43 protein-coding genes and 1 other annotated feature (2 of these 44 cut by a window edge) are annotated in these 57,671 nt (G+C 42.0%); of the genes, 25 read left to right on the forward strand and 18 right to left on the reverse strand.

Annotated features, from left to right (window positions below; genetic code table 11):
• Both B5D59_RS05680 and B5D59_RS05685 read right to left on the reverse strand, forming a co-directional pair.
• A protein-coding gene (locus B5D59_RS05680; RefSeq protein WP_078817209.1) for a purine-cytosine permease family protein crosses the window boundary here: on the reverse strand, window positions 1-206 show its start. Its footprint begins 1,183 nt before the window's first position; the window shows 206 of its 1,389 coding nt (coding positions 1-206); its start codon is at window positions 204-206; its stop codon lies off the left edge, out of view.
• A gap of 51 nt (window positions 207-257) precedes the next feature.
• Window positions 258-1,382 (reverse strand): class II histone deacetylase, encoded by a 1,125-nt coding sequence (locus B5D59_RS05685; RefSeq protein ID WP_176132513.1) that lies wholly within the window; start codon window positions 1,380-1,382, stop codon window positions 258-260.
• A gap of 372 nt (window positions 1,383-1,754) precedes the next feature.
• Between B5D59_RS05685 and B5D59_RS05690 the strand changes: the two genes are divergently transcribed.
• From B5D59_RS05690 to B5D59_RS05700, 3 genes are all read left to right on the forward strand, one after another.
• Window positions 1,755-2,339, forward strand: coding sequence for a TetR/AcrR family transcriptional regulator (locus B5D59_RS05690; protein WP_078817211.1), 585 nt, complete (start codon window positions 1,755-1,757; stop codon window positions 2,337-2,339).
• 81 nt (window positions 2,340-2,420) lie between these two features.
• On the forward strand, window positions 2,421-2,807 hold the full coding sequence (locus B5D59_RS05695) for a DMT family transporter (protein WP_009765921.1): 387 nt from the start codon (window positions 2,421-2,423) through the stop codon (window positions 2,805-2,807).
• On the forward strand, window positions 2,770-3,084 hold the full coding sequence (locus B5D59_RS05700) for a DMT family transporter (protein ID WP_009765920.1): 315 nt from the start codon (window positions 2,770-2,772) through the stop codon (window positions 3,082-3,084). The genes B5D59_RS05695 and B5D59_RS05700 overlap by 38 nt, the downstream gene beginning before the upstream one ends.
• Window positions 3,085-3,130: 46 nt before the next feature.
• On the opposite strand, the gene B5D59_RS05705 is transcribed toward B5D59_RS05700, so the two are convergent.
• A complete protein-coding gene (locus B5D59_RS05705; protein ID WP_078817212.1) occupies window positions 3,131-4,285 on the reverse strand; it encodes a polysaccharide deacetylase family protein in 1,155 nt (384 codons plus the stop codon).
• Window positions 4,286-4,495: 210 nt separating this feature from the next.
• Window positions 4,496-4,681, reverse strand: coding sequence for a sporulation histidine kinase inhibitor Sda (sda, locus tag B5D59_RS05710; protein ID WP_425441330.1), 186 nt, complete (start codon window positions 4,679-4,681; stop codon window positions 4,496-4,498).
• A 521-nt stretch (window positions 4,682-5,202) separates the two neighbouring features.
• Here sda and ilvD point away from each other — a divergent pair.
• From ilvD to B5D59_RS05755, 9 genes are all read left to right on the forward strand, one after another.
• Window positions 5,203-6,870: a dihydroxy-acid dehydratase gene (gene ilvD / locus B5D59_RS05715; RefSeq protein WP_009765918.1), complete on the forward strand. Its 1,668-nt coding sequence runs from the start codon at window positions 5,203-5,205 to the stop codon at window positions 6,868-6,870.
• Window positions 6,871-7,057: 187 nt separating this feature from the next.
• Window positions 7,058-7,309 (forward strand) — a binding site (T-box leader).
• Window positions 7,310-7,424: 115 nt separating this feature from the next.
• Window positions 7,425-9,176: a biosynthetic-type acetolactate synthase large subunit gene (gene ilvB / locus B5D59_RS05720; RefSeq protein ID WP_009765917.1), complete on the forward strand. Its 1,752-nt coding sequence runs from the start codon at window positions 7,425-7,427 to the stop codon at window positions 9,174-9,176.
• The gene (gene ilvN, locus B5D59_RS05725) at window positions 9,173-9,691 is read left to right on the forward strand and encodes an acetolactate synthase small subunit (RefSeq protein ID WP_009765916.1); all 519 of its coding nucleotides are present in this window, start codon (window positions 9,173-9,175) and stop codon (window positions 9,689-9,691) included. Before ilvB ends, ilvN begins: the two co-directional genes overlap by 4 nt.
• Before the next feature lie 27 nt (window positions 9,692-9,718).
• The gene (gene ilvC / locus B5D59_RS05730; protein WP_078817214.1) at window positions 9,719-10,753 is read left to right on the forward strand and encodes a ketol-acid reductoisomerase; all 1,035 of its coding nucleotides are present in this window, start codon (window positions 9,719-9,721) and stop codon (window positions 10,751-10,753) included.
• Window positions 10,740-12,281: a 2-isopropylmalate synthase gene (locus B5D59_RS05735; protein ID WP_078817215.1), complete on the forward strand. Its 1,542-nt coding sequence runs from the start codon at window positions 10,740-10,742 to the stop codon at window positions 12,279-12,281. The genes ilvC and B5D59_RS05735 overlap by 14 nt, the downstream gene beginning before the upstream one ends.
• Window positions 12,282-12,348: 67 nt before the next feature.
• Window positions 12,349-13,449 (forward strand): 3-isopropylmalate dehydrogenase, encoded by a 1,101-nt coding sequence (leuB, locus tag B5D59_RS05740; RefSeq protein ID WP_009765913.1) that lies wholly within the window; start codon window positions 12,349-12,351, stop codon window positions 13,447-13,449.
• A gap of 162 nt (window positions 13,450-13,611) precedes the next feature.
• Complete coding sequence (gene leuC, locus B5D59_RS05745) at window positions 13,612-15,024, forward strand: 3-isopropylmalate dehydratase large subunit (protein WP_009765912.1); 1,413 nt, start codon at window positions 13,612-13,614, stop codon at window positions 15,022-15,024.
• A 13-nt stretch (window positions 15,025-15,037) separates the two neighbouring features.
• Entirely contained in the window at window positions 15,038-15,622 is a 585-nt protein-coding gene (gene leuD / locus B5D59_RS05750) for a 3-isopropylmalate dehydratase small subunit (RefSeq protein ID WP_078817216.1), read from the forward strand.
• Window positions 15,623-15,811: 189 nt separating this feature from the next.
• Window positions 15,812-18,061 (forward strand): S-layer homology domain-containing protein, encoded by a 2,250-nt coding sequence (locus tag B5D59_RS05755; protein ID WP_245799466.1) that lies wholly within the window; start codon window positions 15,812-15,814, stop codon window positions 18,059-18,061.
• A 45-nt stretch (window positions 18,062-18,106) separates the two neighbouring features.
• Here the strand turns inward: B5D59_RS05755 and B5D59_RS05760 are convergent, their stop codons facing one another.
• A complete protein-coding gene (locus B5D59_RS05760) occupies window positions 18,107-20,134 on the reverse strand; it encodes an S-layer homology domain-containing protein (RefSeq protein ID WP_078817217.1) in 2,028 nt (675 codons plus the stop codon).
• Window positions 20,135-20,546: 412 nt separating this feature from the next.
• On the opposite strand from B5D59_RS05760, the gene B5D59_RS05765 reads away from it, so the two are divergent.
• From B5D59_RS05765 to B5D59_RS05775, 3 genes are all read left to right on the forward strand, one after another.
• Window positions 20,547-22,004, forward strand: a complete 1,458-nt coding sequence (locus B5D59_RS05765) for an O-antigen ligase family protein (protein WP_078817218.1) — start codon at window positions 20,547-20,549, stop codon at window positions 22,002-22,004.
• 632 nt (window positions 22,005-22,636) lie between these two features.
• Complete coding sequence (locus B5D59_RS05770) at window positions 22,637-24,985, forward strand: S-layer homology domain-containing protein (protein WP_078817219.1); 2,349 nt, start codon at window positions 22,637-22,639, stop codon at window positions 24,983-24,985.
• A 130-nt stretch (window positions 24,986-25,115) separates the two neighbouring features.
• Window positions 25,116-26,264, forward strand: coding sequence for a polysaccharide pyruvyl transferase family protein (locus B5D59_RS05775; RefSeq protein WP_078817220.1), 1,149 nt, complete (start codon window positions 25,116-25,118; stop codon window positions 26,262-26,264).
• Window positions 26,265-26,291: 27 nt separating this feature from the next.
• Here B5D59_RS05775 and B5D59_RS05780 read toward each other — a convergent pair whose 3' ends face one another.
• Window positions 26,292-26,957 (reverse strand): LytTR family DNA-binding domain-containing protein, encoded by a 666-nt coding sequence (locus tag B5D59_RS05780; protein WP_078817221.1) that lies wholly within the window; start codon window positions 26,955-26,957, stop codon window positions 26,292-26,294.
• A 210-nt stretch (window positions 26,958-27,167) separates the two neighbouring features.
• Here B5D59_RS05780 and aceA point away from each other — a divergent pair, with 210 nt between their 5' ends.
• Window positions 27,168-28,448 (forward strand): isocitrate lyase, encoded by a 1,281-nt coding sequence (gene aceA, locus B5D59_RS05785; protein ID WP_040758374.1) that lies wholly within the window; start codon window positions 27,168-27,170, stop codon window positions 28,446-28,448.
• A gap of 228 nt (window positions 28,449-28,676) precedes the next feature.
• Window positions 28,677-29,846: a pyridoxal-phosphate-dependent aminotransferase family protein gene (locus tag B5D59_RS05790; RefSeq protein WP_078817222.1), complete on the forward strand. Its 1,170-nt coding sequence runs from the start codon at window positions 28,677-28,679 to the stop codon at window positions 29,844-29,846.
• A 46-nt stretch (window positions 29,847-29,892) separates the two neighbouring features.
• Here the strand turns inward: B5D59_RS05790 and B5D59_RS05795 are convergent, their stop codons facing one another.
• The 3 genes from B5D59_RS05795 to B5D59_RS05805 all read right to left on the reverse strand — a co-directional run bounded on the left by B5D59_RS05795 (window position 29,893) and on the right by B5D59_RS05805 (window position 35,656).
• On the reverse strand, window positions 29,893-32,070 hold the full coding sequence (locus tag B5D59_RS05795; protein ID WP_078817223.1) for a 5'-nucleotidase C-terminal domain-containing protein: 2,178 nt from the start codon (window positions 32,068-32,070) through the stop codon (window positions 29,893-29,895).
• Between the two features lie 867 nt (window positions 32,071-32,937).
• Complete coding sequence (locus B5D59_RS05800; RefSeq protein ID WP_009765901.1) at window positions 32,938-34,596, reverse strand: N-acetylmuramoyl-L-alanine amidase; 1,659 nt, start codon at window positions 34,594-34,596, stop codon at window positions 32,938-32,940.
• A 163-nt stretch (window positions 34,597-34,759) separates the two neighbouring features.
• Complete coding sequence (locus B5D59_RS05805; RefSeq protein ID WP_009765900.1) at window positions 34,760-35,656, reverse strand: C40 family peptidase; 897 nt, start codon at window positions 35,654-35,656, stop codon at window positions 34,760-34,762.
• A 296-nt stretch (window positions 35,657-35,952) separates the two neighbouring features.
• Here B5D59_RS05805 and B5D59_RS05810 point away from each other — a divergent pair, with 296 nt between their 5' ends.
• Together B5D59_RS05810 and murJ are read left to right on the forward strand one after the other, a co-directional pair.
• The gene (locus B5D59_RS05810) at window positions 35,953-37,071 is read left to right on the forward strand and encodes a glycosyltransferase (protein WP_009765899.1); all 1,119 of its coding nucleotides are present in this window, start codon (window positions 35,953-35,955) and stop codon (window positions 37,069-37,071) included.
• The gene (murJ, locus tag B5D59_RS05815) at window positions 37,068-38,351 is read left to right on the forward strand and encodes a murein biosynthesis integral membrane protein MurJ (RefSeq protein ID WP_078817224.1); all 1,284 of its coding nucleotides are present in this window, start codon (window positions 37,068-37,070) and stop codon (window positions 38,349-38,351) included. The genes B5D59_RS05810 and murJ overlap by 4 nt, the downstream gene beginning before the upstream one ends.
• Before the next feature lie 505 nt (window positions 38,352-38,856).
• On the opposite strand, the gene B5D59_RS05820 is transcribed toward murJ, so the two are convergent.
• Entirely contained in the window at window positions 38,857-40,449 is a 1,593-nt protein-coding gene (locus B5D59_RS05820) for a SulP family inorganic anion transporter (RefSeq protein ID WP_078817225.1), read from the reverse strand.
• A 237-nt stretch (window positions 40,450-40,686) separates the two neighbouring features.
• Between B5D59_RS05820 and B5D59_RS05825 the strand changes: the two genes are divergently transcribed.
• Entirely contained in the window at window positions 40,687-41,424 is a 738-nt protein-coding gene (locus tag B5D59_RS05825) for an SDR family NAD(P)-dependent oxidoreductase (protein WP_078817226.1), read from the forward strand.
• Between the two features lie 74 nt (window positions 41,425-41,498).
• On the opposite strand, the gene B5D59_RS05830 is transcribed toward B5D59_RS05825, so the two are convergent.
• The gene (locus B5D59_RS05830) at window positions 41,499-42,197 is read right to left on the reverse strand and encodes a C40 family peptidase (RefSeq protein ID WP_078817227.1); all 699 of its coding nucleotides are present in this window, start codon (window positions 42,195-42,197) and stop codon (window positions 41,499-41,501) included.
• A gap of 267 nt (window positions 42,198-42,464) precedes the next feature.
• Here B5D59_RS05830 and B5D59_RS05835 point away from each other — a divergent pair, with 267 nt between their 5' ends.
• Entirely contained in the window at window positions 42,465-44,360 is a 1,896-nt protein-coding gene (locus B5D59_RS05835; protein ID WP_078817228.1) for a sensor domain-containing phosphodiesterase, read from the forward strand.
• 251 nt (window positions 44,361-44,611) lie between these two features.
• On the opposite strand, the gene B5D59_RS05840 is transcribed toward B5D59_RS05835, so the two are convergent.
• Genes B5D59_RS05840 through B5D59_RS05850 form a run of 3 tightly spaced genes read right to left on the reverse strand, consistent with a single transcriptional unit; the run spans window position 44,612 to window position 46,935 of the window.
• Window positions 44,612-46,264, reverse strand: coding sequence for a b(o/a)3-type cytochrome-c oxidase subunit 1 (locus B5D59_RS05840; protein ID WP_078817229.1), 1,653 nt, complete (start codon window positions 46,262-46,264; stop codon window positions 44,612-44,614).
• 3 nt (window positions 46,265-46,267) lie between these two features.
• On the reverse strand, window positions 46,268-46,768 hold the full coding sequence (locus B5D59_RS05845) for a cytochrome c oxidase subunit II (protein ID WP_009765891.1): 501 nt from the start codon (window positions 46,766-46,768) through the stop codon (window positions 46,268-46,270).
• A gap of 26 nt (window positions 46,769-46,794) precedes the next feature.
• The gene (locus B5D59_RS05850; RefSeq protein WP_425441331.1) at window positions 46,795-46,935 is read right to left on the reverse strand and encodes a cytochrome c oxidase subunit 2A; all 141 of its coding nucleotides are present in this window, start codon (window positions 46,933-46,935) and stop codon (window positions 46,795-46,797) included.
• Between the two features lie 426 nt (window positions 46,936-47,361).
• On the opposite strand from B5D59_RS05850, the gene B5D59_RS05855 reads away from it, so the two are divergent.
• On the forward strand, window positions 47,362-48,066 hold the full coding sequence (locus B5D59_RS05855) for a glucosamine-6-phosphate deaminase (RefSeq protein ID WP_078817369.1): 705 nt from the start codon (window positions 47,362-47,364) through the stop codon (window positions 48,064-48,066).
• A gap of 1,140 nt (window positions 48,067-49,206) precedes the next feature.
• Window positions 49,207-49,686, forward strand: a complete 480-nt coding sequence (locus tag B5D59_RS05860; protein WP_009765887.1) for a C40 family peptidase — start codon at window positions 49,207-49,209, stop codon at window positions 49,684-49,686.
• Window positions 49,687-50,033: 347 nt separating this feature from the next.
• On the opposite strand, the gene B5D59_RS05865 is transcribed toward B5D59_RS05860, so the two are convergent.
• Together B5D59_RS05865 and secA2 are read right to left on the reverse strand one after the other, a co-directional pair.
• Window positions 50,034-50,942: an accessory Sec system S-layer assembly protein gene (locus B5D59_RS05865; protein ID WP_078817230.1), complete on the reverse strand. Its 909-nt coding sequence runs from the start codon at window positions 50,940-50,942 to the stop codon at window positions 50,034-50,036.
• A complete protein-coding gene (gene secA2 / locus B5D59_RS05870) occupies window positions 50,939-53,305 on the reverse strand; it encodes an accessory Sec system translocase SecA2 (RefSeq protein WP_078817231.1) in 2,367 nt (788 codons plus the stop codon). The genes B5D59_RS05865 and secA2 overlap by 4 nt, the downstream gene beginning before the upstream one ends.
• A gap of 405 nt (window positions 53,306-53,710) precedes the next feature.
• On the opposite strand from secA2, the gene B5D59_RS05875 reads away from it, so the two are divergent.
• On the forward strand, window positions 53,711-54,754 hold the full coding sequence (locus B5D59_RS05875; RefSeq protein WP_009765884.1) for a glycosyltransferase family 4 protein: 1,044 nt from the start codon (window positions 53,711-53,713) through the stop codon (window positions 54,752-54,754).
• 96 nt (window positions 54,755-54,850) lie between these two features.
• Here B5D59_RS05875 and B5D59_RS05880 read toward each other — a convergent pair whose 3' ends face one another.
• Complete coding sequence (locus B5D59_RS05880; protein WP_139365953.1) at window positions 54,851-55,891, reverse strand: LCP family protein; 1,041 nt, start codon at window positions 55,889-55,891, stop codon at window positions 54,851-54,853.
• Window positions 55,892-56,080: 189 nt separating this feature from the next.
• Window positions 56,081-56,713: a YigZ family protein gene (locus tag B5D59_RS05885; protein ID WP_078817232.1), complete on the reverse strand. Its 633-nt coding sequence runs from the start codon at window positions 56,711-56,713 to the stop codon at window positions 56,081-56,083.
• A 148-nt stretch (window positions 56,714-56,861) separates the two neighbouring features.
• Between B5D59_RS05885 and B5D59_RS05890 the strand changes: the two genes are divergently transcribed.
• Window positions 56,862-57,671, forward strand: partial view of a sensor histidine kinase gene (locus B5D59_RS05890; protein WP_176132514.1) — the 5' portion only. Its footprint extends 339 nt past the window's final position; 810 of the gene's 1,149 nt are visible here — the first part of the coding sequence; its start codon is at window positions 56,862-56,864; its stop codon lies off the right edge, out of view.

Here is a 57,671-nt window from a genome sequence, read left to right on the forward strand (position 1 = left end):
ATGGCATGACCGAGAAGAATTGCTAGTGCCGCCCACCAGAAGTTTAATCCAATGATGATTGCTAACGCTCCGGTCACAAGGGTAGTAGATACTGTACTTGCCGCAAACCAAGTGAAAAATAGTTCTTTAGGATTCCCTTTCCGATCAACTTCCGGTATAAATTCAAAACCGACCTGCTCAATAGCCATTGATTTTTCTTTACCCATTGAAATGCCTCCTTTAAGCTAAGCGAATAGGGGGAAGGGCAATCACCCCTCCTATTTACTAACAAATTGACTCAGTGAACTCCAAAATTCCTGTTGAACTTCAATTACTTCATCGATAGCTTCTTTTTGATTGGGATACAATTTATCTGGATAACCTTGTGAACCGGAAGCGTATGGGTCCGTTACGTCAGTTTCTATACCACTCAAACGTTCAATAATTTTTAGTGTACAAAAGGGAACATACGCATTACTGTACCCCCCTTCATGGCAGAAGACGATTTTTCCATCGCAATGCGTGTCGGCGATTCTTAACATACAATCTGTTAATTGACCGAAGCCTTCAGCTGTCATCATCATGCGGCCGAGGGGATCAAACATGCCTGGATCTTGACCAGCTGAAATAATAACTAATTCAGGCTTGAACTCAGCTGCGATAGGTTCCACGATTGACTTGAACGCGTGAACATAACCTGCATCTCCGGTACCTGGAGGTAATGGAATATTTACGTTGTATCCGCGTCCAGCTTCAGCTCCAACATCTTCTTTAAAGCCTGTATTATTCGGAAAGCTTAAGTGCTGATGGATTGAAAAAAATAAAACATTTGGATCCTCATAAAAGGCTTGTTCAGTGCCATTGCCATGATGAACATCCCAGTCGAGTACAAGTACTCGTTTTAAGCCGTATTTCTTGCGTGCATATTGAGCCGCAATTGCTACGTTATTAAAAATACAAAAGCCAATGCCTTTTTCTCGTTCTGCGTGATGACCAGGGGGGCGAGTCATTGCGTAAACATTATTAACTTCACCTTCCATAACAGCATCTACTGCACGTAAAGCTCCTCCGGTAGATAGCAGTGCAATTTCATAGGAACCCCTGCCTACAATCGCATGGTCTCCCGCGTCGCCACCCGTCGTATCACTTAATTTCTTTACTCTTTCTACATATTCAGGTGCATGAAAATATTCTATTTCTTCTTTCGTAGCGGAACGCGGTTCAATTTGTTCAAGCTTTTTCATCAATCCGCATCGTGCAAGTAGATTGTTGACCCGTCTTTTTGTTTCAGGGTGCTCCACGAACACATCAGTCTGCATATATCCTCCTGAAGGTAAGTAAAGAGTCCCGCTGCCGTTATCGTGCCAGAAATAGCTTTCGTCAAAAATATATCCAGTGCCCATCTGAATCCCTCCAAAATTTATTTTAGAATAAATAGTAAGAGATGAATGAATATCAGTCATTAGATTACAAAAATATAAGTGAGTAAGCGTTTTCAATTGTATGTCAAAATAACTGTTATCTTATGCTAGAATAGATGGAGTAACATAAAAGAAAAAATTATGTTGAAATACAGAATGTGACGTAATCGTGACTTTTCAATCTCTTGATTCCTCACATTAAATGAATATCAATCATTTGTCAATGATAAATTTTAGATAATTCAAAACATATGAATGAGTGTCACCATGGTGTGGAGATAAATGAACAAGTTGTAAGGAGAGAATATTTACTATATACTATCTGAAATCTATTTATAGAAAGAAGGACGTTCATTGGGGAAAAAAACAGCGATAATTCATTCAGCTATAGAGGTATTTCAAGAGCAGGGAATCGAGAAAACGAAGATCTCGGATATTGTTAAACGTGCTGGAATTGCACAAGGAACTTTCTATTTATACTTTCCATCCAAACTGTCATTGATGCCTGCAATCGCAGAAGAGATGGTGGCGAAGACAATGGATATTGTGCAACGTACAGTTGATGATCGAGCAGCTTATTCAAAGCAATTCGAACAGATGGTAGATGCGATATATGAAGTGAACAGGGAGTATTACGAAATAATGGCTGTAATTTACTCAGGACTTGCCTCCACAGAGCATATTAGGGAATGGGAATCGATATATGCTCCATTTTATGAATGGATCAGTGAGAAGCTTGAAGCGGCAAGGGAAGAAGGAGCTATTCGTCAGTCAATAAAGCCGGAGCGAACTGCAAAAGTCATCATAGGTCTGATCGAATCGACGGCAGAACAAGTATTTTTGTATGCTCATCGTGACGAAAGTGAGGCGGATCGCCAAAAAGAAGAGGTATTGGATTTTCTGTCACACGCATTACAATTCAAGACTGTGAAAAGTTAACATGGCACGTTGTTAACTTTTATGATAAAATGAATGACAGTCAGTCAAATAAATGAGACATAGAAATACGGAGGGAATAGTATGAGTAAGGCTTGGATGTATGTAGCGTTAACTAGCTTCTTTGAGTTAGTTTGGATATTTGGTTTTAACACAGCAAGTCAGTGGTGGCACTGGATTTTCATTGTCGGTTTTATATTTATTGATTTTCATTTCTTGACGAAGGCATGTGAAGGTTTGCCGACGGGAACGGTATACGCAGTATTTGCAGGTATCGGAACGGTCGGGACATCTCTGATGGACGTGCTTTTCTTCGGTGAACATATTAGTTTAGGAAAAATATTTTTTATATTCATCTTGGTTCTTGGAGTGGCAGGTTTAAAAATAGCGGATGGAATTGATGAGAAGAAAGCATTGAAAGAGGTGGAGAAGCATGGGATGGACGCTGGTGTTCTTGGCCGCTCTGAGTGAGTTTGTCGGAGTAATCGGATTGAAGAAATTTAGTGAAAACAGAAGCTGGGCTACTGGTTTAATGTATTATGGGGGTTTTGGGACGGCATTCTTCTTCCTCTATAACTCCTTTAAATATTTGCAAGTGAGCACGGCATACGCTGTCTGGATCGGCGTAGGTACAGCAGGGGCTGTTCTGATTAATATGATTTTTTTTGGCGAATCAAAAAGTGTCGGAAGAGTTGCGAGTTTATGTTTGATCGTATTTGGAGTAGTTGGATTAAAGGCTTTATCTTAAAAAGAAGGAACAGTCGACGGTTTAGATCGACTGCCCCTTCTTTTTTTTATTGACCGAGCAACCTTCGCTCGAAATCCGAAATAGACATTCCAGAATGAACACGCTGGCGTTTTAGATGAAATGGTGAGTCCCCTTGGAAGACGTTTCCTTCGGTGATCGTATAAGCACTTTTCATGCCCGCCACTTTACTCGCTCGTATAGCCTCTGTGTTACGAAGACCATATGGATAGGCAAGCGCGGAAACTGGAGGTTGCTCAGGAAGGATGCTTCCTATTTTTTGATTGGCCATGGTAAGATCTGTATAGATTGCCGATCTTGGCGTATATTCCAAGAGTGCTAGTCCAGTCATCGAATTAAAACCATGCAAGTCATATGTGTGGTTTTGGTAGGAAATCACATCCTGAGTTGACCGAATTTGTTCTTCTGTTAAATAACCGGGACGTTCTATACGGCTCGCTATCAAGAATGCCGTCGCTTTGAAACGATGGGATTTTAAAATAGGGTATGCTAAATCGGCAGTTGAGGAATAGCCGTCGTCAAATGTAATAAGGACTGATTTTTCTGGAAGCTTAATTTTCTTTTGAAGCCAAAGTGTTAAATCATCAGTGGAAATCGTATGCCAATTGTTTTTCTTTAAATAGGCCATCTGAGATTTGAATTTATCCACTTCCAAAATAGAAACATTTGTACCTTCTTTTTTCTTGACTAAATCATGATACATAAGTACAGGTATACCTTTTTGAACTTTTACGTCTTTCCTGTAGATATACCCCGTCTTGCCGCCGAACACGATAGGATAGTAATCACCACGCAGACGTTGCGTGTAAATTACTTGCTTTGGTTGGATATGGCCAAGCTCAGTTGATTTAATGTTTCGATTCGAATAGATTTTCACATGCTTTTTTGTAAGCAGTCGAACAGGGTTTGCGCTTTTCAATTGATCTGCATCTTGATGAATCATTTTTGCTTTCTGCTTGGAAAATTTGACTTCCAAGTCACCGATCTTTGTATAGTGAAAACGTTGATCGGACTTGGTTATAGTATGTATTGTTCCTTTAGAAAACACTGCGATTTTTTCGGTGTCTTTAAAAACAGGTGTAGTAGCTGCGATCTTTATAACAGATGTGGTAGCTGCTTCAGTGGTAGGTGTGGAAATAAACAAGCTGCATAATAAAACAGCCACCAACAATAACTTCTTCATTCTTCTTTCTAACCCCTATCTATAATGTCCTTTTCTAATAGTATGTTGTACTCTGGGGTAAAGCAAGATGCATATACGAAAAATCATGCAGTTTTTGTGAAGAATCTGGTAAGGGTCTTGTGTACACTATATAGAAGAACAATTTCATACTCGAAAAAAGGACATACCCGAAAAATGCTAGGGCATGTCCTTTTTAATTGAATCCAAAGGCTAGCGATAGAGATGCGTAGATTCTAAGGAGCGCTTCTCTATTTCTCTTTCTAACAATCGTATGAACTCAGGGCTTAGTTTTAGTCGTTGAGCTTGTTGATAAGAATAGAGCAGCATTTGATCGGACAATTGAAACATAATTGAACCGCCTCCCTTTCGTATGAATATCAAGCATCCAACCTGCATAGACTTTTTAGGATGTTATACAATATTTTAACAGTAAAGCAACAAAAGAACAACCGTTCGTTTTATCAACAAGAGCAGTGGATAAGCTGTGCGTACCCTGTGCATAGTTGTTCAAAACATAAAAGAGACGCGGTGGATTATGTGTGTAAAGTTATAAACAAAAATAAGTTGTCGTAAATTGTCGAAACATTCTTAACGATTTATTACCATTTTAAAGTGTTAGTGTGGATGGATCTAATAGTTGGGTTGCAACAAAGTTTATAAAAAACATAATATTTTTTTAGATATTTCCAATATGCAATATATCGCTCCGTGCCGCGTATGTAAGCGTATTCAACTATTTTCGATTAGTCGCAATTGATTAAAAACTTTAAAAATACAGTTGACCTTTCATTGTTTACAAGATATGATAGCAACAATCTAGTTCATAGCTGTGAAACTTTTCACTGGCTGTTCAGAATATTCAACTGAATTCAATTGTTTGGAAATTGGTTCGTTCGATTAGTTTAGGAGAGATCGCAATGAGAAGTGACATGATTAAAAAAGGAATCGATCGTGCACCACATCGCAGCTTACTTTATGCAGCAGGTGTAAAAACGAAAGATATGAACAAACCATTTATTGGAGTATGTAATTCGTATATTGATATTATACCGGGACATATGCATTTGAATAAATTTGCAGAAGTCGTAAAAGAAGCAATTTGGGAAGCGGGCGGCGTACCGTTTGAATTCAATACAATTGGTGTAGATGATGGTATCGCGATGGGGCATATTGGAATGCGTTATTCATTACCAAGTCGTGAACTGATCGCGGATGCGGCAGAGACTGTCATAAATGCACACTGGTTTGATGGAGTCTTCTATATACCGAACTGTGATAAGATCACACCTGGTATGTTGATGGCAGCAGTTCGTACGAATGTACCTTCCGTATTTGTTTCAGGAGGACCAATGGAAGCTGGCGTATCGGCAACAGGCGAACCCCTTTCATTAACATCCGTATTTGAAGGTGTCGGCGCTTATAAAAGCGGTCAGATGTCGGCAGAAACATTAAAGGATATTGAAGAAAATGCTTGTCCTTCATGTGGGTCTTGCTCGGGAATGTTTACTGCGAACTCCATGAACTCCTTAATGGAAATGCTCGGTATGGCCTTGCCAGGAAATGCGACAATTCTCGCAACTTCCGACGAACGTCATACGTTGATCAAGCAGGCAGCAAAGCACTTGATGAACTGTATTGAAAAAGATATTAAACCACGCGATATTATTACTAAAGAAACGATCGATGATGCATTCGCGCTCGATATGGCGATGGGTGGTTCGACAAATACTGTCCTTCATACATTGGCAATCGCTCACGAAGCAGAGATCGACTACAATATTGAAGATGTAAATGAAGTTGCAAAACGAGTACCATATTTGTCCAAGATCATGCCGGCATCCGATTATTCTATGCATGACATACATCTAGCCGGTGGTGTAAGCGCAATTGTCAATGAATTGTGTAAAATTGACGGGGCCATCCATAAAGATCGAATAACCATTACAGGTAAAACAATTGCAGAAGATGTCGCTGGACATGAGATCACGAATACAGACGTCATTCGAACAAAAGATAACCCATATAGTCCAGTCGGTGGTCTTTCAATCTTATTTGGCAATATTGCACCTGAGGGCTCTGTAATTAAAGTAGGAGCCGTAGATCCTTCCATTAAAGATTTTAGAGGAGAAGCGATTGTCTTTGAATCTCAGGAAGAAGCGCAGGAAAATATCGATAATGGCACAGTGCAAGCAGGCCATGTAGTCGTCATTCGATATGAAGGGCCTAAAGGCGGTCCAGGAATGCCAGAAATGTTGGCTCCTACTTCCGCAATTATGGGGAGAGGGCTCGGGAAAGAAGTAGCTCTTATCACAGATGGACGTTTCTCTGGAGCATCCAGAGGTATTTCCATCGGACACATTTCACCTGAAGCTGCAGAGGGTGGACCAATTGCTCTTGTTGAGAATGGCGATATTATTGAAATCGATCTGATCAACCGAACAATCGAGCTTGAAGTTTCGGATGAAGTGTTGGCGGAACGTCGACACGCTTTAAAACCATTTGAACCAAAAATTAAAAAAGGATATCTAGGTAGATATTCTAAGTTGGTTACTTCAGCAAGTACAGGTGGAGTAATGAAAATATAATAAATCAATTACGCCTCGGCGTAATTGCGTCCAGATTTTGAATTGTGCTTAGGCCAGCGTGACGCAGGTCAGTTAACCTTTGCCTGCGTACCTCTTTTGTTCAGCGGGTGTTTGAATACCCACTGAACAGGATAAAGATTACATTCATCTCATCACCTATATAGGTGAGAGTCTTCAGTTGAATAAAGATAAAACGTTGATGAGGTAAAAGTAAGTAGAAACTTGTATTCACAGAGAGCCGGTCATGCTGGAAGCCGGCAATACAACTATTTACGACATCCCCTCGGAGTGGACTGTTAAAAGGTATGCCGATTAGGCAGTCCCGGGCTCGGCAATTGGGCTCGTTAGCAATGAAAAAGTCAGGTTTCGACTTGCTTTTTCGTAAGGTGACTCAGGTCACGAACTAGGGTGGTACCATGAAAGCTTTTTCATCCCTATGTGAAGAAATTCGGTTTCTTTGCGTGGGATGAAAAGGCTTTTTTTTAGGAGAAAATGCTGAATATTATGCCATTGAGTATCATCATATAGAAGAAAATTGTAAGGAGGAGTTCATTATGAGTGCTAAAGTAAAAGAAGAACAAACTGCTGTAGCAACAAAACCTAGGGAACAATCCAATAAAAAACCTGCTGATGGCTCTGCTATCTTGATCCAATTATTAAAAGAACAAAATGTTGAGATGGTCTTTGGATATCCCGGAGGGGCAGTTCTCCCAATCTATGATGCTTTGTATAATGACCCCATTCCACATGTCTTGGCACGACATGAACAAGGAGCAATTCACGCTGCAGAAGGTTATGCGCGAGTTTCTCGAAAAACTGGAGTCGTTATTGCAACATCAGGACCAGGTGCGACGAACCTAGTAACAGGTATTACGGATGCCATGATGGATTCTTTGCCACTGGTAGTCATCACAGGCCAGGTTGCAAGCACGGTGATTGGAACCGACGCTTTCCAGGAAGCAGATATTATCGGAATTACACAGCCGATTACAAAACATAACTATCAAGTTCAAGACGTAGCAGATCTTCCGCGTATTATTCGTGAAGCATTTCATATTGCATCTACGGGAAGACCGGGACCAGTTGTTGTGGATATACCGAAGAATGTTGCTACAGAAATTTTTGTACCGGTGGAGAAGGACAATAAAGAAGTGAATTTGCCAGGATATCAGCCGACTAAGCATCCTAATTATCTGCAAATTCAAAAAGCGGCACAAGCACTTTCTACCGCAAAGAAACCTATGATTCTTGCGGGAGCAGGCATACTCCATGCAGGCGGGTCAGAAGAACTGAAAGAACTGGTGGAAAAGCATAGAATCCCAGTTACAAACACATTATTGGGATTGGGCTCTATCCATGGTGATCATGAATTATTCTTTGGAATGGCAGGAATGCACGGTACGGCAACAGCAAACTATGCATTAAGCGAATGTGATGTACTGTTGAATATCGGTGCCCGCTTCGATGACCGCCTGACGGGTAATTTGAATTCATTTTTACCGAATGCCCGTGTCATACACGTGGATATTGATCCCGCGGAAATCGGAAAAAATGTTCCAACTGAAATTCCGATTGTGTCGGATGCGAAGGAAGCTTTACTTGCGTTGATAAATGCGGATTTCAAATCACCGGACACAGACGGATGGGTTGAATATCTGAAAAATATGTCGAACGAATATCCACTTTGGTATAAGGAAGATGAAAATGATCTATTGCCGCAGCAAGCGCTTGAAATCATTCATCGCATAACAAAAGGGGATGCAATCGTTACGACAGATGTAGGTCAACATCAAATGTGGGCGGCTCAATATTATCGCTTGAATAACCCGGATAATTGGGTCACTTCAGGCGGGCTAGGGACTATGGGATTCGGCTTCCCGGCAGCAATTGGCGCTCAGCTTGCTAAACCTGAAGCGCGAGTCATCTCAATTGTGGGAGATGCAGGCTTTCAGATGACAGCTCAAGAATTATCGTTGCTTCAAGAACTTCGAATTCCGGTTAAAGTCATTATCTTAAATAACGGTGCACTCGGGATGGTTCGTCAGTGGCAAGAAACTTTTTATGAAGAACGTTATTCCCAGTCGCTAATTCCGGTACAACCAGACTTTATTAAATTAGCTGAAGCATACGATCTGAAAGGATACCGGATTCAGACGCTGGAAGAAGCAGAAAAAGTATTTGAAGAAGCTCTATTGTCTGATGAACCAGTTGTGATCGACTGTCGGGTAAAACAATTGGAAAATGTCTATCCGATGGTTGCACCAGGCAAAGGCTTACAGGAAATGATTGGGGTGAGTCCTAAATGAAACGAATCATTACAGTAACAGTCATCAACCAAAGCGGTGTATTAAACCGAGTGACAGGACTTCTCATGAAGCGGCAATTCAATATTGAAAGTATCACTGTCGGTCCTACTGAACAGCCGAACAGATCCAAAATGACGTTTCAAGTTCATGTAGAAGATGAAAACAAAATCGAACAACTTGTAAAACAACTGCAAAAGCAGATTGATGTTATTACAGTTAAAGATATAACAGACAAAGCGATCGTGCTGCGTGAGCTGGCTTTAGTAAAGGTGATCTCGCCACCGCAGATCCGTTCTGAAATGAATAGTATTGTAGAACCTTTCCGGGCGACAATTGTCGATTCAGGAAAGAATGTAGTAACTTACCAAGTAACGGGTGATCCAGATAAAATCGAGGCTTTTATCGATTTGCTGAAACCATATGGCATCAAAGAATTAACCAGAACTGGCGCAACGGCGTTTGCCCGTGATATGCAAAAAGTTCAAGCACCACAGTTGTCAATCTTAAAACAATAATTCAAACACACTTAGGAGGAAATTAAAATGACAAAAATGTACTATAACCAGGATATCAATGAAGGACTTTTACAAGGTAAAAAAATTGCAATTATCGGATACGGTTCACAAGGTCACGCACACGCTCGTAACTTGAAAGACTCTGGCTTCGATGTAGTAGTGGGAGTTCGTGCTGGTAAATCATTTGATCAAGCAAAGGCAGACGGGCTTGAAGCATTATCTGTTAAAGAAGCTTCAGAAAAAGCAGATATCATCATGATCTTGCTTCCAGACGAAAGACAAAAGCAAGTATACGAGGCAGAAATCGAGCCGGCTCTTACTAAAGGGAAATCACTAGTATTCGCTCATGGTTTCAACGTACACTTTGGCGAAATTAAACCACCTGCAGACGTAGATGTATTCTTAGTAGCTCCAAAAGGACCTGGACATCTTGTACGCAGAACATTTGAAGCGGGCGGCGGTGTTCCAGCACTATTCGCGGTATACCAAGACGTATCGGGCCAAGCGAAAGACGTTGCACTTGCATATGCAAAAGGTATTGGATCTGCACGCGGTGGTGTATTGGAAACAACATTCGAAGAAGAAACAGTTACAGATCTTTTCGGAGAGCAAGCAGTACTTTGCGGTGGCTTGACTTCATTGGTAAAAGCTGGTTTCGAAACACTAGTGGAAGCTGGATACCAGCCTGAACTTGCATACTTTGAAACATTGCATGAAACGAAACTAATTGTCGATTTGATGTATGAGGGCGGTATGGCAGGCATGCGTTACTCGATTTCTGACACTGCAGAATGGGGAGATTTCGTTTCTGGACCACGTGTAGTCGATGCAGATACGAAAGCTCGTATGAAAGATATTCTTACAGACATCCAATCCGGTAAATTCGCTAAGGAATGGATCGAAGAAAATGAAAACGGTCGTCCGAAATTCAATGCAATTGAAAAAGCAGAAGCAGATCACCAAATTGAACAGGTTGGACAAAAGCTTCGTTCTATGATGCCTTTCATCAACGAAGGAGCTAAATCGAAAGAGGAAGAAGTGGTAGCGAGTGCGAAAAATTGATATTTTCGATACAACTCTTCGCGACGGTGAGCAATCTGCAGGTATAAATTTAAATACAGTAGAGAAATTAGAGATCGCTCGTCAGCTAGAAAAACTTGGGGTAGCAGTTATTGAAGCAGGGTTTCCTGCTTCTTCCCCAGGTGATTTCGAAGCCGTTCAGCGCATTGCCAATACTGTAAAAAACTCAACAGTAACAGGTCTTGCCAGAGCGATGAAGAACGATATTGATATATCATGGGAAGCATTACGCGGCGGAGAACAACCGCATATCCATGTATTCTTAGCAACATCACCTATCCATATGGAGTATAAGTTGAAAAAAACTCCGGATGAAGTAGTCAATATTGCAGTGGATGCAGTGAAGTATGCAAAACAGTATTTCCCTCTCGTTCAATGGTCAGCGGAAGATGCTTTCCGTTCAGAACCAGAATACCTCGTGCGAATCATTAATCAGGTCATTGCGGCAGGTGCTACAACGATTAACATTCCTGATACGGTCGGCTATGCCACTCCCCAAGAATACGGTGCTCTTTTCAAGTATTTGAAAGAGAATGTGACAGGAGTGGAAAAGGTAAAACTTTCCGCACATTGTCACGATGATCTTGGAATGGCAGTTGCCAACTCCATCGCGGCGGTTGAAAATGGAGCAGATCAAGTGGAGTGTACGATTAATGGGATTGGCGAGCGTGCAGGGAATGCTTCATTGGAAGAAATTGCGGTGGCTCTGCATATCCGTAAAGACTTCTACAATATGGATACAAGTATTAACTTGCAGGAAATTAAGCGTTCCAGTCAGCTTGTCAGTCGTTTGACAGGAGTGATGATTCAACCGAATAAAGCTGTTGTCGGTAAGAATGCATTCGCACATGAATCTGGAATACACCAGGATGGCATGCTGAAAAATCGCCAAACGTATGAGATCATTACGCCTGAATTAATTGGCGAAAGTGATATGCCGCTTGCCCTTGGAAAGCACTCTGGACGCCATGCATTTAAAGATCGCGCCGTTAGGATGGGCTTTGATTTAACAGAGAAACAATTAAATGAAGCATTTATCGATTTCAAGAAGCTGGCAGACCGCAAAAAAGAAATCACAGAAGATGATCTCTTTGTACTTTTCACTGGACAGCAATTGCAAGATACGGATACACCGATTTACGAATTGCATAACGTCCAAGTGCAGTATGGTACATCTAATATACCAACAGCAACAGTGACGGCTACTGTACCAAGTGGAGAAACTGTTACGGTGGCAACGACTGGTGCAGGTTCAGTTGAATCAATCTTTAATGCACTGGAACTGGTCATTAAAGGTGAAGTGTTAATTTTAGATTACCGCGTAACATCCATCGGCAAAGGCCGTGATGCATTAGGCGAAGCTGTAGTGAACTTAAGCTATAACGGCTTAGAACTAAAAGGACGCGACGTAGCACAGGATGTTCTTGAAGCATCTGCTAAAGCTTACTTAAACGCGATCAACCGCCAACTGGTACGTGAAAGATTGCGTAAACAAGAGGTAACTAACTGACTTTTTAAAAATAATGGATAGAGTATTCGATCGAGTGATACGAGATTGATCAAGGAGGAGAAGTTCTATGGAAAAGAGAGTAGCAGTATTGCCCGGCGACGGCATAGGACCAGAGGTAATGGCAGAGGCTGTTCGAGTGCTGGAAGTGGTTGGCAGACGCTTTAACCATACGTTCCATACTGAGTATGGATTGATTGGCGGAGCCGCTATTGATGAAAAAAATAATCCGCTTCCTAAAGAAACAATTGAATTATGTGAGTCAAGTGACGCCATTCTCCTCGGAGCTGTGGGTGGTCCGAAATGGGATCAAAATCCGTCTGAGTTACGGCCGGAAAAAGGATTGCTTGCGATCCGCAAACATTTTGATCTATTTGCGAACCTTCGTCCCGTTGCAGCTGTTCCTTCTTTAATCCATGCTTCTCCTTTAAAAGAAGAGATCGTCAAAGAAGTGGATATGCTGATTGTCCGGGAATTAACTGGGGGACTGTACTTTGGAAAACCGAGCCGGCATACAGATCAATCTGCAGTAGATACACTCGTGTATACACGTGAAGAAATCGAACGTATTGTCGACAAAGGTTTCGAGCTTGCCCGCTTACGTAAAGGCAAAGTAACTTCTGTGGACAAAGCGAATGTACTCGAGTCCAGTAAGCTCTGGAGAAAAATTGTGGAAGAGAAGAAAGTGGATTATCCTGATATTGAAGTGGAACATCAATTGGTAGACTCTGCGGCGATGAAATTGATCACGAACCCGTCAGTCTTTGATGTCATTATCACAGAGAATATGTTCGGAGATATTTTGAGTGATGAAGCCTCGGTCATAACAGGCTCACTTGGGTTATTACCTTCAGCAAGTGTTCGTTCAGACGGCTTAGGTTTATATGAACCAGTACACGGTTCAGCACCAGACGTAGCCGGTCAAGGTGTAGCCAATCCAGCGGCAGCCATTCTTTCCGTCGCGATGATGTTGAAATATTCATTCGGACTGGAAACAGAAGCTGCGGCAGTAGAGAAAGCAGTCAATACAGTTTTTGAAGAAGGACATTTTACAGCAGATTTAGCTGGTAAAGATCAACGTGCCTTATCTACGAAAGAATGGACAGATAAAATTGTAGACGAATTAGATCTTCAGTTCGTTTCTAACAGTATTATGTATTCTTACATCTAAGTATCAAAAGTGGAATGCACCGTTTAGCCTCGACAGGCGTTGGAAGACCGGTAATAAAGGCGTTCTTTGCCATTACTGTCAGTCTGAAGCGACCTGAGGGGCTGGTGCTTGGAACTAGGTGTAACAAATTTTTAAGGGCATGGCTTGGAAGGAGAAACGATTATGGCAAAAACAATTATAGAAAAAATATGGGACCAGCATATTGTATACGAAGAAGAAGGGAAACCCGATTTGCTTTACATTGATCTTCACTTGCTGCATGAAGTAACTTCACCACAAGCATTTGAAGGCTTGCGCTTAGCAAATCGTAAAGTGCGCCGCCCGGATCTTTGCTTTGCGACGATGGATCATAATGTCCCGACAAAGAATTTACCGACTATAAATGATCCAATTGCAAAAAAACAAATTACGACTTTAGAGAAGAACTGTGAAGAGTTCGGCGTACAGTTAGCTCATATGGAACACCCAGACCAAGGGATCGTGCATATTATCGGACCAGAACTTGGATTGACGCAACCTGGAAAAACAATTGTCTGCGGTGATAGCCATACATCTACACATGGTGCGTTCGGAGCAATTGCTTTTGGCATCGGCACAAGTGAAGTAGAGCATGTATTGTCTACACAAACCTTGTGGCAAAATAAACCAAAGACGATGGAAATTCGTGTGACAGGTAAGCTGGGTTTTGGCGTTACCGCAAAAGATATCATTTTAGCGATCATTGCGAAGTTTGGAATCGATGTCGGAACAGGTCACATCGTGGAATATACAGGAGAAGCGATTCGGTCATTGTCTATGGAAGAGCGCATGACGATTTGTAATATGTCAATCGAAGCCGGGGCTAAAGCAGGCTTGATCGGCCCGGATGAAACTACGATTGAATACTTGCGTGGACGACGTTACGCTCCTCAAGGTGAAGAATTTGAAAAGGCGGCAGAGCGCTGGATCGCATTGAATACGGATGAAGGTGCACAGTTTGATCAAGTGTTGGAAATCAATGCGGATGAAATTGAACCATTTGTGACATGGGGGACCAACCCGTCGATGGGTTCCGGAATTTCGGCAAGTATTCCATCCGCTGCAGACTATAAAACAGAAACGGAAAAGTCCGCTCTTCGTTCTGCTCTCGAATATATGGGACTGGAAGAAGGTATGCCGTTAACGTCGATCGATATCCAGCATGTATTCATCGGTTCGTGTACGAATGCTCGTCTAAGTGATTTACAGGCAGCTGCAGATGTCATTGAAGGTAAACATGTTCATCCTTCTGTGACCGCGATTGTCGTGCCTGGGTCGCGAACAGTCAAAAAACAAGCTGAAGATATTGGATTGTCTCAAATCTTTATTGATGCAGGGTTTGAATGGAGAGAATCTGGTTGCAGCATGTGTTTAGCAATGAATGACGATATTGTACCAGCTGGTGAACGATGTGCATCTACATCGAATCGTAACTTTGAAGGCCGCCAAGGCGCAGGCGCTCGTACACATCTAGTCAGCCCATCGATGGCTGCAGCCGCTGCAGTTGCTGGACACTTTGTAGACGTTCGGGACGTAAAAGCCGCTGTGCATAATTGAGGAGGGGATTCAGATGGAACCAATTAATATAGTAGAGAGTGTACTCACTCCATTAGATAAAAATAACGTAGATACAGACCAAATTATTTCTAAAGAATTTTTGAAGCGAATCGAACGTACGGGATTTGGAGAGTTTTTATTCTATCACTGGCGCTTCAATCCAGATGGTACAAAAAACGAGAACTTTGTATTGAATGATCCGCGCTATCAAGGTTCTACTATCCTTGTGGCTCATGAAAACTTCGGTTGCGGTTCGTCTCGTGAACACGCGCCATGGGCAATTTTAGACTACGGTTTCCGTGTTGTCATCGCACCAAGCTTTGCTGACATATTCCACAACAACTGCTTTAAAAACGGTATCTTGCCAATCGAACTATCGGTTGCTGAAATAGATGAGCTTTTGGCTAAAGGGAAAGAAGCAGCTTACCAATTGACGGTAAGCCTTGAAGATCAAACGGTGACGGGAGAAAATGGAAAAGTCTATCGTTTTGACATTGACCCATATTACAAAAAGATGCTATTAAACGGCTGGGATGAAATTTCATTGACGATCCAATATGAAGACCATATTGCCGCATATGAAAAACAACAGGCATAATAAAGACTATCCATCGCTTTCATAGCCATGGATAGTTTTTATTTCCTTTTACTAGTCTATTTTACGCGTTTTATGGATAACGGACGAAACAACTGTCGCATTATGCTATAATTGTTGGAGGTATATACATACTACTATAATGAAAGCAGTGAATGGAGTTGATTTAAAAAGATGGTGACCTCACCTAAAATGAAAAAAAATATTATTTTCATTCCTTTACTATTTGCGCTGTTGATCTATATCAGTTTGCCACAGCTTTATGTGAGTGCGGAAATACAAGATCAGCGCTTCTCTGATGTGCACAATGATTTCTGGGCTAAAGACGAAGTGACGCAATTGGTTGAAGAAGGGATTATTAATGGCTATCCTGACCTCCAGTTCAGACCAAGCGTAAGTATTATGCGTGGTCAAGCTGCCAATTTATTAGCAGGTGCCTTGAAATTGCCGGAAGCGCCCTATCAGCCAGTATTCAAAGATGTCAGCCCAAAATCATCCCATCTACGGGGAGCGATGGCTACGTATCAAGAAGGCATATTTGGAGGGAAACCGGATGGCACATTTGGAACCGGTGACCAATTGACACGGGAACAAATGGCAAGTGTCATTGTACGGGCATTTAAATTGGAAGACACCGGAGAAGATGTGCGGTTTACAGATGATAACAAAATTAGTGAATCTCATAAGTATGGCGTAAAAGTCCTAATGCAGCATGGAATCACTACAGGTAAAGAAGATGGGTCGTTTGATCCGAAATCACCTGTGAATAGGGCATCCTTTGTTGTGTTCTTACATAGAGCAATGATCCAGGCAGGCATGTTGGAAAAAGAGAGTCCTATTTCGTTTAATAAACCAAAAACAATAGGGGATTTTGATCCGATCCGTTTTGAACAGCAGTTTGTAGAAGTGCCGATAACAAATGAAGACAAAACTTTCTTACGTTCCAATCATTATCTTCAGCTTGTCACAAAGCGTGTACAGCCTTATGCGCATGCAACGGATCATGTGTATATATACGGCGTAAGCGGGATGAAATCGACTCGCGTCACGGTGACAAAGCGAGAACTGCCGAATGGAGATTACTTCGTATTTACAGAATTACGAAACCCTCAGCGACTGCCGATTCGTGTGGATCTGGTACAGATTGAAAAGGGAATAAAGGAAAATCGCTTAGAACCCTACAGTAAATATCCAATGAAAAAAGATATTGATGACACCTTTGGATTCGATATTGCAACCTCCCCAATTGGAGTGCTTGAAACTGTATCGGATCAAGGAACTGGACAACAGATGATTGCGAAATCCTATCGTTCACGTGATTTGGAAATGAAGTATCCGAATGGTGCATTAAGTCAGACACGTGAATTGCATGATGAAAAAATAGCACACAGCAATATTGTAATGGGACCAAATCGCGTGACCGTCTATGAATTATATTCTCGCGGCTATGATATTGTAGATCAGTGGTATTTATCATCAGCTGAAAAACTATTCTCGAGCAACCAACGAATGGATGCTTGGATGCATGAGTCAATCATCAATTATAAAAAACGAAATAAATGGTATACCGCAAACGGTCCGTATAATAAAATGGCGACAACGATCGAACCAATGCCGGCTTCAGGAAGAGGATATGGCCGCAACTTATTGTTAGTGAAAGAAGACCGTGTTATGCTGCTGTACAATCAAACGCAAGAACGGTATTACGAAGATCTTTTGCATAATTCATTTGCGAACTTAACGATTTTTAGAGGGAATAAAACATATTGGGAGACAGAAGTGACAAGCACTTATTTAAAGAACTTGTATAACTTCACTGCTCCATTTGTCGATACGCGTTTCAATGAACAAATTGCATTATTCCTTTACAATGGAGGAAAGGCGTTTGGTCATAAAGATTACAATGAAGGTTTACGTAACTATGCGAATTTATTGGTTCAGCAGCAGAAAAAAGGCAATGTCAGCGCGTTAACGAAAAGTGCTTATTATATTCCGGACTATTTCCCGGCGAAACAGCAAGTCCGTACGCATACTTCCATGAATCATTTGCTTGGTGGGATGAATATCTTACTTATGGCTTATCAAGAGTTCAAAGATCCGATCTATCTACAGACAGCGAGTGCAATTGAAAAGGCGATCCAGCTGGATGAGAAGAAGTGGATTCGTTCTGACGGGGATATTTGGTACAAACGCGATCCAAACGGTCAGTTTGCAGGAAGAGACTATACACATTTAACACTGGAAGATTTGATTCACTCCTATGAAAAGTGGTCTGCTGTAGACAAAACAAAATTGCCGGTATTTGAGCGTATGATCAAATCAAAAGCTGGCTATCTGAATAAAAATAAAAAAGGCTACACAACGAAAATTAAAGAAGGCCTTGAACGAATCAATATGTCGAACTTGTTACCTGCAGGAGCAGAACATACAGACGCGCTTTAAGTAAAAAACACCATCTCCCATGACGCGGAGATGGTGTTTTGCTGTTTATTTAACTAAGGTAACTAAGTCGGAACGAATCCAGCCATATGGTTCACTTGGCTTTTTATAATCAGGATTCGTATCTGCCAGCACTTTATACCAGACGTATCCGTCCGAACTATGTGTACGGTCCACAATGACTAAAGGATAACCGAATGCTGTCAGTTCGCCTGGATGTTTTGCTTTGTAGGAGAACAAGATATTGCTAGAATTACGCACTTCCGGGCTTGTCCGAATATTGACATCGGCAGTGCCGGTAAATGAAATGAAAGCCAGCTCTGCTTGATTCGCATCTTTATTGCCTAGATACTGATCAATTCTCCACATATGGCCGGCGATTTTACTGCCCCAAAAAGGATCGGAAGCGTATTTCATATTAAATCCAACTGCTTTATTTCCTGGTGCAGCGCCGTTCGCATAAGCACCGAAAGGATTTGCATAGTTCAAGTTGATATAACGGCCTATAAACGCATCAATACTTTTGGTAGGGTCTTGATAAACTTCTCCTTTGTCCGGAGAAGAGTCGAATACTCGAATACCGAAAATATTATTTTTGTTTTGCGCATTTGCACTCATTCCATAATCACTTTCATGGATGGCTGTCGCCAAGATGAACATAGCGTTTACTTGGTGCAGTTTTTCTGTAGATTTAATATAAGATCCAAGACCAATTAACTTTGACTTGGTCGTCGCATTTTTATAGCGCGCAATACCTGTTTTTTCACGGCTTTCTAATGCGGACTTAATGAATCGCTCCAAGTCTGCACCTGAATAAGAAGAAGGCTGACGAACAGATTGGAACTGGAAGTATGGATAATACTTCACAACGGTCTGACTACCGCGCTCTTTAAAGTGCACGCCGTCATTACTTGTGTAGGTTTGTCCTTTTTTCAAAGCAGAAGAAGCAACAGGTCCTACTGTATACTCTGCGTATTTACCCGTATATTTCTTAGTCTTCGAATCATATGTCCGGTAATATGGATAATGAACCAATAAACCGTCATTCGATACTTTATAGTAGCTGGAGCCTGCTGAAAGCTGAGTTGGCACGAGGTCGACTTCTGCGTGTTTCGCATAATATTTATAGCCGCCTAACTCAACGATCACGTGATTTTCACTGCTGCCTACATAGTCCAATTCAAATCCTTTTTGGACGTATGTGACCTCTTTTTTCAAAGCCGAATCACTATATAATGATGTATATTGCTTAAGGTTTTCCGAAGCAAATACTTGTCCTGACTTCATTTTAATAATCACATTGTTTTGAGAAATCGTCTGAACAGAAGAGGACGCATTATAAGCTGCTAATGCATCCTCGAATTTTAAAAACGACTGGTTTGTTGGATTCAGCTGACCATTTGTAACTGAACTGATTTTATACACTTCGGGATCTACATTCCCGTTGGCGGGGGGAGTAGGAACTGAAGGTTTTGACGAATCCGTTACCGCAAACATTCTGAACAAAAATGCGGAAGCATGTCCAATGGTTGCATTATTTGTTGGCTTAAAGTAGCCTTGATCTCCTCGAATGATGTTTAAGTTCGAAGCGGCGGAAACAGCATCGACAAAGTTCGGAGAGATTTTCTTGCTGTCTTTAAACTGAACCAGTTTTGTATTGACCGGAATATCAAGATAACGGAACGCTTTGAAGATCATTCCAGCCATTTGCTGGCGAGTGATCTGCTGGTTCGGTTTGAATGAGCCGTCAGGATAACCGCCTAAAATTCCAGCGCCTGCTGCATTTTGGATTTCAATCGTACGTGATGTATTTGCTTTCAAATCCTTAAATGTATATTTCGTAGACGCAGGCAGTTCAAGAGAACGTGCTAAATAAGAAGCAAATTCACCTCGTGTCACCGCGCGATCCGGAGATACATTGCCTTTTGCATCGGTTTGAATTACACCCTTATTGACCCAATATGAAAGTTCCTCTTTCATTTGATGCCCTTTATAATCATTGGCGCTTGCAACTGAAGTGAAAAACGGAGAAACTACTAAAAGTAGAAGCGTAAACAGTGTGACCCATCGTTTCAATTTAAAACCCCCTCTATAAATCTTCCACTATTGTAACAGAAAGTGCTAACATTAGTAAGTTGCTTTTGACATATTGAGAGATTAATAGTATATAAAAGAAACGATTTTGTTGTTGCTATAATTACACTTCTCCAGTAATAGATGGGTTTCCCAAAATTGGGGAAGTTTACAAGAGAAGATTTTCGCTCCAGACGGTACGCTTTCCGGAGGGCGGCGACTCCTGTAGAAAGCGTCCGTCCGGAGCTGTCATCGACTGTGCTCGGTTAAGATGCATTTGCTCCTATAATTTTGACTTAGACAGGGGACTTTGAATTAATTCGAAAAGATGCAACGAAAGCTTGCACCATTACGTCCAAGAAAGTGATATAATGCAACAAGGAACAAGCATGTGTAGAAAGGGATTTATAATCGAATGAATAAATGGATACAGCGATTGGAAAAACAATCTACGGTTACAATACTGATTGCAGTAGCAGTTATGCTCATAGCTTTGTTGCTGCCTTCAAAAATAGCATTACTCGGTACGGCTTTATTTTTTGTCATATTTTCATTCCTTCAGCCGCAACAGAGCCTTCTCTTCTTGGTCATTTACGTCAACATCCGACCCTTCTTGATCGAAGTGAACAGTGGGCTGAAATTAATAGGAGATTTAATTATCTTCGTCGTATTCGCATGGACCTTACTGCGTTACAGACGAAATATCGGATCTTTATTTACGTTCAAATGGTTTGAATGGTCTTATTTTGCGTTTATTTTATTTGGATCCATTATTGGTCTGCTGAATGATGTAGCACCGACAGCGGTTATTTTCCAAATACGAACATTCATTATCATGTATTTGTTGTATTACACGATCTCTAGGATGGAATTGACGAAGAAATGGTTAATGCAGCTGGCATGGGTTACGGTGTGGATCAACCTTGTCATGTCGATTCATGGTCTGATTGAGAAACTATCCTTACGGCAACTATTGCTTCCGGAAGAGTGGAAATACAAGGTGTTATCCGCAACGAATGCAGTGCGTATTTATGGGCTTGCGGGAAATCCGAATTCATTGGCATTGGTCCTGTTTTTCGGAATTATTGGGGTTATTTATTTGCAACATGTCTATCAGGCGAATAAGTACAAATGGTCTTTACGGATTCTATTAGTTTTATTCTTAGGGATTCTCGTCCTTACATATTCAAGAGGTACATGGATTTCTGCGGTGACGTTCGGCATTGTGTTCATCGTGATGACGAGGAAATGGTATATCTTAAAACGTCTTGTGATATCAGGCATAGTTTCAATTATTTTGGTCTATTATCCAGCCAACTTAGCTGTTCATTATTTGCAAGAGTTTGGCATGAAGGTCGACCAGCCAGGTCCAGGTAGTATCGGGGGGCGCTTTGGTGAGACGTTTGATGAGAAGAATTTAGCGTTGATGACAGAGAGTGGAAGATTTTTCTATATCAAGAAAGGTTTTGAGATCTTTGGGGATCATCCGGTGACAGGAACTGGATTTGGTTCATTCGGCGGTTCTGCAACACTTTCATACGGTTCTCCTATCTATGATCACTATGGAATCAATTCGGATATTTACGGAGGCAAGTACTTCTATTCGGACAATCAATATATTCAGGTCATTGCAGAGACAGGCGTAATCGGTGTACTGATTTTCGCTCTATTCTTACTAAGTATGCTGTGGTACTTCTGGAAAGCGCGCCATACAAACTTCGGTGTCTTCATGATTGCCCTATGGTTCTCAACAGGGGTTTCGGGAATGTACTATAATATTTGGGAATTAAAAATGTACACACTGTTCTACTTTATTTTGTTGGGTACATTTACGGCTTTTACAAAACTTCAAACAAAAACTGCGAATGATTAATTCATTCGCAGTTTTTGTTTGTAGACACACATCAATTGACAAGTTGCATTAGCGTCAGAGAGAAAAATACATGAAAGACGCACCGGCTCGCGGACCGGGGATTTGCGCTGCAGACGGGACGCTTTCCGTGGGGCGCGGATGAGCCGCTTCCTTCACTACGCTCAGTCCAGGGTCTCATCATTCGCGCTATATCCCACAGGAGTCGCCCGTCTTTCGCTCCAATCCCTAGAAGGTGAACCGTGATACATAGTAAGCTCACTTTAAGTAGTATGAATTTCCGTATTCTGGGATGGAAAAGTATACGTATTTTCAAGAGAATACAGCTTCCGCGCGTGGACATTCAACTCACTAACTTCAGAAAAATACACTAGTTGATCGTAGTAAAAGGCGGCGACTCCTGCGGGATTAGCTCGACAGGTGAGACCCCGCAGGAGCGCAGCGACGAGGAGGCTCACCGCGAGCCCCGCGGAAAGCGTCCGCCTGGAACGCAGATCAACGGTGCCTTTACCAACTGCCATTTTTATAACTATATTCTAAAACCGTGAATGGATAATCTCATCGCGGTTCTTTTTCGTCCAAACGGTACATAGTAATCTTGCTATAAATTTGGTAAACTATAGAATGACATAGAATTGGAAGGATGGAGTTGCGTTATCAATCAAAAAAGTTTGCTGACCCATGCGAAGCGGAGAGTAGCAATCACCGCCATGTCGGCAGTCATGCTCGTGTCATTGCCGTTTGGAGCATCAGCCAGCACGAAAACCGTCACTAGTTACCCAGTCTCTTCGGGCGTCAATTATTCTCAATACACGTATTCAGGCAGTAGTTACATAAATCATTTAGAAGTCAATCTTGGAGACCCACATACAAAACTAAAAATGGGCGTACCTTCACCTATAGCGAAAACAGCGCCAACACTTACTTTGGCGAATCGCGATTCCAAAGAAGGAAATCGGGTAGTAGGCGCTGTCAATGCATCGTTTTTTGATATGAAGACAGGGATGCCCATGTATTTATTATCTGAAGGGAATGAAATCGTCAACGGCGGTGTAATCTCCCAATCAAATTCCTATTATGTGAGCCATCCGATCGCTTTCGGCGTGACAAAAGATGGGCTGGCGGAAATTGATAATTTTAATTTAGGTATTCAAGTCGGAGCCAAAGGAAATGTCTATCAAATGACAGGAATCAATAGAGAACGTCAGGCAGACGAGACGATTATCTTTACTCCGCAACACTATAAGAAAAGTACTGGATCCAATGAATTTGGAATTGAGATTGTCGTAGAGACCAATGCGCCAATTACATCCACTCATTACGGACAGAAAGTACAAGGTAAAGTGGTGAAGGTCCGTGGCTATGGAGAGAAGGCAGCTGTTTCCATTCCATCAAACGGTTTCGTATTATCAGTTCACGGTAAGAAAGGGTTGGAACGTTTCAAGTCGTTAACAGTAGGCGATGACGTTTCATTGGATCTATCAATTGATGATAAATGGAAAGATTCACAGTTCATGATGGCGAGTGGTCCTATGCTTGTGAAAGACGGCAAGCGTCATATTACGATGGACACGTCCAATTGGCGTGCGACTGCTAAAACTGCAAGAACTGCGATTGCAATCAGCAAAGACAAGAAGCAGGTTCATTTGGTGACAGTTGATTCGCGTTCTGGTTATAGTAACGGGATGACGTTGACACAATTCGCAAATTATCTTGTATCTAAAGGTTACGACCGCGCGTTGAACTTTGACGGTGGGGGCTCCACGACAATGGGTATCCGAAAATACGGCAGCAATCAAGTCGTGTTGGCGAACCGGACGACAAATGCCAGTCAGCGAAATATTTCAGCAATCGTTGAAGCGGTCAGCACAGCACCTACCGGCGAACCGGCAATTGTCAGTGTGTCTCGTTCGAATATCGGTGAAATGCTTGTAGGAGCAACGGCGACATTGAAACTGAATCATGTATTGGATGCACATTATAATCCGATCGTGCCAAATGCGTCACAGCTAAAAGTCACTTCAGGTAAAGGCACAGTCGAAGGTACCGGTTTGACATATAAAGCAATAAAAGCAGGGGAAGATCGAATCTATGTAAACTATGGTTCTGCTGAACAGTCCTTCCCGGTTCAAGTCGTTGCGGAACCAGCAAAACTAACTGTCAAAGCTTCAGCGAAAAGTGTTAAACCAGGTGAAAAAATAAACTTTACGGCTACGCCTGCAGATGCATCAGGAAAACCAATCATTTATCAACCGAGTCAATTGACTTGGAGCGTTACAGGCGATCAAATCGGATCGGTTAATTCAAATGGTACATTCAATGCTACAAAAGCTGGAAAAGGACAAGTCAATGCGACGCTGGGTACAAAAACCATCGCGGTGCCGATTGAAGTAAAATCGACATCAACATCAACTCCTAAGCCGACACCGCCAACTGGGGGAGGCAATGGTACGGATACAAATCTGTTCAAGGATGTGCCTAAGTCCTATCCATATGCTGAGGAGATCTACTACTTGCGAGATCAGAAAGTGATTAATGGAGATATCGATGGGAAGTTTAATCCGAGTCATACCTTATCAAGACAACATGCTGCGGTTATTTTGAGCCGTGCATTCGATTTAGCGCCTGTAGATAATGCAAAAACAAGCTTTAGTGATGTGCCGAAAACACATCGCTATTACAAAGAAATCAGTGCTATCGCCAATGCAAATATCGTAGGAGGCTATTCGGACGGAACATTTAATCCGAATGGACAACTGACTCGGGCGCAAATGGCCATGATTCTTGTGAAAGCCTATAAATTAGAGGGAGAATCATCTGCTAAGTTCAAGGATGTATCCCCTCAACATGGTGCGTATAAACAAATTCATATTTTAGCAAATCACGGTATCACGACGGGTAATGAAAAGGGTGAGTTCATGCCTGGCCGCGCTGTGAATCGTGCGCAATTCAGTGCATTCCTATACAGAAGTATGAACTTGTAAGTTTGGATGAAAGAAGCTTTCAAATCAATTGAACAACCGTTGATTTGAAGGCTTCTCTTCCGTTTGTATACAATATAAAACTCCACTCTGCTATACTTGTAGCAAATGATCTGAAAAGGATGTATGGAAATTGAAAATAGGAATTGTGGGGAACTATGGTAATGACAATAACGGCGATGAAGCCATTTTACTGAGCATCATTTCACAAGTTACAGAGGTCTTTCAAGTTCCAAGTGATGTGATCACCGTATTCAGCAATAATCCGAAGCAAACTGCAAAACGCTACCAAGTGATGAGTGCACCGCTTTATTATAAAAAAGGCAATGCAGTCAAAACATTTGCAGCCACGTATATGCAAAATAAGAAAATCGTTAAAACATTTGATTTGCTCATTATTGGCGGCGGCGGTATCTTAATGGATTTGTACAAGCGTGAAGCCCCTTTATATGGATCATATGCCATGATGGCGAAAAATTCAGGCGTGCCATATGTGATTTATGGTTGTGGAGCCGGTCCGCTCAGCAGTGATCTTGGAAAGTGGTTCATCCGATATATGAGCAAGCATGCACATAGTATTTCTGTGCGAGATCCGGAATCGGCAGAGCTTTTGCAATCAGTAGGTGTGAAGAAGGAGATCCAAGTCATTGGGGACCCGGCCTTTTCATTAAAAAAAGAACGTCACACACACTCAGAAAGCCCGGTGAAAATCGGCGTGACAGCTGTTCCTTATTATCATGGCGGCTATTGGCCGGAGAGTAAAGAGGAAATCTACCAGCAGTATATAGAAGGAATGGCGAAAAACCTAGACGCTTTAGCGGCGGCTCGACCTGTTGAAATCACGTTTTTTGCTACAAAGTTCCCTCAGGACGCAGACGTAACGAAAGACATTCAAGCATTAATGAAAGAATCAGCGCACACCACTGTTATCGACCGCAATTTATTGCCGAAAGACTTGTTGGAAATCACGGCGTCCCAAGACCTGGTAATCGGGACCAGATTACACTCGTTAATCTTAGCGACCTGTACAGCGACACCAGTTATCGCGGTTTGCTATCACCACAAAGTTACCGATTTCATGAAGCTCGCTAATTTGGAGGAAGTTTCGATTCCGATAGGAGAGATGCATCAATCTGAGAACCACTTGACTACTGCATACGAATTATTAGCTGCGGATTGGACGCAGACATGTGAGCAGACACAGAAACTTTCCACAACGTTATATGAAGAAGCTATGAGCGGCACACGACAATTTACAGAGGCCATCAAAAAAAACGTATGAAACTGATTACAGTTTCATACGTTTTTTTTAAAATCCAAGCAATGATCTTACTTCATTAAGGTAAGTTTGGCTTACGGGGAGTTCTGTGCCATCAATGAGCGTGATGACTAAGTTTGAAGAAAAATCCCTGGAGATTTTTTCGATACAACTCATGTTGATAATATACGAACGATGGATACGCAGGAAAACCTTGGGGAGACGAAGATGTAAATCTTTTAATGTGAAACTAATATTATATTGTTCACCAGACGTATAGAACCAAGTCTTCTTATGTAAACTTTCAATATAAGTTACTTCATTGATAGGGATGGGAAACCATTCATCATCCCGTTTCCCCGTCAGAAATTGTAGTTGATCTTTTTTAAGCACATGAAAGTTCGGTGGCAATATAATGATCAAGGCTCCCGGTTCGCCCTTGACATCAATCGGATAGCCTATTCCAAAGTAGGACATTCCATAAAGTGTATTATCCATGACGACCTCCACTTTACGGCGTCCTTTGATCGTAGCCTCCGCAATACTGCCTGTTTGGATATGTTGACCTTCTTTTAAATGGATGTCATGCATGCCAGGATCATAGTAAATGTAGCGGTCCGATACCGCAATGGCGATAGAAGCGTCCTTTGGAACCCAGTCCTCTAAGATGGTTGCATATTGATTCAATATTTTTTTTGGGATATCAACATTTTCCATAGATTCACATAAACCCCTTTGTTTATGAATTCATTTCAATAACTTTCCTTTTCATCCATTCTACCATTCTTTCATCCACTAAAAAAGCCTTTTTGTCGAAATGAACTGACAATTCAGATGGACTGTTATATAGTAATCAATAACGAATATAACTGTTATGAAACAGTTTGTAACAGTTAGCCGTTGAAAAATTGGGAAGGTGTGAAGAATATGTCAACTAGACAAGAACAAATTGCGCAATTGGAAAGAAGCTGGGCCGAGGATAGCCGTTGGAAAGGAATCAAACGTAACTACACTGCCGAAGATGTAGTGAAACTACGAGGTTCACTTCTAATTCAAAATACACTAGCTGAAAAGGGTGCTGCTCGCCTTTGGAAATCTCTTCATGAAGAAGATTTCATCAATGCACTTGGTGCACTTACAGGTAACCAAGCGGTACAACAAGTAAAAGCTGGTCTACAAGCAATCTACCTAAGCGGATGGCAAGTTGCTGCTGATGCAAACCTTGCAGGACAAATGTATCCTGACCAAAGTTTATATCCAGCAAACTCTGTGCCGGCAGTTGTTAAACGCATCAACCAAGCACTTCAACGTGCTGACCAAATCGACCATGCTGAAGGCCGTGAAGACGGATTTGATTGGTTTGCACCAATCGTAGCAGACATGGAAGCTGGTTTCGGCGGTCCATTGAACGTTTTCGAATTAATGAAAGGCATGATCGAAGCTGGAGCTGCCGGCGTTCACTTGGAAGACCAGTTGGCTTCTGAAAAGAAATGTGGACACTTAGGCGGTAAAGTTCTTCTGCCAACTCAAAACGCGGTTCGCAACCTATCTGCTGCCCGTCTTGCTGCTGACGTTCTAGGCGTTGATACAGTAATCATCGCTCGTACAGATGCGGATGCTGCTGATATGGTAACTAGCGATATCGATCCAGTAGATGCAGAATTCCTAACAGGAGAGCGTACACCTGAAGGATTCTACAAATCTAAGCCAGGTATCAAACAAGCAATCGCACGCGGTCTTGCGTATGCAGAATATGCTGATCTAGTATGGTGTGAGACTTCTCACCCATCACTTGAAGAAGCTCAAGAATTCGCGGATGCTATCCATGCGAAATTCCCGGAAAAAATGCTTGCATACAACTGTTCACCTTCATTTAACTGGAAGGCGAACTTGGATGATGCAACAATTGAAAAATATCAAGTTGAACTTGGTAAAATGGGATACAAGTTCCAGTTCGTTACACTTGCAGGTTTCCACACGTTGAACCACAGCATGTTCGAATTGGCTCACGGTTACAAGACTCGCGGAATGGGTGCTTATTCAGAGCTTCAGCAAGCTGAGTTTGATAACGAAGTAAAAGGTTACACTGCTACACGTCACCAACGTGAAGTAGGGACAGGTTACTTTGATGAAGTCGCACAAGTAATCTCTGAAGGCCAATCTTCAACGACTGCAATGTCAGGTTCAACTGAAACAGCACAGTTCTAATAGAAGTTTTATAGTTTTACCGAATGTGACTTTGGGGAGAAAGTTCCGTTCGCTTAAATAAAAGGGGTATTAATAGAATAACGGGGTCACGGTATCTTCCAGTAGATAACGTGAAAGGGGGAGGGAATTGGATGCGAGTCCAGTTCCCTTTCTTTGTTTCATTTGAAAGATTCTGATATTTTGTCTATTATAGAAGTTATGCATATACAATAAAGGAGGAGTAATAGGATGAGAAATGAAGAAATGTTGCTAATCCCCGGACCGACACCGGTGGTAGATTCAATTTATGAAGCGCTTGCAGGCGAGACACGATCTCATACAGACCCAAGATTTGTAAAAATCTACAAGCATACAATTGATCAAACGAGAAAGATATTTAATACCGATGGGGAAGTGTTCGTAGTGGCTGGTTCTGGCACAGTCGCAATGGAAATGGCCATCGTCAACACAATAGCAGAAGGAGAAAAGCTGCTTGTCATCAGCCAAGGCTATTTTGGTGACCGTTTTATTAAATTAGGCCAAGCTTTCGGGATCGAAGTAGATGTCTTGCAGTCTGAGTGGGGGCAACAAGTGTTACCTGAAGATATTGATCGTAAGCTGTCAGAAGGAAACTATAAAGCAGTCACTGTAACCCATGCAGACACTTCTACAGGTGTGGCGGCTAATCTGGAAGCCATCGTGCCAGTCATCAAGAAACATGGCGCATTGGTTATCGTAGATGGTGTCTGTGCTTCTACTGCAATGGATGAAGATATGAGCAAAGAGTACGGAGGACCGGGGAATACATTGGATATTGTATTAACAGGTTCACAAAAAGCGATAGGTGTCCCTCCAGGTCTTGCGCTTGTCGCATTTAACCAAGCGGCTTTGGATGCACGCGCAGCGATGGAAAGAGTTCAAGCGTATTACTGTGATATTTATAATTGGATTCCGATCATGCATGATCCTTCAAAATACTTCGCGACGCCTGCCGTGAATTTGATCTATGCTTTAGAAGAAGGTTTGCGCATTGTTTTGGAAGAAGGGATCGATGCGCGTATCAAACGCCACCAAGCTTATGGTCGTGCGGTTCGACAAAGTCTAGCTGTGTACGGTATGAAGGCATTAGCATCGGAAGATGTAGCTGCACCGACGTTGAGCTGTATTCAGTACCCTGAAGGTGTGAACGATGCACAGTTCCGTGCAGCTATGGCAGATAAAGGCACGATCTTGTCAGGTTCGTTAGCTCACTTGGCCGGTAAAGCTTTTCGTATCGGACATATGGGCAATACGACAGCGGATATGCTCGAAAAAGCCGTTATGCAAGTCGGTGAGACATTAAACGAAATGGGTCACCAAGTGGACATTGCCAAGGCAGTGGAAGTATTCTCTAATGAAATCAAACAGCTGGCCGCTTAATATGAAAAGCCGATAAGAGCAGTAATCTCTCTTATCGGCTTTTTTGTTATTCAGCTTTTTTCACTTGTTTTGTATTGTAGACAAAGTTTGAAATCAGTTTAGCTGTTTGTTGACGAGTTGTAGAGGCAGTCGGCTTGTAGTAACCATTATCGCCGTCTGCGATATCTAGCTCAGCCATCATAGCCATTGCTTCTTTTGCTTCTTTTCCATAGTCACCCAAATCGCTGAATGGATTGGAAACAGACGGTATATACAATTGACCTGTATAGTTTTCATATGCACGCTTAAGCATTTGTGCGAATTGAGCGCGTGACACAGGTTCGCCCGGTTTAAATTGATCGCCATAGCCTTTAACAATTTTATGCGCATATGCTGCTGCAATTTCATTTTGCGTATCGGCGGCATAGTCCTTCAAATCTTTGAAAGGAACAGTTGCTGTAGAATCGGTGGGCAACTTTAGCGCTCTGACGATAAATGAAGTAGCTTGTGCTCTAGTCAGTTGATTGCCAGGTTTGAATGCACTGTTTTCAGTATTCAACAAATCACGGTAATATAGATCTGAAATATACGGGTAAGCCCAATTTCCAGACTTCACATCAGTAAATGGAACTTTAGCCATAATACGGCCTTCAATTCCTTTATCTACTGTTTTCAGAGATTTTAAGTGATCGGCAAAGTTCTCCCAATCCGAGAAGCCGGGTTCGCTGACGCGGCCAGCTTCATACGCTTTGCCCAACGCCTCGAAACCATCTCCGCCACGTGCTGTGAAAACGTTCGTAGCTGCTTTATACATGTGGCTGTCGACCACTTCTTTGCCATCCACTTCCAATGAAACAATTCGGCTTCCTACTGGTTTAGAAGGGTCGAAAAGGAACTTCATACCGGCCACGTGAAGGAAACCGCCCGACTCTTTAGGATATTCTTTTACGGAATGTTCAAAGGTCGATTTCAATTCGGCGCCGCTTAACTGAACGATCGCTAAAGGATTTCCGAATGGCAGTACAGTTAATACTTCGCCGTATGTCACTTCACCTTTATCGATGGATGCTCGAATTCCACCGCCGTTTTGGAATGCAATGGAAACATCGGAGTCAATTTCTTTTGCCTTCTGCAACATACCATCTGTAATTAAGTTTCCGAGATTCGTTTCTCCAGCACGAACACCGCCTAAATCCCGTAAGCCGTTTAAAAATACTTTGGTGGTGGCACCGACAGGGCTTGCCATACGCTGTTCCACTTGTTTTGTATAAGGTGCCAGGATCTCAGCTGCACCTTCATCTATTTCTGCACCTTCACCACCGATCTCATGTAGCTGGCCATTGAAGTTTGTGATGACACCATCTCGGTCGAATTCCACATCAAGCTGTCCGAGAAATTTATTGTATTCATTAGCTTGTACAATGACGACCGGATCCGTATCGGCATTTACAACATGAGGTTCAGGAAGATTAGAGTGGGTATGCCCTCCTACAATAATATCGATTTCAGGGACAGCTTTCGCTAATTCCTGATCATTGTCAATTGCTTTATTGTCATCGAAACCGATATGAGTAATCGCGATGATCTTATTAATGCCAGCTTCCTCAAAAGCAGAGACTGCTTCCTTTGCTTCTGTAATATAGTTTGTGAATGTGACCTTGTCTGGGCTGGAAATTGAGACGGTTTCTTCAGTCGTCAAACCAAAAATACCGACCTTCTCTCCATTCACTTCTTTAATAATACCGTTATAGATTTTGCCGTCTTTTGGATCATCGGTGATCGCTTTTGTCTGCAGTCCGTCAAAGAGGGCATCCTTAGAAAAATCAATGTTTGCGGAGACAACCGGGAAGTTTGCTGCTTTCACCATTTTGGCAAGGGAGGCATGTCCATTTTCAGAACGTCCGAGGTCGAATTCATGGTTCCCGAACGTCATGGCATCATATCCTAAATAGTTCATGATTTTCATGTCGACTTCGCCTTCGAATTCATTGAAGTACAATGTTCCTGAAAAGATGTCACCCGCGTCCAACAATAGATTGGCAGGATTTTGTTCTTTCAGTTTTTTTACAAGGGCTGCACGTTCTGGTGCGTTTGCCACGTGGGCGTGGGTGTCGTTCGAGTGTAGGACGGTCAATGAAAAGTTGTTTTCAGGTGTTTGTTCTGCTGAAGCAATCGTAGGTGTGATGGATGCTGCGGATAGAAGAAGTGCGGAAGCTGTACTCCATTTAATAAAGTTTTTCGCCATTACACATTACCACCTCTCGTTTTTTGAAATTATTAAAAATTGAAATGCTATTGATAGTTTACCATTTAGATCCATAGAGAGCAATGTGAATTAAAGGTTGTCTTTTCGCTATTTTAGCGCTTGTAGGGCGCCTACGTTTGGGACTCGATGTGCAAGGGAATCTTTCGTCGCAAAAGCTAGATTTGACTACTAAACAGATACTAGCTTGGGCATCGAGATAATAAAAGTAATACCGTCATTGAACTCACTTCGGCGCTTGCGGCTGGCTCCCGCAATGAGCCAGTCAGGAAGAGCGCCTGTCTGTCTCATTGCTCCGCCTACCGCTTGTAAGGCGCCTTCGTTTAGCAGGTACAAGCAGGTATTGTGTTTTTTCTGCTAAACAATTTCCGGGCATAACAGGAGCATTTGTTCAAGTGCAAAGCAACGTCATTGGACACACTTCGGCGCTAGCGGATGGCTCCCATGATGAGCCAGTCAGGAAGGGCACCTGTCTGTCTCATCACTCCGCCTACCGCTTGTAAGGCGCCTTCGTTTAGTGAGGGGGAAGCACTTGGCATGTTTTTCTGCACCTTGGCTTTTGACTAATTAGCTGGACAACTTAGGCTTACTTATTTCTAAACACCACACCCATTATTTTAAACATGCCAGCGAAGCCGCAACTGCGGGGTCGGCCGTAGCCATGAGACAGCTAGCGTTCTTTGCTAGTTGGCTCATGGCGGGAGGCAATCCCCCAGCGGCGCAGCGGTGACAGAGCACAAGCCTCTTTCTATTTAGACCCAAAATAAGTCGAGTAACGGCCCTGGCCCTTAATACTTGAACACAAAAAACCTCCCAGACAATCGTCTGGGAGGTTTGAAACGCTGAAGATTATTGCTTGCTGTAGTACTGGTGAAGACCTTGGTAGATTGCGTCTGCGTAAATATCAGCATACTTGTCGCTTGTCAGCTTCTTGTAATCATCTGCATTCGTCAAGAAACCTAACTCCACAAGCACCGCAGCTACATTATTATTACGGATTACATAGAAACGGTTATTCTTCACACCGCGGTCGACCATATTCGCCTTCTGCACAATATTACGCTGAATGAATGTTGCCAAGTCGCGGCTTTCCGTAGCATTTGGGTTAGCTGAAGAGTCATAATACGTCTCTGTGCCTTTAGCAGAAGCGGTTGCTGAATTCACATGAATTGAAACGAATGCTTCTGCAAAATTCTTCTTAGCGAAATTCGTACGCTCTTCCAATGCATAATACTTGTCTGTTGAACGTGTCATCAACACTTTAGCACCAGCATTTTTCAGCTTAGCTTCCAACTTCTTTGAAACTTTCAAAGTGATCGATTTTTCTGTTTGTCCACTTTTACCTGTGCCTGGATCATGTCCGCCGTGGCCTGCATCAACTACGATGATGCGATCACGTAATGGATTACCGGTTTGGTTCAGTAATTTCAAATACGACTTGTGTACGTAGCCTGTTTTGCTGCCGTATTTAATTTTTGCCCAATAACCAGTGACTGAAACGATTTCTACTTTTTGACCTGTTTTCAACTTATCAATCGTAGGTGCACTAGAATTACCTGCAGAACGGACATTCAAACTATTCACTGTTACTTTCCCCATCAACTTTGCAGAAGGGGAGGGAGTTGGTTTTGGAGGTGTTGGCTGGCTTGGTTTGCTTTCTTCCAGATTACTAGATGTATAGTTTTCATGGATATAGCCATAAACGCCTGCAACATTTACCTTCAACCAAACGCCTGTAGAGCCAACTACTTCGACTACTGTACCATTAGGCAATGCATCGATGATTGTAGAAGTAGCGGAAGGAGCTGAACGTACGTTTAATGGATCATTATCATTTCCTGTATCGACCTTTACATAATCGACACTGGATTGTTGGTCGGGAGCTTTAACTTTTAGCGCAAATTGCTTATCAAGTGCGCGGGCAATAAATAATGCAAATTGAGAACGAGTTAATTTGTTATTCGGCAAGAATTTTTTGTTGTCGCCTTGTGTGATCCCTGCATAATATAAACCGTTAATGCGCTCTGCATATTTATGATTGACTACATCTGTTAAAACTAATGGTTTTTGACTTGTCACTTTTTCTGATAGATTAAAAGCGACGGATAGTGCATAAGCCATTTCGTCTCGTTTAATTTCTTCGTTTGGATTAAAACGGCTGCCATCGGAAATATTGAAAAATCCTTTTTGTATCGCGATATTGGCATATTTGTATTGTTCGCTATTTGGTTCCAAGCCGTCAATCGTCATTTCTTTGAGCGGCGTGTTTTCAAAACCTTTTGCAATGACAAGCATTTTTGCAACGTGTGCACGCTTTAGATTGTCTTTTGGATTAAACTTAACTGATTTATTGACAATTCCTTTTTCGGCTATGTAATGGACTTCCTTATAATATTCACGTTCGACTGGTACATCGGAAAACTTGAAACTTGCTAATGACTGAAGAGGTGAGAGAACTAAGATGGTGAGCAGCAACAGTCCGGCTGTTGCCCATTTGAACTGATTCATGGAATCCTCCTAAAATATGATAGTTTACTAAGATAAGTGTAACAGCGTTGAAAAACGATTACTAGATGTTTTTGACAGTGTTCGAGAAATAGTAACTTAGCGCGAGAAATTTCGTCATAATTATACAAAACCGAATGTCCTTTTAGAACATTCGGTGGCTGACTTAATTTTTTACACGGTCAATAAATTTTTTCAATTGTTCGGAAGTTACTTTATCATCTAAACCGAATGTACCGTCTCCGTAACCAGTTGTAATATTGTGGTGGTAGAGAATATTGATATATTCAGTTGCCCAGTGGCCTGCAGGAACGTCCGTGAAATTCGCTTGAGCTGAACCTTTTAAATCGAAAGCTTGTACTAATACTTTTGCTAGTTGTGCACGAGTTAATTCATTTTCTGGTTTGAAATTGCCTTGGTCGCCGGAAAAGATATTCGCTTCGGCAACAGCTGAGATTGCAGCATAGTAAGGATTAGATTCATTGACATCTTTAAATGTAATATTTACAGTTGTTTGATCGAGATTAAGAGTATCTGCAAGAACCTTTGCTACTTCTGCACGGCTTGCGTATACAACTTCTTTAACAGGTGCTGCAGCAGCGACCTTTTTCTCTTCATCGAAGCTTGCTACACGGCGCGCACCGATATAACGGCTGCCCCAATAGTAAGGATCGTTGAGTGAAGATACCATTACACCTTTACTTGTGGAAGCATGAATGAAGTTATTGGATCCTGTGTATACTCCTACGTGAGAAACACCGCGTCCTGAAGTATTGAAGAAAACCAGATCTCCAACTTCTAAATTACTCTTTGCAACGGCAGTGCCTGCTGCAAATTGCTGTCCTGTTGTCCGTGGCAATGAATGGCCTTCTTTGTTGAAAACATATTTCGTATACCCTGAGCAGTCAAAGCCCGATGGAGTCGTTCCGCCATAAGAGTAAGGTGTTCCTAAATAATTTCGCGCAGAGCTAATTAGCGACGTTGGTGAGTTTGCGGAAGCAAATTCTGGTACAAGTGAAAAGAATAATAAACTTGCCAGAGCCAGAGACAATAGACGTTTCATGCTGTTCTCAAATTCCCCTTTCGCACAATCAACTGTTGTGCTTTGTAATCTAGGAATATATTAGCACGTATAAACACGTTTTTTGTTACATTTTCATTACAAGAGGATTACAGGTGATAGATTAGTTGAAATGTTAATAGAAAGACCTAAAATTATTTGAAGTTTCGGTGGAAAATAATGAATAATCAGTTTATAATTAACGTGACTTTATAACTATCAGTATTATGGTATAATCATTCAACGAATAAAAGAGCTAGCGTCCGTTAAACCGGAAAGCTAAAAAGGATGAGTAATTAGTGACTAAAGTAGTAATATTTAGCAATATGTATCCTTCTACTGAACATCCTACATACGGGATTTTTGTGAAAAATCAAGTGGAATTACTGAAAAACAGCGGGTTGGATGTCAAAGTTATTGCAATCAATGAACCAGGAAAAGGACCAATTGAAAAAATAGCGAAATACATTTCATGGGGTACCCAATCCCTTACTTATTTAATTAGACATAAAAAAAAGATTGGGATTACACATGCTCATTATGCATTTCCTACAGGTATTCTTTCATTTATAGGAAAGAAGTTATTCAATATTCCATACATAGTGACAGTTCATGGTGGAGATTTGGATAAAATGGCGAAAAAGAGCGATCGAATTGCCAAGTATACGAAAAAAATCTTGGAGGAAGCAGCCAAAGTGATTGTTGTAGGTGAAAAGCTTCGAAATGATGTGCTTCAAGATTATGAAATATCTCCGCAAAAAGTCGAAGTGATGAGCATGGGAGTCGACACAAATATCTTTAAACCGATGGGGCAAGAAGAAGTTCGCCTTCTATTAAATGTACCGTTGAATGAGCGAGTAATGATTTACGTAGGAAACGTAATTGAAGCGAAAGGTGTCATAGAACTGCTGGATGCCCATTATCAATTGAAGAAAAATCATGACGATCTTCTTCTCTATATAATAGGATCGCAAAAAGATCAACGTTTTGTCGATACGGTAAAAGAAAAAATTGAAAATGAAGAAGGCCTCCATCCAGGCTCTTTGGACATTGAGTTCAGGGAACCTGTTAGTCAAACGGAACTTGCGAAATGGATGGCAGCGGCAGATGTGTTAGTGTTGCCGTCTTATCACGAAGGTTTTGGTTTGGTGGCATTAGAGGCGCTTGCATCAGGAGCGAAAGTCGTTGCGACAAATGTCGGCGGTTTGCCTTATCTATTGCAAGATAATGCAGGGATCTTAGTAGAACCGCACGATGCGGATTCCTTGGCAAATGGCTTGGAGAAAGCGCTTGTGGATGACATAACAAGGGCTCAACAGGAAGTCATACAAAAAGTCGTCCAGCAACATTCTTATGAGGTAATCGTCAAGAGACTGAACGATATCTACGAGCAGAATGGAAAGGGATCTTTTAAATGAGTAAATTATTCAAGATCATCGGAGCTGTCGCGATCATAAATATTGTAGCGAGGCTGTTTGGGTTTGGACGAGAAGTAGTGATCGGTATCCAATATGGTACATCTACGGTTGCAGATGCGATTGCTACAGCCTATACAATTCCAAACTTTATCTATTTAGTGCTGGGCGGTGCGCTGACGACAGCTTTTATCTCTGTTTATCATTCGTCTAAGATGGACAAAGAGCTGTTCGTACGTAAGGCTTTTACGACAGTTGTCGTGTCCGCAACTCTCATTACGCTGCTTCTTGTTTTATTGACCAACCCGATTTTACATTTTTTCTTTAAAGATTTAAGTGAAGAAGATTTTACATTAACGAGAAATCTATTTCTTTGGATGATGCCTTCTTCTATTGTCTTGGTCATGTCGACATGGATGAGCGGCTTATTGAACATCAATGATCGATTTCAGTTATCCAGTTTAGCCATTCTTTTATACAATGCATCATTTGTCGCTGTAGGTGTTCTATTGACTAAGTGGCTTGGACCTGAGTCGTACGGAGTAGGTGCGATGGTTAGTGCGCTGTTAATGGGTATATTTTTGTACTGGGGAATCAAGCGCGCGGACTTGTCTTCATTGAAGCCTTCTTTTGGGATGACAACGGATATAAAAAAACTTTGGTGGCTGGCACTGCCTATTTTATTCGGCGGGGCCTCTTTGCAATTTTATTATATTATCCACCGAATTGCTGCGGATGGATTGGGGACAGGTGCAATTTCATCCATTAACTACGCATCGAAACTGACAGGCTTTCCACAGGCGATATTGATGACAGCGGTAACGACGGTCATTTATCCGATGCTTGCGAAAAAAGAAGGCGAAGGGGATACGAAGACGGTCAAAATGCTCTATAAAAAGGGTATGCTATATATGGTGGCTCTTTTAGTGCCTGCAACGATTTTTTGCTACTTTCTCGCGGAACCATTGATCCGACTGGTTTTCGGATATGGAAATTTTGGAGAAGAATCCATTATGCTGACTGTTCCAGTATTTAAAGTATTCTCTTTGTCCATGTTTTTCTTGGCAGCGAATACGTATGTAACGCGTTTTTATTATGCAAAAGGGAATTCCATCACGCCAATCCTATTTAGCTTGATCAGTGTGTTTGGAATTAATATCGGAATCATTTATGCATTTGTTGATCAAATCGGAGCCCAAGCCATTGCTTATGGAACCGTGATCAGTGCAGCAGTGAACTTTTTGCTACTCGCAGGCTATGCACGATTTAAGTGGAAATTATAAGACGAATAAAAGAGCTTCCTGTCCCAAAAAGGATAGGAAGCTCTTAGCTTGTGGACAGCAGAAAACGCAAGTGGGTGATGGCACCGTTGATCTACGTTCCAGGCGGACGCTTTCCGCGGGGTTCGCGGTGAGCCTCCTCGTCGCTACGCTCCTGCGGGGTCTCACCTGTCGAGCTAATCCCGCTGGAGTCGTCGCCTTCCACTACGATCAACTAGTGTATTTTCCCAACTTTAGTGAACGTACCATCCATTCGAAGAAATTTTAAATACAAGAAGTAATGTCAAAGTGGATATACGTATACTTTTCTGTCTTGGGAAGCGATAATTCACACTATATACAATGAGCTTGCTATGTCTACAGTTCACTTTATAGGGATTGGAGCGGAAGACGGGCGAAATTGCAAAGAAGTGCTCCCAACGCTTCGCTAAATCCCCGGACCGCAAGCCCATAATCCTTCTAGATGTTTTCTCTCTGGCGTTAAGTCATACTTTATCACTTCATTTTTTCATAGCATGAAGAAATTATCTTTGCCGATTTTCTCAAACAGACCACTGCGTTTAAATAAGTTTACTTTATTCGGCGGCACTTTCTTGAAGATGAGCCGTTTATTTTGGCGTCGTGCTTCATCGAGAAGTGCGGATAGTGCAGCTTCTCCTGTTGCATCGATTGCGGTCAGATTTTCCATGTCTAAGATGATAGTAGATTGTTTGGTTTTCAAAAACTTTGGATAACGGTCTTCGAAGTTTTTGGCAGTGCCGAAAAATAATGGGCCTGAGAGTTTGTATTTGATCAGTTCCTTCCCGGAATCTGTTGCCAACTTGAATTTCTCGACATCTGTCAATTTACTTTCTTTAATATCTAGAGAACCGCTCATTTTCCGCAAGAAAGAAAGAGCAGCCAACAGGATGCCGACTTCCACTGCAATGGTTAAATTTATGAAGATCGTTAAGAGAAAAGTAGTTAACAGGACAAGTGAATCGCCTGACCGCAGTGAAATGATTTGTACAAACGCTTTTCTAGCACTCATATTCCAGGCGACATACATTAAGATCGGTGCCATAGCGGCTAGCGGAATGTAGGAAGCATAAGGTGCGAACACTAGCAGAAATGCCAGAACAAATATACTTTGTATCACACCGGACATCGGACTGACCGCACCTGAACGAATATTCGTGGCGGTGCGGGCAATCGCTCCTGTTGCAGGAATCCCGCCGAAAAGCGGTGTAATCATATTGGCGATGCCTTGCCCGAATAATTCCCTTTTGGAATCGTGTTTCGCTACATCACTTTTCATGCCATCCGCGACGACAGCTGAAAGAAGCGACTCAATCGCGCCAAGTGCCGCGATGATCAAAGCAGGTTGCCAAAGAGCAACAAGTTTCGAGAGGCTGATTTCGGGAAAATGGAAACTAGGTAGATGCTGCGGGATACCGCCAAATGCAGTTCCGATCGTCTCGACTCTACCAGGGAAAAATAAAATCGTACAAATCGTTGGGATTAATAAAGCGACGAGCAATACCGGAACTCTTGGAGCGATTTTTGGTAAAATAAAGATGACGAGTAACCCAATCGCTGCAGTCAAAATACTGTATGTGTTCACCGTATAAAATTGACGAATAATCTCCATCATACTTTCATGGAAAAACTCTTTCTTCTCAATACCTGTCAGCCCGAAGAAATTTTGGAACTGTCCAGTAAAAATAATGACTGCAATACCGGTTGTAAAGCCAATCGTGACCGAACGCGGGACGAAATGAATTAAATTACTGACACCAAGAAATCCCATAACGACCAAGAAGACACCCGCTAAAAATCCGGCAATCAATAAATCCTCATAACCATATTGCAGCACGATCGCCAGCAAAATAGGAATAAAAGCTCCTGTTGGTCCTGCAATTTGGAAACGCGAGCCACCTAACAATGCGACGATCAGACCGGCAATTATCGTTGTATATAACCCATACTCAGGCTTCACACCGGAAGCAATTGCAAAAGCCATCCCAAGTGGAATGGCTACAATACCAACAGTAATCCCTGCAATCAAATCCTGCCGAAAGCCTGCTGCATTATAATTTAGAAAGCGTCGGTCTCTGAACATCTTTGTTCACTTCCTCCACTTGTAGTATATATCTAACAATTCTTATTATATCGTACACTGGGAGTCTATACAAGGTGTGCATAAAGATAAGGCTGGAATGAGTGGTAATTTTGAACTTTCCAGTTTATTTATACAAATAGACAATGTACGAGGAAAACGTTCAATGTAATCATGTCGGGAAATTGAATTAAAGATACTTTAGTGTTAAAATATATATAATAAAAGGAGTGGTGAAATATGGGCAGATTACAAGACAAAGTAGCGTTTATTACTGGCGGCGCCTCTGGTATGGGTGAGATGATGGTGAAGCAATTTGTGGCAGAAGGAGCGAAAGTTATAGCGGCCGATATCAATGAAGCTGCACTAGAAGAAAAATGGGGCGGACAAGATCAAATCCTCATCGTCAAACTTAACGTGACAGAAGACAACGAATGGAAAGACGCTATGAAAAAAGCGGTCGATCACTTCGGCAAACTGGATATCTTAATTAATAATGCCGGAATTTCTACTGAAAAAGCAGTGGACCAAATTACAATTGAAGACTGGCGCAAACTATCCGATATTAACAGCTTCGGTACATTTCTTGGCATGAAACACGCAGCTGGCTATATGTCCGAAGCAAAAAAAGGTGCTATCGTTAATATTTCATCTTATACGGCTTTAATCGGAATGGGCTTGAACCCATATTCCGCATCTAAAGGGGCAGTACGCGCGATCTCTAAAGCAGCTGCAGCCGAATACGGTAAAGACGGTATCCGAGTCAACACAGTATTCCCGGGTGTTATCGAAACACCGATGACTCAAGCATTAGAAGAATCTAAAGAACTACTCGGGATGCTTATTAAGATGACTCCACTTGAACGCCTAGGGAAGCCTGAAGATGTTGGGAATGCTGTAGTGTTCCTCGCATCAGATGAAGCCTCGTATATTACAGGTGCTGAACTTGTAATTGATGGTGGATACTCAGCGAGATAATCAACGCAAGAAGTAATTGAAAAAGGGCTGCTCTGTACGTCATGGTCATGATGTACAGAGCAGCCCTTTTGCTGTTATTTAATGTCCTTGAAACGTTTATAGCCTAGGAAACGCTGGCTCCAATATGGAGATTCAACAGAAGCGATTTCTATCCCGTTTGTGCCTGCATGGATGAACTTACTGTCGCCAAGGTAAATTCCGATATGGGAAATGCCTGCACGATATGTATTTTCAAAAAATAATAGGTCACCTACGACAGGGGTTTTAATAAAAACAGAACGATCGTACATTCCGATTGTATCGAGCCTTGGTACTTTTACGCCTGCTTGGTTAAACACGTAATAGATGAATCCACTGCAATCAAATCCAGATGGAGTGGCGCCTGCCCAGACATAGGGAACGCCTTGCAGAGGCATAGCAACGTCGACCACTTTATTCATTAGTGCGCTGGAGCCAGCCGATGGTTTTGGTGTAACAGTCGGCTTGTCCACTATTGGCTTCTTGGCATCATGTAATGAGTTGGTGGAAGAAACAGTCTTAGCATTCTTTGATTTATTTTCAACGATCAACTTTTGATTCACTTTAATAGTATCGGAAGAAAGCGCATTTAAGCTCTTTAATTCATTTACTGTCAATTTATATTGGTTGGCCACTTTCCAAAGCGAATCACCTGGTTTTACAACATGCGTTTTTGTCGAGGCGTCTGCACTTCCCACCGAGATACTTGTTGCGAGCATGAGAGAGGCAATGGCTGCGAGAGCTGTTTTTTTCATTCTGATTATCCCCTTTTGAATATGTTTAGCTATTTCTACTAAGTTAGCAACTTATCGAAAATCAACCAATAAACCTAGTATACAGAAGAATATTCTGAAAATACATGTATCGAAAGTCCGATATTAAACTAAAATTTTTTGGACAAGTATACTTTATTGCGGAAAGAACTATGTGTTACTATTAATTTATCTATAGACTGATATAATTGAACCATTAAAATTACTTTGTTTTTTTCACAGATTTCACATAAGAAAGGCGGTGCTTTCTTGCGAAGGGATGATAAAATAATCGAAAACTTGCATAAGATTGATGCAATACGCGTGCAACAAGAACGGATATTTGAAAAAGCAAAATACTGTGCAGTTAATCCGAAAACAATTAAAGAGACGCTGGAGAATATATGTTTTGAAGTTTCCCAGATCATGGATTGTGAGCGCGTGAGTATATGGCTGTTTAATGAGGATCGGACAGTACTTCATTCGCAAAACTCTTATAACGATGAAACAAAAGAACATGTTGTTGACGAAGATTTGAGAGCTGAAGAGTTTGCAGCCTACTTTACAGCTATTCAAAGCCACCGCACATTAGCAGTAGTTGATATAAATCAAAACGAGGCTACCAAAGGAATTGTACGAAAATTCCTCGGTTATTCGGGAAACTATCATTCGCTTTTGGATGCGTGCATAATTCTTGGTTCAGGAATCGGCGGAGTGCTCTGCTGCGAATCACGTGAACGCCGGGAATGGAATACCTTTGATCGGATGATTATTTCCTCCATTGCTGATATGCTGTCCTTTCTATTCGATCGATTGAGCCGGATAGATTTTGAAGAAAACATCCATCGCTTGGCTTTTGTAGATGAACTGACAGGAATGAAGAATTATAATGCGTTCCTGACACAAGTGGCTTCCAGTATTTCACCGTTTGACGAACAGCAGGAAGGGATTTTTCTCTATATGAATATTGACCAGTTCATTGATATTCAAAGTGCATTGGGTCCTGAGTTGGCAGATGAAATTATTCAGACTGTCGCCAAGCGTTTTCAGCACTATTTGGATATGCCTCATTTCATCTCAAGAATTGCGTTTGATCATTTTATCCTCTTCGTTCCTTACGGTAAATATGGCATAGAATTTACCAATAAAATGGAGGGACTGATGAAGAAACTGAATGAACCCATTCTTGTCGCTAAACAGGAAGTTTACCTGACATTCAGTTATGGAGTCGCATACTATCCGAAAGACGTTCGCTCTCCGATTGATGGAGTGCAGGCTGCACGTTTTGCTTTGGAAACTAGTAAACACCTTTCTTCTAGAAAGAGTGTAGGTATTTATAATGTAGATATGCACAATCATATGAAACAAGCGATGATGTCTGAGATGAACTTGCGCAGAGGTCTGGATATGAATGAGTTCAGTCTTTTTTATCAGCCGCAAGTACTAAGCGAAACAGGGGAAATCATCGGTTTTGAAGCGTTAATCCGTTGGCACCATCCAGAATACGGATTAATATATCCAGCAGATTTTATTGAGCTGGCAGAATCGACAGGTTTTATACTATCAATTGGCGAATGGGTCATCCGTCAAGCGACAGAAAAGCTGAAAATATTTAAGGTATTGGGGCTACATGACCTCACTATTTCAATCAATCTATCACCGAGACATTTTTTGCAAGATAAGTTACCAACATTTCTACAAGAATGTTTGGAAGAAGCACAAATATCTCCTAGTAAATTAGTATTAGAAATTACAGAAAGTGTCGCACTCGAACGACATGATATAGTACAGAAACAAATTCAGACACTGTCAGACCAAGGATATTCTATCGCGATCGACGATTTTGGTACAGGCTACTCTGCATTTATCTATCTTCAATCATTCCCTATCAAACAGCTAAAAATCGATCGAACGTTTATTATGAATATTGTGCATGACGAGAAAAGCAGGACCATTGTAAAAACAATCATCCAATTAGGTAAAACATTGAATATCCGAACAGTAGCAGAAGGGGTAGAGACGAAAGAACAATGGGAAATCCTGAAAGACAAAGAATGTGATGAACTACAAGGTTTCTATTTTGCCAAACCTCTTAACGAACAAGCTATGGCCGAAATGCTTGAGAACTTGACAGGTCACACCGCTTTGTATTTACCGCTAAAATAATGTTTTATCTTTATTCAGCAGAAGACTCTCACCTCTATAGGTGATGAGATGAATGCGATTCTATTTCCTGTACAGCGGGTGTTCAAACGCCCGCTGAACTAAGATAATGCCTCCGGCGGATGTCATGGATTTTGTAGGGAGTGAATCGAGCATGCACGATTCAAAATCCAGACGCAATCACACCAAGGTGTGATTGATTATAAAAAAAGCCTTGAATCCAAAGAAACTGGATTCTCAAGGCTTTTTGTTGTTTAAGAACGTCCGATTGGCCAATCGAATGGGATAGACCCTGGTGGAGAGTGCTTGATGATGTCAATCATCGGAATCGTGTACGCGAATAAGATTAACGCGATCGTGATACCGATCCATAAATACCAGTTCTCCAAAATCTTCGGTGTTTTTTCTGCATCCATATCCTCTTCGGCAACTGGATATTCTTCGTACCCGCGAGGTGCGAAAAATGCCAGTTGGATGAAGATATAAACCATCAATACGATACCGACAAATAAAATGGTTCCCCCAACTGCTTGTGAAATTTGATAGCTGATCCAAGTGGCTACTTGATCGCCTCCTGCGTATTCAGAGAAGTTTGAACGACGTGGTCCGCCGAGCAAGCCTTGAATGTGCATGGAAGTAGACATAATTGTCATACCAACTGTCCAGATGATAGTTTGAATAATACCTAATTTATTCAATTTGGGAGTCAAACGACGACCCGTCAAATGTGGAATCAACCAATATGCAATACCGAAATACGTCAAGATCACGGTTGTAGCAATCGTCAAATGGAAGTGACCAGTTACCCAGATTGTGTTGTGGACGAGAGCGTTCACTTGGTGAGAAGCGTTTATGATCCCGCCTGCTCCTCCTGGAATAAAGGCTACCATTCCAATGAAAGGTGCCAAGAAACGAACATCTTTCCAAGGAAGGTGTCTGAACCAGCCAAATAAAGACTTATATCCTTTATTTCTTCCCGTCGTTTCAAATGTAGCGAATATAGAGAATGCAGTCATCAAAGTCGGAATGACAACCATGAAAGTTAAGACAACTTGAATGAATTTCCAAGTAGGATCGATACCTGGCTCTGTCAGTTGGTGGTGAAACCCGACAGGTATCGAGAACATCAACAGTAAAATGAATGATAGTCTTGCTAATGAATCACTGAAAAGCTTTCCACCGATAATTTTTGGGATAATTGCATACCAGGCCATATAAGCAGGCAAAAGCCAGAAATAAACGAGCGGATGACCGAAATACCAGAATAATGTACGCGTTAAGAGTACGTTTACGGTTGCAACATAGCCAAGTGACCAAGGTAAGATCAGTACGACAACTGAATAAGCTACTCCCAATGAAGCAACAACCCACATGACCATATTGATGGTGACCATGAAAGCGAGTAATGGAGACTTTTCACCTTTATGGGCTTTCTTCCATACATACAATTGACGGAAGTTGACAATAGCGGCAATCCAACTACCGATAATAACGAGCGCTAAACCAATATAGAAAATTGGATGTGCACGAAGAGGTGTATAGAATGTATATAATACAGAAGCCTCTCCAGTTAGAATCATCCATGCTGCGAGTACGGTACCGACCAGCATGACCCAGAACGAAACCCATCCCCACATGATTTGCTTATCGGATATCCCAACCGTTTTTCCCATAAGCGAAAACTGGAACCCGATGATGAAGAATGTAGTTAAAACCAGACCAAGAACAACGCCATGTGTTGTCAAGATCGTGTAGTAATCGATATTGAATGGTAATGTATATTTTCCTGAGCGAACCAATGTCTGCAATAGTCCCATTAAGCCGCCGACCAAAAGAGAGACAAACGTGACATACATGAAGGACATATACAATCTTGATTCTTTTTTTGAGAAGTTAAATAATTCCATTGGTTAGTACACCTCCACAGTGCCAAACATTAAGTGGTGTCCGATGCCGCAATATTCATTACAGACAACCGTGAATTCACCATTGTTTTTCATGACAGCTTCAAAGCGGCTAATATGCCCTGGTTCCACCATCATATTGACATTCGTTCCGGCCACTTGGAATCCATGAACTACGTCTTTACTTGTAATTTGGAAAAGGACTGTGGAACCTTTCGGCACGCGAATCGTCTTAGTAGCGCTGCCATCCTCTTCTTTTCCGAAGTCATAATTGAAAGCAGAAGCGACCATATTAACAACATACTTACCTTCAGCTACTTCAGTCAGGCCCAAGTTTTCAGGCTGGAATGCTTCATTCGCTTCCACGTTTTGCGGATCGATTGTTTCAATATGGCTTTGTGGGTGTGTTCCTTTCCAGAATGCTGCAAAGCCGATGATGATTAGGAATAAGGCCAATGACCCTAAACCAAATACAAGCCAAACTTTTTCGTATTTATGCAGATGCATAGTATTTCCTCCTCAAACACTTTTGGTTATCTAGATAAGAAAAGACCGTAGATTCCGAACCAGAAGACAAGAATTATGACACCTAGGATCATTACCATGATCAACGTGCCTTTTAAATTCACATCTTCCTTCGTTTGTTTCGCAGAAGCCATTTTTCTCTTGCTCAATGCGGCCACCTCCTCGTCGGGAAATTAATCTTACGTTTATCTTAATCTTTGGGAGGGAATAAGGAATTAGGGAATTCCCTATGAGTGTAAAAGCAGACGAACTGTTCACAATATGTTCAACCACTTTACATCCTTTTGACATACACAACTGCGTATCTTTGTGCATCAAAAGTGCAAAGCGCCGTCTAGTCTCGACAGGCACTGGAGGTCTTGCCGACAAAGGTGTGGTCTTTGCACCTTTTCGGAAAGACCGAAGTGACCGAGAGACTGGCGCTTGGAACTGGATGCGATCAAAAGTACAAAGCGCCTGCAGTTTAAATCAACGGTTTAAAAGTCTACTCCAAGTGAATGGTTCAAATCTTGACCAATGAAACATTTGAAATTACAATATATAAGGTAAAACTTAGGAAAGCCGGTGTGTATAAGATGGAAAACTTAAAATGGATCACAGTAAAAAGTCCTGAAGAAGGAGCAAAAGAAGTTTATAAAATTATTGAAGAAGAGCTCCGCAACAATCGACTACACGTACTTGGACTAGCGACAGGCAGCACGATGATCCCGGTCTATCAGGAATGGACCAACTCAAACCTGGACTTTTCACAAGTAACTGCGTTCAACTTGGACGAATATGTAGGGATAGATGCTAACAACCCAAATAGCTATGCCTACTTTATGAAACAACATTTATTCAATAAAAAGCCTTTTAAAGAAACACATATACCAAACGGGATGGCGGAAGACCTGGACAAAGAATGCCAGAACTATGAGCAGCAACTAAACGCCAATCCTCTTGATATTCAATTATTAGGGGTAGGAGAGAACGGTCATATTGCTTTTAATGAACCCGGAACTTCTCCTGATTCCGTAACACATGTCGCAACACTCACAGACTCGACTCTTGGCGTAAACAGCCAATACTTCGAGAACGACGAAAAAATTCCAAACACGGCTCTGACGATGGGGATTTCCTCCATCATGAAGTCGAAAAAACTCATCATGGTTGCATTCGGCGAGAAAAAGCGAGCAGCGATGGAGAAATTAAAGCAAGGCGAAGTCACACCCGACTGGCCAATCACTAAACTATTGCGTCATGAAGACGTAGTGGTAATAACGGATCTGCAAATCGACTGATGTCCTACAAAAAAGGCTGCTTCCTCAATTCTGAGGAAGCAGCCTTTAGCTTGTAGATAAATACCTATGAGATAAAGTTGGATTAGCGTTATAGAATAGAACGCAAGAAAGGAACATGGGCGTAGGTCCGGGGATTTGCGCTCCAGACGGGACGCTTTCCGCGGGGCGTGCGGTGAGCCGCTTCCTTCTAAGTGCGTGTGCTCCTAACGCTTCGCTTTTACTCGCAAAAGCCGTCCTTCGCAACGGCTTTCGCTCAGTCCAGGGTCTCACCTGTCACGCTAATCCCGCAGGAGTCGCCCATCTTCCGCTACAATCCCTACTTTATTATGGGAAGTTTAAAGTGTTGTTCTTTGCAATTTTTTAAGTGGTAATGTAATGCTTTCTTATATATTGTAACCAAAGTTCAAAAGCGAATGATAAGCAACATTGCCCGAAAGTTTATTTTCCTGAATCACTTAACGCCCTTAAACTAAGTCAATGAAATATGGTAGTTTTGTACTTTGACTATGGAAACACTTTTTAGAACTTAAAAAACTACAATGAGCTTGCTATGTGTCCCTACATGCTAACTATGGATTGGAGTGGAGGACGGTCGAAAGGCGAAAATGTGCTCCTAACGCTCCGCTTTTAGTCGCAAAAGCCGTTCTTCGTGACGGCTTTTCCTGGGGGATCAGCGTGCGTCTTGAGACCCCGCAGGAAGCGAAGCGAACGAAGAGGCTCAAGGCCACGCCCCCCAAAAGGGTACCGTCTGGAACGGAAATCCCGGACCGCTCGCAAGCTATAATTTCATAAGTCTATTCGGATAGGTCACCCTATTTCTTATCTTCAATTTCAACAAAACACTTGGTCAGGGATAAGAAAGCGTCAGCTTGGAACGTAGATCAACGGTGCCGTTACCATACCCAAATCTTTTTTTATAATCCGAAGGCTGCTTCTTTACAAAAAGCAGCCTTTTGTATGTTCAATTTTATCGAAAGATAAATATATTGTAATAAAATGTTTCAAAAGTAACGGATATTACTGTTTTGAAATCTTCTTGTTACATAACTGTAATATAGCAGGCGTTTGAAAAATGATAGAGTTAATACAACATAAAAGGTTAGCAAGTTACCTAAATACATAAGATTATCGGAGGAACACATGAAGTTATTGAAGAAAACGTTTTCAGTTTTGGCAATGTCTATTTTATTACTCGTCGCTCCTTTCGCTGGACAAGCAGATGCTTCAACAAAATCTACAAATATTACTAAGACGGCAACAAGTCTAACAGGTATTAAATACCGTTATGGCGGCACTACAAAAGCAGGGTTCGACTGCTCAGGTTATGTCGGATACGTATTCAATCAAAATGGATTGAAAGTGGCACGTACTTCCAGTGGTCTTTATGCATCTGGAAAACCAGTGAAAAAATCCAACTTAACATCTGGTGATCTTGTATTCTTCAATACAAGTGGTAAAGGTGTCTCTCACGTAGGAATCTATGTAGGGAACGGAAAATTCGCTCATGCTTCGACATCTAAAGGTGTACGAGTAGATAAATTAAACGATCCATATTACTGGGGCAAGCGCTATGTAGGTGCAAAACGCATCGCTGGCGTTCATCAAGTCGCAGCTAAATAATAAAATTCCAATCGATCTTCCAATAGGGGGATCGATTTTTTTGTACATAGAAAAAGGAGCTAAATAACATGTAAACGATCGGGAAAGTGCTGGGTAGTGACTCGATTATGAACTATATCACCAAAAATCAGTGAGGTAAATTGCTCTATGAGCGAGTGGAGTAGCTTTATGATCGAGTTCAGTGATGTTATGAGCGCCTGTGGGATTTGTATGATCACCAGGGTACTAGATATGAGTGCCGAATGGAGTTTATGATCGCTTGCGGGTAGTTTATGATCATCGGTAGACATTTTCAGTCAATAAAATGAAAGAACTGCCCGATAGATTTTCCGGGCAGTTCTTTTTCATTAATTTGTAGAATCTTGTGGTACGCGGATCGTCCAGCGTGAGAAATCTGGTTCGTCCTTTTTAATCAATTCTGTCGGATAGATGAACGTCCAAGGAGTCGTGCTGTTCGCTTTCACAGAAAGCGCGGGATTCAACTCAAATGTTCCCCGTGCTACGAGTTCCCCAGTTGCATCAATTAACTCTAAAGGAAGCTTTTCAATATTAATCTGCTTGGAATGACCGTTACGGACAAAAACAGATGCTGCAATATTGCCGTCTTCTTGCTTTTGAATTTGGAACCCTGCGATATTTACTTCGCGGGGTTTTAGTTTTGGAAGACCAGCTACTACTTCAGCTAGTGCTTCTTTTTGCTCAGCAGGCAGCTGCTCTTCCCAAGAAGGTGCAAGCTCCAATTGATGTGGCATCATAGAATGTACATTGAACGCGAGCTTCCAGTTTTCAGTCGGAAGTTCTTCTGCCAATTGATCATTCTTTTCAAATACAAATACCCATGGACGTGCGCTGCGTGCAGGAATTTCGCCTAGTTCATTCAAGTCGAACTCCGCGGAAGCTGCTGTATTGCCTTCCTCGTCAATCAATAATAATTCGATGGAACCGACAGCGATTGCTTGGTCGAGCGAAGAACGGAAAAACGCTTTGACAAGCCAGCTACCGTTTGCAGGCTCCAAGTCAATATCGATACCTGATAAAGAGATTTGATTTGGTTTTAATGGCTCCAGTTCATTCGCGAGGAAACGAAACACATATTCTTGCTCCTGTGTCAGATTCCATTGCGGATGAAGGGATAGTGCCGTCTCGATGTCTTCGTTGCCAGAGCTGCTTTGTGCATTCTCTAGTATTTCATTGGATTCCACTGTACTGTCTAACCCAGTTTTTTCAGTCTTTTTAAATAGGTTGAAGAGTTTCATTGGGAAACCTCCTGTTCTTGTGTGTTAAGTTGCTTCATGAATGCGATAATTTCAGACGCAATATCGCGACGCAGACGTTGATAATGCTTGGCAAATAATTGCAAGCCTTCACGCTGGTAAATACGCATCGGATCTTCTTGTCCGTAAGAACGCAAGCCGATTCCTTCTTTTAAGCGTGTCATCACTTCAAGATGCTTGACCCACATCGTATCGAGATAGCCTAGCATGACTTGAGGGAGCAGTTGACTCACTTGTTCATTATCAGTGAAGGAGTCAATAAATGCAAACAACTCCGCCATTCCTTCATCATACTGTTTCAAGATATCAGAAGTTCGATCCAGTGACTTCGGCAATTCGACAGGAGTCAGCAATAAGGCGTTCATCGTGCGCTCAATCCGTTCGAAATCCCAGTTATCTGCAATCTCATTGTCTGGACAGCTGTCGAGTACAACAAATTCAACCGTTTCAGAAAGCATCGCCTTCAACTTTCCGAAAATATCTTCTCTTTCAAGTACCCGATTACGCAATGAATAAATAACTTCCCGTTGGTCATTGATGACGTCATCTAGCTTGAGATTATATTCCCGCATGGAGAAATGAGCCCCTTCAACAATCCGCTGTGTTCGCTCTGTTAGCTCGTGGACTTCAGGGTTTAACACTTTGCCGTCTTCATCGGTGCGTACCTTCGGCAGGAACTTCTCGAGCTCTTCAGGGGAAAAGCGAATGTACATCTCATCTTCCAATGAAAGATAGAATTGGCTTTCGCCGTGGTCACCTTGACGACCTGAACGACCTCGCAACTGATTGTCGACACGACGGCTCTCGTGCTTTTCCGTACCCAGCACGAACAATCCGCCGTTTTCTTCGACACCTTCGCCGAGCACGATATCTGTACCGCGGCCGGCCATATTCGTAGCAACCGTAATATGTCCTTGTTGCCCAGCTTGTGAAATTAAATCGACTTCCTGCTCGACACTTTTCGCGTTCAATAGGTGGAAATCCAAGCCTTGTTCACGCAGATGCTTTGCAACAGCTTCCGATTGCAGGATGGACGTTGTACCGACAAGTACCGGCTGTCCTTTCGCATGACGCGCTGCCACTTCTCTTGCCACTGCTTTATACTTCTCTTCAATCGTCTTATATACGAAGTCCGGAGAATCGATTCGCGCACGTGGACGATTCGTCGGAATTTGAATAACTTCCATATTGTATACTTCACGGAATTCCTTCTCTTGCGTTTTCGCCGTTCCGGTCATACCGCAAAGTTTTGGATACATACGGAAATAGTTTTGGATCGTAATTTGGGCTTGTGCTTTATTTTCATCTGTAATGGGCACGCCTTCTTTTGCTTCGATCGCTTGGTGCAGACCATCCGACAACGTACGGCCTTCCATGATTCGACCTGTGAACATGTCAACCAGCTCGATTTTTTCATCGCGCACGATATAATCTACATCGCGCTTAAAGATGACGAATGCACGTACAGCCTGGATGACGTAATGATAAAGCGTTTGGTGATCCAAGTCATATAAGTTGCCGATACCGAATGCTTTTTCAACTTTTTCGATACCTTGCTCAGTTAGTGATGTAGCTTTTGTGGCATCGTCAAATTCGAAGTCTTCACCCTTTTTGAAGCGTTTTGCCAAGCGAGCCGCAATATGGTGCAGATCGGCATCAGCTTGCATTTTACCTGCTACGATGAGCGGTGTTTTTGCTTCGTCAATCAAGACGCTGTCGACTTCATCGATAATAGCGAAGTGGTAGGGTCTTTGTACTTTTTGAGAAGGATCTTGGACCATATTATCGCGCAAGTAGTCAAAACCAAACTCTGTACCGACACCGTATGTGATATCCGATTGGTAGGCCGCTTGTTTGGCCGGTCCTTGCATCATTGGTACGTTCAATCCAACTGTCAATCCGAGGAAGCGATGGATTTGTCCGATTTGTTCATAGTCACGCTTTGCTAAGTAATCATTTACAGTGATGACATGCACGCCTTTTCCTTCTAGGGCACGTACGTAAGAGGGGAGAGAAGCAACGAGTGTTTTCCCTTCACCGGTCGGCATCTCAGAAATATTACCTTCCGTTAAGACGGCTCCGCCAATTAGCTGCACATCAAAATGCCGCATTCCAAGAACTCGTTTGGAAGCTTCACGCACTACAGCAAAAGCATCCGGTAAGATGTTTTCGATCGTAGCTCCGCCTTCCAATTGCTCTTTGAATTGATCAGTCATACCAGACAAGTCATCATCCGACATGGCAATGTATTTAGGCTCAAGTGAATTAATCTGCTCCACAATCTTGCGGTATTTCCGCAGTTGCCGTTCACTCGTCCCAGTTTTACGCTTAAAGATTTTCAACATAAATTAAACGCTCCTTTATAAACCTCTATCCAAATGAGAGATTCCTATCTATTTTACCAAAAACCTAGGCAAAAGACTATCTCTAGAATATGGCTGTATGGTTGAAGTGTGAACTTTGTATTGTTCGGGAGATGACTATGTATTCTGCGTTGTAGTTTCGTTATTTTAGTGGTTGGGAGCAAGAAGTTTCAGGGTAAGCAACTCAACCATGACGCAGGTGTAGCTTCACGCACATTTAACTTCATATATCCTAGCGGAAATCCCGCTAGGACCAGTAGCAATGTTAGTTTGCAAGCAAGCGATTGAGGGAACGAACAGGGAAAGTGTACTTAGTAGTGAAATCTAGTAGCAAGCATGCTATAATGAAATGCGATATGAACTTATTGTTAATTGGGGAGGAAAGACATGTTATTCATTGCAATGTCTGTAGCTTTTATCGCTGCTGTCATACTTACACCACTTGTCATTAAACTCGCTTTTCGAATCGGTGCGGTTGATCGTCCCAATTATCGAAAAGTCCATGCGAGAGTTATGCCTCGAATTGGTGGACTAGCCATCTTCGGCGCATTTATTATTGGATATGCGATTTTGTTGCCATCCGACGAACACGCAGCTGGCATTTTGGTCGGTGCGCTATTGATTGTCATAATTGGCTTTTTAGATGATATGCTTGAAATAACAGCGAAAGCAAAGGCGTCAGGCCAGCTTGTAGCTGCATTGGTCGTCGTTCTATGGGGCGGTCTGCAAATAGAGATGATTAACTTGCCGTTCATTGGCCAGTTGGATTTAGGATATTTAAGTATTCCAATCACCATTATTTGGATTATTGGAATCACCAACGCCATCAATTTGATTGATGGATTGGACGGCTTGGCCGCAGGCGTATCTGCCATTGCATTAATTGCCATTACAGTCATGGCTGTGCTGATGGGGAATGTCTTCGTTGCTGCTACAGCATCTATATTGGCAGCCAGCTCGCTCGGATTTTTGATCTACAACTTCCACCCAGCGAAAATTTTTATGGGAGATACAGGATCGCTGTTCCTTGGCTTCATGATTTCGGTACTGGCATTGCTCGGCTTCAAGAATGTTGCGGTTGTATCCTTGGTCATTCCGATTATTATGCTCGGTGTTCCAATTTCCGATACGTTCTTCGCGATCGTACGACGCGTTCGAATGAAGCAGCCAATTTCAGCAGCAGATAAATCACATTTGCATCATTGCTTACTGCGTTCAGGTTTTTCACATAGACAAGCTGTATTGACGATCTATGGAATTGCGATTTTATTCGGTGCGGTGGCCGTACTGTTTTCGCAAGCAACGGTATGGGGGGCATTGTTGCTCGTACTAGTTATGCTCATCGTCATTGAGCTGTTTGTCGAATTGATCGGACTGGCAGGTGCGAATTATCGCCCGTTGTTAAATTTAGTACGTATGATTGGTAAATAAATTTGAAAGCCCTCATCCGGATGACGGATGGGGGCTTTTTCTGGTGTTTACTAAAAAGAAAAGAGCGAGATGCCATACGGCATCTCGCTCTTTTCTTTATTGATGTGCTACCTCGCTTGGAGGAGAAGTTTGGTTGGTGTCTAACTCCGTCAATGAAGAAGAATCGGGAATCAACCCAAGATGTGATTTGAGGATTTGCTTTGTTTCTTCCAAATCCCGTTCGTCAAGTTTGTAGTAATATACGCCAGTAGACCAATCATCGTAGCCGCTTAATGATAAAGTATCTACCTCGGGCATACCGCTTTTTACATACTCAATGAAAGAAAGCATTTGTTTTGATGTCATGTCGGTTTTCATATTTTCACCGAGAGCGTTGATCACATCACCATATTTCGTAATGGACTTGATGGAGGTTGCTTCTTTGATCATCGCTTGAAGAATCATTTGTTGACGTTTACCACGTTCAAGATCGCTGTCGAGTTTACGCGTCCGTGCCAGGGCCAATGTATGGCGTCCGTCCAAGCGTTGCAAGCCAGGCATCAAGTGGATTGCGTTCTTATCGTTTTCATCTTTTTCAATCCGTTCATAAGGTACTTCTACCTCTACACCGCCGAGCGCGTCTACCACGTCGATAAATGCATTGAAATTCATTTTGACGTAATAATTTATCGGGATATCGAATAACTCTTCCACTGTATCGATGGAAGCGGCTGTCCCTCCGTAAGCATGTGCATGTGTGATCTTGTCTTTGTATTTGACTTCTGGAATGTAGACATAGGAGTCACGGGGGATGCTGACAAGCTTCACACTTTTTTGTTTAGGATTTAAAGTAGCTAAGATCAATGCGTCAGAACGGCCGTGACTCTCTTCTTTCTGACGGGTCTCACTCTCATCCACACCGACCAAAAGAATCGAAACCTTATCTTTCGCAGGCTCTACACGCAGTTCTTGTTGCGAGTCCTTTTTGGCGAGTGGCTCGTAGGAACGGTCCAATACATCCACTGTCTGATTATGCAGCTTTGCCAAATACGCGGCGCCTACTGCCACTACAGCGAGAAACGTAAATAAAAATATTTTTAAGAAGAGCCGAGTTTTCGAAGAGGCTTTCTTCCTTTTTTTATAATCTTTTCTTTTCATCATATACCTCCAAAGTGTACGGCAGAAAAGGCCGTCAGTGGCGAATCGGGCAAAAACAGCCGTGACTTACTGACACATAGTCAAGTATTCATGCCTTTTTCATTAGTCAGATTACTGAAAGAAGGACATATTAATCATCTATTACATCTTCTGCTATTATACCTGTTTTTTTTGCAAACGTATAGTAGTTCAAATAGCGAATTCAAGAAACTTGTGACGGATTGTAGTGATTTCTGCTTGACCGTTCGTCAGCTCTGTCATCCATTCTTTAAATGTCATTTCATCTTCTGCAGGAACATATAAAAACAGTCCGACGTCCTCTTCATAGACAATTTCTTTTAAAGGATAGGCAGATTGGCGAACCTCATTCTCAACTTTTCCTAACCAAGTATAATCTATAGAAGTCTTTGTCAAGAGATGCAGCCTTCTTTCTACGACGCCTGTTGTAGCAATTCCTTCTGAAGCGGCTTTACCATAGGCGCGAATCAATCCGCCTCCACCGAGTTTAATGCCGCCGAAATAGCGTGTGACCACGATGACGGTGTCTTTCAGTTGTTGTTTTTTCAGAACCTCCAAGATTGGAACGCCTGCCGTGCCGGAAGGTTCCCCATCGTCATTCGCTTTTTGGATGTGATCGTGCTCGCCTATTATATATGCAGAACAATTATGTGTCGCGGAATGGTGTTGTTTTTTGATATCCTGGATGAAGTCGAGTGCTTCATCTTCAGTTTCTACTCTTTTGACAAATGAAAGGAAACGAGATTTTTGAATCACGAATTCACTTTCACCATACTGGTTTACAGTTTTGTAATTAGCTCGCATTTGTCGTGCCCCCTACATTTGTAATATACTTATAATACTTTTACATCATCTAGATGATATACTATATGAAGTGTATAAGTAATTAGGCTAAACTGCAATGCTGCTCACTTTGCATATTTTTACATAGACAGATGCGGGAGGGAGTTATTTGAACGAGAAGGCGATCGACATCCAACAAATGGAGAAAATTTTCGAAAACATGGTCGATGTAATGGATCAGTCGAAAAATGACATATTTTTAATTAGCGAACAAAGCCGTCAAAGTTTTGAAGAGATGCAGAAAGAGCTAGCTGAAGTGAAAGAGAGCATTTCCCATGTCATAACTGAAGGCGATTATCTAGAAGATATGTCACGCCACTCAAGAAAACGCTTGGCTAACGTGTCGAAGAATTTCATCAGTTATAGCGAAGATGAAGTGAAGCAAGCTTACAGTGTGGCAAATGATTTGCTTGTACGCGTCTCTGTCAATAAAATGGAGGAAAAGCAATTGCGAACAAGACGTGATGAGTTAGAACGTCGACTTGTCATGTTGCTCTCTACAATTGAAAGGGCTGATCAACTTGTTAATCAAGTAACCACAGTGATTACTTACTTAACATCGGATTTGAAAAATGTGAGTACGGCACTTGAAACTGCTCGTCACAAACAAGATTTTGCAATTCAAATTATCCAAGCCCAAGAAGAAGAGCGTAAACGACTTTCACGCGATATTCACGATGGACCGGCTCAAATGCTGGCGAATGTACTGATGCGTTCAGGATTGATTGAGAAAACATTTGTGCAAAAAGGTCCGGACAATGCATTGTATGAACTGGCCCAGCTGAAAGAGTCAGTCAGAGGAGCACTATCCGAAGTGCGGCGCATTATTTACGATCTGCGTCCGATGGCTCTCGATGACTTAGGGCTTGTCCCGACATTAAAAAAATATTTATCGACCATTAGTGAATATGAAGCACCA

The organism is Sporosarcina newyorkensis (genome assembly GCF_900167515.1).
GTDB lineage: Bacteria > Bacillota > Bacilli > Bacillales_A > Planococcaceae > Sporosarcina > Sporosarcina newyorkensis.

Bases quoted from the DNA above. Each gene is read 5' to 3' on its own strand.
- B5D59_RS05685 (WP_176132513.1), bottom strand. From the start codon at position 1,382: ATGGGCACTGGATATATTTTTGACGAAAGCTATTTCTGGCACGATAAC.
- B5D59_RS05695 (WP_009765921.1), top strand. From the start codon at position 2,421: ATGAGTAAGGCTTGGATGTATGTAGCGTTAACTAGCTTCTTTGAGTTA.
- B5D59_RS05700 (WP_009765920.1), top strand. From the start codon at position 2,770: ATGGGATGGACGCTGGTGTTCTTGGCCGCTCTGAGTGAGTTTGTCGGA.
- B5D59_RS05705 (WP_078817212.1), bottom strand. From the start codon at position 4,285: ATGAAGAAGTTATTGTTGGTGGCTGTTTTATTATGCAGCTTGTTTATT.
- sda (WP_425441330.1), bottom strand. From the start codon at position 4,681: ATGCAGGTTGGATGCTTGATATTCATACGAAAGGGAGGCGGTTCAATT.
- ilvD (WP_009765918.1), top strand. From the start codon at position 5,203: ATGAGAAGTGACATGATTAAAAAAGGAATCGATCGTGCACCACATCGC.
- ilvB (WP_009765917.1), top strand. From the start codon at position 7,425: ATGAGTGCTAAAGTAAAAGAAGAACAAACTGCTGTAGCAACAAAACCT.
- ilvN (WP_009765916.1), top strand. From the start codon at position 9,173: ATGAAACGAATCATTACAGTAACAGTCATCAACCAAAGCGGTGTATTA.
- ilvC (WP_078817214.1), top strand. From the start codon at position 9,719: ATGACAAAAATGTACTATAACCAGGATATCAATGAAGGACTTTTACAA.
- leuB (WP_009765913.1), top strand. From the start codon at position 12,349: ATGGAAAAGAGAGTAGCAGTATTGCCCGGCGACGGCATAGGACCAGAG.
- leuC (WP_009765912.1), top strand. From the start codon at position 13,612: ATGGCAAAAACAATTATAGAAAAAATATGGGACCAGCATATTGTATAC.
- leuD (WP_078817216.1), top strand. From the start codon at position 15,038: ATGGAACCAATTAATATAGTAGAGAGTGTACTCACTCCATTAGATAAA.
- B5D59_RS05755 (WP_245799466.1), top strand. From the start codon at position 15,812: ATGAAAAAAAATATTATTTTCATTCCTTTACTATTTGCGCTGTTGATC.
- B5D59_RS05765 (WP_078817218.1), top strand. From the start codon at position 20,547: ATGAATAAATGGATACAGCGATTGGAAAAACAATCTACGGTTACAATA.
- B5D59_RS05780 (WP_078817221.1), bottom strand. From the start codon at position 26,957: ATGGAAAATGTTGATATCCCAAAAAAAATATTGAATCAATATGCAACC.
- aceA (WP_040758374.1), top strand. From the start codon at position 27,168: ATGTCAACTAGACAAGAACAAATTGCGCAATTGGAAAGAAGCTGGGCC.
- B5D59_RS05790 (WP_078817222.1), top strand. From the start codon at position 28,677: ATGAGAAATGAAGAAATGTTGCTAATCCCCGGACCGACACCGGTGGTA.
- B5D59_RS05795 (WP_078817223.1), bottom strand. From the start codon at position 32,070: ATGGCGAAAAACTTTATTAAATGGAGTACAGCTTCCGCACTTCTTCTA.
- B5D59_RS05800 (WP_009765901.1), bottom strand. From the start codon at position 34,596: ATGAATCAGTTCAAATGGGCAACAGCCGGACTGTTGCTGCTCACCATC.
- B5D59_RS05805 (WP_009765900.1), bottom strand. From the start codon at position 35,656: ATGAAACGTCTATTGTCTCTGGCTCTGGCAAGTTTATTATTCTTTTCA.
- murJ (WP_078817224.1), top strand. From the start codon at position 37,068: ATGAGTAAATTATTCAAGATCATCGGAGCTGTCGCGATCATAAATATT.
- B5D59_RS05820 (WP_078817225.1), bottom strand. From the start codon at position 40,449: ATGTTCAGAGACCGACGCTTTCTAAATTATAATGCAGCAGGCTTTCGG.
- B5D59_RS05825 (WP_078817226.1), top strand. From the start codon at position 40,687: ATGGGCAGATTACAAGACAAAGTAGCGTTTATTACTGGCGGCGCCTCT.
- B5D59_RS05830 (WP_078817227.1), bottom strand. From the start codon at position 42,197: ATGAAAAAAACAGCTCTCGCAGCCATTGCCTCTCTCATGCTCGCAACA.
- B5D59_RS05840 (WP_078817229.1), bottom strand. From the start codon at position 46,264: ATGGAATTATTTAACTTCTCAAAAAAAGAATCAAGATTGTATATGTCC.
- B5D59_RS05845 (WP_009765891.1), bottom strand. From the start codon at position 46,768: ATGCATCTGCATAAATACGAAAAAGTTTGGCTTGTATTTGGTTTAGGG.
- B5D59_RS05855 (WP_078817369.1), top strand. From the start codon at position 47,362: ATGGAAAACTTAAAATGGATCACAGTAAAAAGTCCTGAAGAAGGAGCA.
- B5D59_RS05860 (WP_009765887.1), top strand. From the start codon at position 49,207: ATGAAGTTATTGAAGAAAACGTTTTCAGTTTTGGCAATGTCTATTTTA.
- B5D59_RS05865 (WP_078817230.1), bottom strand. From the start codon at position 50,942: ATGAAACTCTTCAACCTATTTAAAAAGACTGAAAAAACTGGGTTAGAC.
- secA2 (WP_078817231.1), bottom strand. From the start codon at position 53,305: ATGTTGAAAATCTTTAAGCGTAAAACTGGGACGAGTGAACGGCAACTG.
- B5D59_RS05875 (WP_009765884.1), top strand. From the start codon at position 53,711: ATGTTATTCATTGCAATGTCTGTAGCTTTTATCGCTGCTGTCATACTT.
- B5D59_RS05880 (WP_139365953.1), bottom strand. From the start codon at position 55,891: ATGAAAAGAAAAGATTATAAAAAAAGGAAGAAAGCCTCTTCGAAAACT.
- B5D59_RS05885 (WP_078817232.1), bottom strand. From the start codon at position 56,713: ATGCGAGCTAATTACAAAACTGTAAACCAGTATGGTGAAAGTGAATTC.